This window comes from Enterobacter sp. WPR_3_1, from assembly GCF_003635055.1.
Classification (GTDB): Bacteria; Pseudomonadota; Gammaproteobacteria; order Enterobacterales; family Enterobacteriaceae; genus Enterobacter; species Enterobacter ludwigii.
This window is the reverse complement of record NZ_RBXU01000009.1, coordinates 631,368-681,529: the sequence shown is the minus strand read 5'-3', so window position 1 is coordinate 681,529 and position 50,162 is coordinate 631,368. Positions and strand designations below refer to the sequence as shown.

Below are 50,162 nucleotides of genomic sequence, written 5' to 3'. Positions count from 1 at the left end.
GCCTGGCGGCTTTAGCGCGGTGGTCCCACCTGACCCCATGCCGAACTCAGAAGTGAAACGCCGTAGCGCCGATGGTAGTGTGGGGTCTCCCCATGTGAGAGTAGGGAACTGCCAGGCATCAAATTTAGCGTGCTGATATGGCTCAGTTGGTAGAGCGCACCCTTGGTAAGGGTGAGGTCCCCAGTTCGACTCTGGGTATCAGCACCACTTTATACTTAGGTTAAAGTTCGGCAAGAAGTAAAAGAATTTGTCTGGCGGCTTTAGCGCGGTGGTCCCACCTGACCCCATGCCGAACTCAGAAGTGAAACGCCGTAGCGCCGATGGTAGTGTGGGGTCTCCCCATGTGAGAGTAGGGAACTGCCAGACATCAAACAAGTGAAGAGGCCATCCGAAAGGATGGCCTTTTTGCGTTATGTTTCCCGGAAAAAGTCAGACCCGGTAAGCGAAACGCCACCGGGCTAAGACACGTTTAATGGATCACTTGTGACAGGAAAGCCCGCGTACGTTCAGATTTAGGATGTGCGAAGAACTCATCCGGCGGTGCCTGCTCAACGATTTCCCCACGATCCATAAAGATCACCCGATCGGCCACGGTTCTGGCAAACCCCATTTCGTGCGTCACACACAGCATGGTCATCCCGGACTGCGCCAGTCCAATCATGGTATCCAGTACCTCTTTCACCATTTCCGGATCCAGGGCGGATGTCGGTTCATCAAACAGCATAATTTTCGGTTTCATACAGAGCGAACGGGCGATAGCCACGCGCTGCTGCTGACCGCCTGATATCTGGCCGGGAAATTTATTGGCGTGCTCTGCGATACGTACCCGTTCCAGGTAGTGCATCGCCAGTGCTTCAGCTTCCTTTTTAGGCATCTTTCGTACCCAAATTGGCGCAAGCGTACAGTTCTGCAGAACGGTGAGATGGGGAAACAGGTTAAAGTGCTGAAACACCATTCCCACTTCCTGGCGCACCCGTTCGATGTTACGAATATCTTCATTCAGCTCGATGCCATCAACAACAATGCGCCCCTGCTGATGTTCTTCAAGGTGGTTAATACAGCGAATGGTCGTGGATTTCCCGGACCCGGAAGGGCCACAAAGAACGATCCGTTCTCCCTGCTTAACCTTGAGGTTAATGTCTTTCAAAACATGAAACTGCCCGTACCATTTATTCACGTTTTCCAGCGTTATCATCGCGTCGGCAGGTGTCATAGTAATCTGGCTCATAATTTCCTCAGTGCGGTGTACGCCCGGTGTTAAAGCGCTTTTCCAGATGCTGGCTATAGCGCGACATGCTAAAACAAAAGATCCAGTAGATCAGAGCAGCAAAGACATATCCCTCGGTGGACATACCCAGCCAGGCAGGGTCAACGGTCGCCTGTTGCACGCTGCTAAAGAGATCGAACAGCCCGATGATGATCACCAGGCTGGTATCTTTGAAGAGGGCAATGATGGTATTGACCAGGCCCGGGATAACCAGCTTGAGTGCTTGTGGCAATATCACCAGTCCCTGCGTTTTCCAGTAGCCAAGCGCCAGTGATTCCGCCGCTTCGTACTGACCTTTAGGCAGAGCCTGCAGGCCCCCACGCACCACTTCCGCAACGTAAGCGGACTGGAAAAGGATGACCCCGACCAGGGCACGGATCAGTTTGTCTATCGTTGTCCCTTCTGCCATAAACAGCGGCAACATGACCGAAGACATAAACAGAACGGTGATAAGCGGTACGCCACGCCAGAATTCAATGAAAATAACGGAAAGCACACGTACGACAGGCATTTTTGAGCGCCGCCCAAGCGCGAGCAAAATACCCCATGGCAGTGCGCCGGCTATCCCAACGGACGCGATAATCAGCGTCAGCGTTAACCCACCCCACTGACGTGTTTCAACACGTTCCAGCCCCAGGAAGCCGCCATACAACAGCACCCAAACAATAATGGGATACACCACTGCCCAACAGGCAATATAACGGCCCCGATGAGGCAGTTTTTTCCAGAACATTACGGCGATGGAGAGCAGCCCGATGGCCAGTGCCAGATTAATCCGCCAGCGCTGTTCATGCGGATACAATCCATACATGAACTGGCCAAAACGCTCATGGATAAACACCCAGCAGGCCCCTGCTTTTGTGCAGTCTGCGCGAGTGGATCCCGACCAGTTAGCCTGTAAAAAAGCCCAGTTCAGCAGCGGTGGAATTAATTCCCACATAAGCCACAAACATACAATTGTCAGCAGGCTGTTACTCCAGCTGGAGAACAGATTCTTACGCGCCCAGAGAATAAAACGTCCGCCTGTCGAACCGGCAGGGCGCGAGGAGTGCGACAGTATCGCTTTTGTCATCATAGATCCTTAGCGCTCGACCAGTGCTATACGACGGTTATAGAGGTTCATCAGCAACGAAATCACCAGGCTGATGATCAGATAGACAGACATTGTGATGGCGATAGTTTCAATGGCTTGTCCGGTCTGGTTAAGCACGGTTCCGGCAAACAGCGACACCATATCGGGGTAACCAATGGCGGCCGCCAGCGATGAGTTTTTGACAATATTGAGGTATTGACTGGTCAGCGGCGGAATGATGACCCGTAACGCTTGCGGAATAATGACCTGACGAAGCGTCACCGTATGGGGTAATCCCAGCGAGCGCGCCGCCTCGTGTTGCCCGTAAGGAACGGCCTGGATCCCCGCACGAATAATCTCGGCGATAAATGCAGAGGTATAAATCGAAAGCGCCAGCGTCAGGGCTGCCAGCTCAGGAATTAAAACCATTCCGCCCTGGAAGTTAAAGCCACGCAGCTGCGGAATATCCCAGTGAAGGGCGGCCCCAAACAGCCAGTGTGTCAGAAGTGGCAGACCAATGATAAGGATGGCGGCGGTTGGCCAGGTTTTACGAAGCTGCCCGGTTTTGAACTGATGCTTGCGGTTATAGCGGAACATGGCGGCTGAGAGAGCAAGCGCTATTACAAGGGCGGCAATGAAGGCATACAACCCTTCACCCGGCTGCGGAGAAGGAATATACAACCCGCGATTACTCAGGAAAAACAGATCAAGAGCGTCAATAGCCTGACGTGGCCCCGGCAGGTTGCGCAGCACGGCAAAATACCAGAAAAAGATCTGCAGCAGCGGCGGGATATTACGGAACGTCTCAATATAAAAAGTAGACAGTTTGCGCAGCAGCCAGTTTTCGGACAGACGTGCCAGACCAATAAAGAAGCCCAGTATGGAGGCAAAGACAATACAAAGTGCAGAGACCAGCAGCGTATTCAGTAAACCGACCACGAACACGCGTCCATACGTGTCGCCTTCCTGATAATCAATAAGGTGTTGAACAATGCCAAACCCCGCGCTGCGATCCAGAAAAGCAAAGCCGGAGGTAATACCGCGATTATTCAGGTTGGTTATAGTGTTATGGATGAGATACACGGCGATAAGAACAACCGCAATAATCGCAATAACCTGGAATAGCCAGGCGCGGACCGCGGGATGAGAAAAGGATAGCGATCCTTTTACGGCTGAGCGGCGATGGGACATAAAGAAACCTCGGTGACCATGACTCTGGGGCGGGCACTGCCTTAACAGTGCCCGTTACAGCAATGACTTAACGTACTGGTGGCGCGTACTGAATACCGCCGTTGTTCCAGAGATTGTTCTGGCCGCGTTTGATCTTCAGAGGGCTTTCCGATCCCACGTTGCGCTCAAAGATCTCAGCGTAGTTACCCACCTGTTTGATGATGTTGTAAGCCCACTTGTTATCCAGCTTCAGATCCTTCCCGAAATCGCCCTCTGTTCCCAGCAGATGAGCCATATCCGGCGTGGACGGTTTAGCGGCTTTCTCGTCGACGTTTTTCGAGTTGATGCCCATCTCTTCGGCATTCAGCATGGCAAACAGCGTCCAGCGAACAATGGAGAACCAGTCTTCATCGCCACGACGCACAACCGGTCCAAGAGGCTCCTTGGAGATCACTTCAGGCAGGACAATCCACTCCGCCGGGTTGCTCAGCTTAATACGCAAGGCGTACAGCTGTGACTGGTCAGAAGCCAGCGTGTCGCAACGACCGGATTCCAGCGCTTTGGCCGATTCATCGGAGCGATCGAATGTCACAGGGGTATATTTCATGTTATTTGCTTTGAAATAATCCGCGACGTTCAGCTCGGTATCGGTACCGGCCTGGATACAAACGGTCGCGCCATCCAGCTCTTTGGCGCTTTTCAGGCCCGCTTTATTGTGGGTCAGGAAACCGATACCGTCATAATAGGTCACGCCAGTAAATGCCATTCCCATGCCTGCATCACGGGAGGAGGTCCAGGTGGTATTACGGGAAAGCATGTCAACTTCGCCAGACTGTAATGCAGTAAAACGTTCTTTCGCCGTCAGCGGGGTATATTTTACTTTACTGTTGTCACCGAAAACGGCGGCGGCGACACCGCGGCAGACATCAACATCAATACCGGTAAATTTGCCGTTTGCATCGGCATAAGAGAAGCCAGGTAAACCGTCACTGATCCCACATTGAACAAACCCTTTCTTTTTAACGGCATCCAGTGTCGTACCCGCATGGGCCTGACCGGCTACAGCAAACAACATGCCCGCGGCGGCCAGGCTGGCTATCATCGTCTTTTTCATAATGCATCCTGTGTGGCGAAATTTATCGTTATAGAGGCGTTTTAAACGCTTTACCTGTCTGTGGCTTTGGCCAACGTTTATAAAGCAAACGTAATGCCAGGTTTTGCGCTCAACAAAATAGGTGACCAATGAACGCATAATGCTGAGTGTAGACAGGGTTAAATAAAGAGAGCGCCCCGAAACGGTGCGAAATTACAACCTGTGCCACAAATCGGAGCAAAACTTTCAGCGGCTATACCTTAAAAAGAAGAGATAGTTTCTGGGGTGAATATTGGCAGGGTATTAAATGTAATTAATATGTGAAAATCATCACGATAGAATATGTAATTTAACGCTGTGCATTAAAAATATGTGACTGTCCGCAGAATGAAATAAACAGTCTGGGTAAAGACGGGGCTATTTTTTTACTTATCTGAAAACGCTGCACTCTTTAAAAGCAAAAGCGCGGACAGAGCCGCGCTTTCTACACAAATGATACGTTCTGATGTTACTTCGTCAGAGCAACGATACCCAGCGTCAAACCTGCCACTGCGGCAGCACCACCGGCGATAGCACCTGCTGTTTCCCAGTTGTCCTGAGTGGTGCCTTTCATACAGGTATTGGTATGAACCAGTCGGCCTTGATCGTCGTATACCGGTACACATGGAGAGTCGTGCGCGCATCCAGCAAGCAGCGCAGCGAGTAGTGCAACGGAAATGAATCTTTTCATGATGTTACCTCAGTATTATTTCTCATTCGCTATACAGCCAGGAGAGCTATTAACGAACTGGAGACTATTTTACCACCGGGATAAGGCAACGTTGCACGGGGAATAATCTCAAATTATGTTGTTTGTAAAAATCGTGGAGAAAAGTCGCTGTCAGGATGAATTAATGGAGAAAATATGAAGACGTAACGCGGCGTTTTTACTTAATGCAAATGGTTAACTATTAATGCTGTGAGTATGACATATCTAATTCATTGTTTATGCTAAAAATAAAAAAGGCACCTGAGGTGCCTTTTTTGAGAAACATTACTCTTTGTGTTTCGTAAACCGGCGCCGGACAACCACAAAGAAGACGGGCACGAAGAAAATGGCCAGAAGCGTTGCGGAAAGCATCCCTCCCATAACACCTGTCCCGACAGCATTTTGCGCGCCGCTCCCGGCTCCTCTGCTGATGACCAGTGGCATCACGCCAAGGATAAAGGCCAGCGACGTCATCAGGATCGGTCGAAGGCGCATTCTGGATGCTTCCAGTGTGGCTTCAATGATCCCTTTACCTTCTTTATCCATCAGATCCTTAGCAAACTCGACGATCAGAATGGCGTTTTTCGCCGACAGACCAATCGTTGTCAGCAGGCCGACTTGGAAATAGACATCATTATTTAACCCGCGAATCGATGCGGCGAGAAGCGCGCCCGTGACACCCAGCGGCACAACCAGCATGACCGAGAAGGGAATAGACCAGCTTTCATAAAGCGCAGCCAGGCACAGGAACACCACAATCAGTGAAATGGCGTACAGGGCAGGTGCCTGGTTACCAGACAGTCGTTCCTGATAAGACATTCCCGTCCAGTCATGGCCGATACCGGAAGGCAGTTTTGCGGCGAGGTTCTCCATCAAGGCCATCGCCTCACCGGTACTTTTACCCGGCGCGGACTCACCGAGGATCTCCATCGAAGGCATTCCGTTGTAGCGCTCCAGGCGAGGCGAGCCATACACCCAGTGCGAGCTGCTAAAGGAGGAGAACGGCACCATTTCACCATTCGCGCTGCGCACGTAGAGGTTGTTGATGTCCCCTGGCAACATACGGAAGTGAGCGTCGGCCTGGACGTACACTTTTTTCACGCGTCCATGATCGATAAAATCGTTCACATAGGTTCCCCCCAATGCCGTCGAGATCGTCTGGTTGACGTCAGAGAGGCTGACGCCCAGCGCCTGTGCCTTCTCCTGGTCGACATCCAGTTTGAACTGTGGGGTATCTTCCAGACCGTTAGGACGAACGCGAACCAGCAGATCGGGGTGCGCTCTCACCATGCCGAGCAGTTGATTACGCGCCTGGGTCAGTTGGGTATGCCCCAGGTTAGCTTGATCAATCAACTCAAAGTCAAAGCCCGTTGCGGTACCCAGCTCGATAATCGCTGGCAGGTTGAACGGGAACACGAGGCCATCTTTAATCTGACTGAAGGCCTTTGTCGCACGCCTTACAATCGCCTCAACGCTATTTTCTGCTCCGGGACGCGCTTCCCAGGGCTTCAGGCTAACGAATGCAATACCGGAGTTCTGACCCTGACCACTAAAGCTAAAGCCGTTCACGGTAAACACCGATTCAACGTTAGCCTTCTCGTTGTTGAGATAATAGTTTTGAACCTGGTCAAGCACCCGCTGGGTTCGCATCTGGGTGGCACCGGCGGGGAGCTGGACCATGGTCATAAATACCCCCTGATCCTCTTCGGGCAGGAAGGAGGTGGGTAAGCGCAGGAACAGTACGGCCATGCCACCGACGATGATGACGTATACCACCAGATAGCGCCCGGTCTTACGCAAAATGCCGCTTACGCTGTTGCTGTAATGCTCCACGCTCCGGTCAAAGAGCGCATTAAACCAGCCGAAGAAGCCACCTTTCTTTTCGTGGCGATCGCTGGAAACGGGCTTAAGCAAGGTGGCGCACAGTGCCGGTGTCAGAATCAGAGCGACCAGCACCGACAGCGCCATAGCCGAGACAATGGTCAGCGAGAACTGACGATAGATGGCTCCCGTTGAGCCGCCAAAAAAGGCCATGGGGATAAAGACCGCCGAGAGCACCATGGCGATACCCACCAGTGCGCCCTGTATCTGCCCCATCGACTTCTGCGTCGCCTCTTTTGGCGGCAGCTTGTCCTCAACCATGACGCGTTCGACGTTCTCAACCACCACGATGGCGTCATCAACCAGCAGGCCAATCGCCAGCACCATACCGAACATGGTCAGGGTGTTGATGGAGAAACCGAACGCCGCCAGGATCGCAAACGTACCCAACAGCACGACCGGCACCGCAATTGTCGGGATAAGCGTCGCCCGCAGGTTTTGCAGGAAAAGATACATCACCAGGAAGACGAGAATGATCGCTTCGAACAGCGTTTTCACCACTTCGTGGATAGAGATCTTCACAAAAGGCGTGGTGTCATAGGGGTAGACTACCTTCAGCCCCTGCGGGAAGAACTGCTGGAGCTGGGCCAGTTTGTTCTTGATGGCGGCGGCCGTGTCCAGTGCGTTTGCACCGGTAGCCAGCTTAATCCCCAGGCCGGTTGCCGCTTGCCCGTTGATTTTGGTGACCATATTGTAGTTTTCGCCACCCAGCTCAATGCGGGCCACATCTTTCAGATGAACCATGGAGCCGTCCTGGTTCACCTTTAGCGTCACGCGGCCAAACTCTTCCGGAGATTTCAGACGCGTTTGTGCAATGATCGAGGCGTTCAACTGCTGCCCCGGTACTGACGGCGTTCCGCCTAACTGGCCGGCCGCTATCTGGTCGTTCTGCGTTTTCAGCTGATTAATCACATCCAGTGGCGTCAGCTGGTATTTGTTCATCGCGTTGCTGTCGAGCCAGATGCGCATCGCATACTGGGCACCAAACAGCTGCACATCACCCACTCCCGTGGTGCGGCTAATGGCATCTTTCACGTTAGATGCGACATAGTCAGAGATGTCATCCTGCGTGAGGTCTTTGTTATCGGAAACAAAGCCTGCGACCAGCAGGAAGCTGCTGCTGGACTTCTCAACACCGATCCCTTGCTGCTGGACCTCTTGGGGGAGCAGCGGCATGGCGAGCTGCAGTTTGTTCTGCACCTGTACCTGCGCAATGTCCGGGTCTGTTCCGGACTGGAAGGTCAGCGTGATGGTGACATTACCTGCGGAATCGCTGGTGGATGACATATACATCAGGTTATCGATACCGTTCATGTTCTGTTCGATAACCTGCGTTACGGTATCCTGCACCGTTTGCGCATCAGCACCCGGATACGTTGCGGTGATAGCCACGGCGGGAGGGGCAATGGTCGGATACTGCGCGATGGGCAGTTTGAGAATAGCCAGCCCGCCTGCAATCATCAAAATGATGGCAAGTACCCAGGCGAAAACCGGCCGTTGGATAAAGAAATTAGCCATGTCGTCGTCCCTTAACCGGCTGGAGTCGTGGTGGTATCAGGCGTCGCGACGACGGTAGCGCCCGGTCTGACTTTTTGTAAGCCGCTGACAATGACGCGGTCGCCATTTTTCAGCCCTTCCGTCACCAGCCAGCGATCGCCAATCGCCTGAGGGGCAACGACGGTACGTGACTCAACCTGGTTTTTATCGTTAACCACCAGAACGGATGCATCACCGCGCGGCGTGCGGGTCACGCCTTGTTGTGGGACCAGAATCGCATCAGGCTGTGTGCCTTCATCAATGCGGGCCCGGACAAACATGCCAGGCAACAGCAGGTGCTGTGGGTTTGGGAAAATCGCGCGCAAGGTGATAGAGCCGGTACTTTCGTCGACCGTGACATCCGAGAACTGCAGCGTACCTTTCAACGGGTAGGGCTGACCATTCTCCATCACCAGCTCAACGGTGCTGGTGGCCTCTCCTTTTTGCAGGCTCGTCTGCTTCAGACGCATAAAATCACTGCTGGACTGGGTGACGTCGACATACATCGGATCAAGCTGCTGAACCGTTGCCAGGGCTGCGGCTTGCCCGTTGGTCACCAGTGCGCCTTCGGTGACGCTGGATTTACCGATGCGACCCTCGACGGGAGACGTCACTTTGGTATAGGCAAGATTAATGCGCGCGCTTTCAACGCCTGCCTGTGCGGCAACGACGCTGGCATCTGCTTGCTGCGCTGTCGCCACGGCCTGGTCGTATTCCTGCTTGCTGACATACTGCGTGCCAACCAGCGTGAGATAGCGTTTTACCGTCAGGTGCGCAATGTTAGCCGCCGCCTGGGCCTTCGCGAGTTCACCTTTCGCGTTGTCATACGCGGCCTGATAGGTGGCAGGATCGATTTGATAAAGTGACTCGCCGGCTTTTACATCACTTCCCTCTGTGAAGTTACGACGCAATATGATGCCGCTCACCTGAGGACGAACCTCCGCAACGCGAAAGGCATCTGTTCTGCCCGGGAGTTCGGTGGTGACAGCCAGAGGGGCGCTTTTCACAATATGCACGCTGACCTGAGGCGCCTGCGGATGCGGTGGTTGGTTTTCCTGACCATCGCATCCAGTGAGCAGTACCGCGCAGACAATAAAACCGGATAAGGGCAAACGTCTGAAATAATTCGTCATTACTGTTCCTTTAAATACCCATGAACCGATATTTGCCGTGAATCGGTAGCAGGGCAGAGGGATAAAAATAAAATGTAGGGCGTATAATAATGAGGGTAATTAATGTTTTTTAATTTATAAGTGCGAATGAACAGACCTTAAGACAAAAATCAGAATCAAACCTGGTGTTAGCGAGGATATACCTCTGGCTGGTTAATCAGATAAATGGCATTTAACGTGGTTCAATTATTCGTCTCATGAATTTAATTATATCTATGCATTTGTCTAAATTATTAATTAAGCGATTTGACTTTTTTTGTGCAAAATTAAAACGCAAAGTAGTGAATACTTTCGTGTACCTGATCCGTGTAAATATAAACCTTGTGAGTAACGAGTAGTCGTCTATGGCGCGTAAAAAGAAAGAAGAGGCTCAACAGACCCGTCAGCAGCTGATTGAAGCGGCTATCGGGCAGTTTGCGACGCGGGGCGTGGCGAACACGACGCTGACGGATATCGCGGATGCAGCAAATGTTACACGGGGTGCCATCTATTGGCATTTTACCAGTAAATCAGAAATATTTAATGCCATCTGGGAACAGCAATTACCGTTTCGTGACATCATTCGTGACAGACTTTCTCTTTCTGCAGGCAGCGATCCCTTGTTAATGCTTCGTGAGCAATTTATTGCTGCGTTGCAATATATTGCACATGAGCCTCGGCAATGTGCTCTTTTGCAAATTTTGTATCATAAGTGTGAATTTAATAGCGATATGATTTCAGAGTGTGAAATCAGAAAACGTATTGGTTTTAATTATGAGTCTTTACGTGCCACGTTGCAGGACTGTATTTCGCGGAACCTCATTTCGTCACAGGTAAATGTTGATCTGACCCTGATTGTTTTCCACGGTTTTTTCAGCGGGATCATTAAAAACTGGTTAATGAATAACAGCAGTTTTAATCTTTACCAGCAGGCTCCTGCGCTGGTCGATAGTATTCTGGCGACACTCCCTGTCGTGCGGGTGTCGCCTCATGAGGATGATTTTAGCTCAGCGCCAGGTAACATTTCCCCTTGCGCGCAGAGCGTTTCGATGGTCTGTGCACTGACCGGTTTGCCCAACAGATAGCCCTGAAGCGTGTTGCAGCCCAGCGCCGTCAAAAAGGTTTGCTGTGCTTCGGTTTCCACCCCTTCCGCCACGACTTTCAGATTTAGCGTTTTTGCCAGGGCCACAATCGCTGAGACAATGGTGGCGTCTTCGCTTTCACCGCTTAACTCTTTCACGAACGCTCTGTCGATTTTCAATTCACAGGCCGGCAGGCGCTTGAGATAAAGCAGGCTGGAATAACCGGTACCAAAATCATCAATGGACGCTTTCACGCCCGCGTCCGTCAGCTCTGTCAGTACGCGCACACTCTCATCCGGGTTGCTCATCGCCGTGGTTTCCGTCACTTCAAGGATCAGCATCTCCGGCGGTACGTTGTGACGCGTCAGGCAGTCGAGCACCGTTTTAACCAGTGAAGGTTGCTCAAACTGCAGTGTCGACAGGTTCACCGCCATCGACCAGTTTTGATGCCCCTGAAGGTGCCACTCCCGCAACTGACGGCAGGCCTCATTAAGCACCCAGTTACCAATCGGGATGATCAGCCCCGTTTTTTCCGCAAGCGGCAGGAACAGGTCTGGCGTCAGCAATCCCTGTTTCGGATGTTGCCAGCGCAATAGCGCCTCGAACCCAAGGACAGGACCCGCCGGTGCGTGGAATTTTGGCTGATAAAGCAGGCGCAGTTCATTACGATCGATAGCCAGCCACAGATCGTTCATCAACTGGAGATGGGTCTGCGCCAGGGTGTTCATGGAGGGCTGGAAAAAGTGATAACCGTTTCGGCCCATGTGCTTCGTGTGGTACATCGCCGCATCGGCGTTAAACATCAGCTCGCGCTCGGTTTTACCGTCGTGGGGATAGAGCGCGATACCAATGCTAAGGGTTACCACCAGTTCATAGGGATCCAGATTGAATGGGCTATCGATAGCGCGAACCAGCGAGTTGGCCAGCGAGGCCGCATCATCCGGACCTTCTCCTTCCGCCAGCAGAACAAACTCATCACCACCGATACGGGCAAGGGTGAACTGACCCTTCAGGGGCGTGAGCAGGCGCTGCGTCACGGCGACAAGCAGTCTGTCACCGACATCATGGCCGTACGCATCGTTGATGGTTTTAAACCCGTCGAGATCCATGAACATCAGTGCAAAATGGGTGCCTTCTCGGTCAGCTTTGCTGATGGCCTGATCGAGTCGGTCCTCCAGCAAAACACGGTTCGGCAGACGCGTCAGCGTATCCTGCAAAGCCAGTTGAGCGAGTTCGCGGTTCGCTTCTGCAAGGGATGAGGCCAGAAGGGAGGTTCGTGCCTGAAGGCGGGCATCCAGCATCGAAACCAGCAGCGTGATCCCCAGTATGGCGAGTGCGACGACGCTGACCAGTACTGCCAGCCAGCTGCCGTTAATACCTTCATGGTGTGTCATGGTCGACATTGGAAACTGAGCGGCTTTCATCCCGGCATAGTGCATACCGGCAATGGCGATCCCCATCGTAACGGCGGCGGCAAAACGCATCAGCGACACCTGAGACGCTTCATGCCGCAAGCGGAACGTCAGCCATAATGCGGCGAGCGAAGCCGCAAGCGCAATGACAACCGAAATGGCCACCCATGTTTTGTCCCAGATAATACCGGGAGAGACTTCCAGCGCCGCCATGCCGGTGTAATGCATCGCCACAATGCCGCAGCCCATCACTAACGCACCGGGCAGCAGACGGCGCAAACGTAACTGCTCACAGCTAACGAGCCACAGTGCAAACAGTGACGAGCCCACGGCGATAACCATGGATAGCACCGTCAGGGTCGCGTTGTAGCGCATGCTCATGGAGAGGTCCATCGCCAGCATGCCGATAAAATGCATGGCCCACACGCCAATCCCCATGGCAATACCGCCGCCGGCCAGCCAGACGCGCGCAGCCACGCCCTGACTCCCGGCAACACGTGCAGCCATATTCAGCGCGGTATAGGCAGCAAGGATAGCAACAACAAAGGAGAGGACGACGAGGATATGGTTGTATTGGCTAACCAGCATGATCGGTTCTACTCGAGTGTGAAGTTACGCAGGCGCGGTTGAGAAGGGCGAGACATTATCATCGTAAGGTAACGGCTCAAAGGGATTTAAATCCCCGTTTTTAGTGGGTCTTAACAGTGAGTTTAGCGACGTCAGGCGGTTAGTCGAGTTCTGAGCAGTTCACTAATTTTAGCGGATTTACGGAATTCATATTGCGACACTTATCGGCTTCAGTGCTCATCAGTTCAATCCACTGCATCAGGAGCGCGTCGAAGAGGAAAACCGAGACAGCAAATACAACCAGCCACCAGTATTTACGAATCATGCGTGTCATTCCGGGTAAAGAGGTTCAGTGAGGTGGTGGAAATATACACGAAAAGTCGCGGTTTAAAAGGGGGATAAACGAAGGTTTACACAGCCTTGACGGTGACAGGCGCGGACAATAAAAAAGGCGCATCCCCATGCCAGGTAGCGCCTTTTTAAACAAGCATTTCGCTAACCGAAATTAGTTCATGCCGTATTTTTTCAGTTTCTTACGCAGTGTACCACGGTTGATACCCATCATCAGGGCAGCGCGGGTTTGGTTACCGCGGGTGTATTGCATCACCATGTCCAACAGTGGCTGTTCAACTTCAGCCAGTACCAGCTCATACAGGTCATTAACATCCTGACCGTTCAGTTGAGCAAAATAGTTCTTCAGTGCCTGTTTAACCGAGTCACGCAGGGGCTTTTGAGTTACCTGATCCTGAGAGTTAACGGTAGAAACGGTCAGTACGTCAGAATTTACGCGTTGTTCGAACATAGTTCTGTCAGCTCTTTATTTCATTACGCAAGATTTTCGAAGTATGCCTCCAACGCCTCCAGCTGTACGCTGGCATCCTCTATGGCGTTGAATGTGCGCCGAAACTGGTCATTTGGAGCGTGCTCCTGGAGATACCAGGATACGTGTTTACGCGCAATTCGGTACCCTTTTGCCTGACCATAAAAGTCATGCAATTCCCGAACATGCGAACAAAGCAAGCGCTTTACCTCTGCCAGTGGCAGTGGGGCAAGCAACTCCCCAGTGTCCAGATAATGCTGGATTTCCCGAAAGATCCAGGGTCTTCCCTGAGCGGCACGTCCTATCATCAGAGCATCAGCTCCCGTATAGTCGAGCACAGCTCTGGCTTTAAGCGGGTCAGTAATGTCACCATTCGCGATAACCGGAATGGAAACTTTCTGCTTAACTGCCCGAATGCTATCGTATTCAGCTTCACCATTGAACAAACAGGCGCGAGTGCGTCCATGGATGGTCAGGGCCTGAATGCCACAGTCTTCGGCCAGTTGGGCAATCTCTACACAGTTACGGTGTTCCGGCGACCAACCCGTGCGAATCTTCAACGTAACAGGAACGTCCACTGCGCTGACAACCGCGGTCAGGATAGACTTCACCTGGTCGGGGTATTGCAGAAGGGCTGAACCTGCAAGCTTGCGATTCACTTTCTTGGCCGGGCAACCCATATTGATATCAATAATCTGGGCGCCACTTTCCACGTTAATCCGCGCGGCATCTGCCATCTCTTCAGGCACGCTTCCGGCAATTTGCACGGTGCGAATACCTGGTTCATCAACGTGCACCATCCGAAGGCGGGACTTATCGCTTTCCCACACTTGTGGGTTAGACGACATCATCTCGGAAACGGTTAAACCTGCCCCCATCTCATAGCACAGCGTCCTGAACGGCCGGTCGGTAATACCTGCCATTGGGGCTGCGATCAGGCGATTTCTGAGCTGGTAGTGTCCGATGCGCATGAGTTAAGAAATGACCATACTGTGACTGCAAGGCGGCGTATATTACGCATTTTTTGCACGAGATGAAAGGCCAAACTTTGAACAATCCACTGTTGTAGATCAAGGAATCGCCGCTCTGTCCTGCAGGTGAAAATTATAAACCTGTTAAATCATAAAGTTATGATGGAATGATTATTTTATAGCCGCTTACAATTTCCCGTAACTTCTCATCATTTCTGAATAAATGCATCACTTGAGCGAGATAATCTGCTGTTTTTAGCAGCAGATTATCCCGCTTGTTTGCGATCTGAGTCGCATTTTAGAACATGATCTGCATGCGAAAAATGCGCATTATTCGACGACTACGCGACCATGAAGGGGTTGTACCGGGCGGTTATTTTCGTGGTGCATCGTGTGGGAGAATTTCTCAAGCTGCTCTGCAGAGACGGTCAGCGGGTGCTTCAGTACAATCCAGGTTACCCCCTCTGAGCACGGCGGCGTGGTCAGCGAGCCGCTAAAGCGCCAGTATGTTTTATCTTTTGGAATCAGCTTGTTCAGATTGAGATCCTGCTTAATGGAGACGTTCTGTTCGGCCTGCTCAGGCATGACGCTCCACAGCTTATTCAGTTCCGGGTTCGCGGCCCCTTTATCGAACATGACCGCCACCACCGCCAGCTCACCGGCCGCGTTTTTGTGCACCAGATGCATTTCCATCGCAAATTTCTTGCCATGCACGGTGTTTTCGCTCGGCGCGTGGAAATGGAACTGTTGCAGGGTCCAGGTTTGCTTATCGAGGGTAAGGGTATCGCGGGTTTCCGGCTTTTCACTTGCCTGAATGGTATGGCCGTTGTTCGTCAGCGTCACAGGGCCATCAATGTAATGTGTTTGCAGCGGGGAGAGGTGCGCGTTCGCGGTGGATTCAATGTTGATGGGGGACTGATTCATCCCGCTTTGACAGGTTTTGTAAGCCTCGTCCAGTTCGCCCCAGTGTTCCGGTGCGCCTTCGCCTTCGTAGCTCCAGTGTGATGCGCAGGCTGAAGCCGAGATAATGCTCAGCGCAAAGAGCGCTGCCTTGCCAGTAAAGTGGGTCATAGTATTCTTCCGGTGAATTATTGTGGTTCAAACCATTTTTATCAATATGATTTGTGTGGGTATTTTACCGGAGAAGGGCATAGGAGGAGAGGATTATCGGAGGAAGAGAGGCGTGGTCAGATGACCACGCCAATGGCTTACTTTTTACGGCCAGTAATACGACACCACTCTTCTTTTTCGACCACCGGGTCGAGGGCGAAAAGATCGGCGTAGGCTTCGCAAACGCTGTCAGCCTGGCTTGCCAGGATCCCGGAAAGTCCCAGCAGACCGCCGTCAACGGGCAGTACGCTGATTAACGGGGCCAGTTCGCGTAATGGGCCGGCCAGAATGTTCGCCACCACCACATCGGCTTTCATGGCTTCTGGCTGCGCATCCGGCAGATACAGTTCAAGGCGGTCAGAAACGCCGTTGCGTTCAGCGTTATCACGGCTGGCCTGAATAGCCTGTGGATCGATATCGATCCCAATGGCTTTGGCCGCGCCCAGTTTCAGCGCCGCGATAGCGAGGATCCCGGAGCCGCATCCGAAGTCGATCACCGTCTTGCCGTCCAGATCCAGACTGTCCAGCCACTGCAGGCACAGAGAAGTCGTCGGGTGAGTACCGGTCCCAAATGCCAGGCCCGGATCCAGCATCACGTTTACCGCGTTTTCATCCGGAACGTCACGCCAGCTCGGGCAGATCCACAGACGTTTACCGAACTGCATCGGGTGGAAGTTATCCATCCACTCGCGTTCCCAGTCTTTGTCTTCCAGCTGTTCGATTTTGTGTGCAAAACCCGCACCCAGCAGCGGATGATTTTCCAGGGTCGCGACAACCTCTTTCATGTCAGTTTCTGCATCAAACAGGCCAATAACGTCGGTATCACCCCACAGGCGGGTTTCGCCCGGCAGTGGCTCAAACACCGGCGTGTCATGCGTGTCCTGGAAGGTGATGGAGACCGAACCGGCTTCCATCAGCGCATCGCTTAGCTCTTCGGCGTTAGCGCCGGTTGTATTCAGTTTTAGTTGGATCCACGGCATGGCAAAACTCTTTATTTATCAGTAGAAATCGTAGCGGGCTGTGGGACAGGCTGACCGAAACGGTTCCCGACCACAAACGCCAGTAAACTTAACAGTAACGAAGGCACAATAGGATGGAAGCCCAGGTACTGAATTTTAAATGTAGCTAGCACGGCATACAGCACACCGCCGACAATCATGCCGCTCAGGGCGCCGGCAGCGTTGGCGCGCTCCCAGTAGAGGCCCAATACCAGCGGCCACAGGAAGACGGCTTCAAGGCCGCCAAACGCCAGCAGGTTCAGCCAGATGATCATCTCCGGCGGACGCCATGCGGCTAACAGCAGCAGCGCGCCTAAAACGAGCGTAATCACCGCCGACATACGCTTCAGGCGTCGTTCATTTTGCACCTGCTCAGGACGCAGGTTCAGATAGAGATCTTTAATGATCGTAGCGGAACTCTGCAGTAGCTGGGCGTTAATGGTCGACATTATGGCGGCCATTGGCGCGGCGAGGAATATCCCCGCGGCAAAAGGCGGAAGCACTTTGACCATCAGGGTCGGGATCACCAAATCGGGAACCGTAAGGTCGGGGATCACCGCACGTCCTAACGCACCCGCCAGATGCATGCCGAACATCAGGATTGCAACAACGATCGTCCCGATAATAATACCCCGGTGAACGGCTTTGCTGTCTTTATACGAGATACAACGCACGGCGGTATGCGGCAGGCCAATAACACCAAAGCACACCAGCACCCAGAACGACGTCATAAATGTTGGCGAAAGGATATCATCCGCACCCTGTGGGGAAATCAGTTTCGGGTCAATCGCTTCCAGAGTTTCAACGGCATGGCTCAGACCACCTGCGGCGTGGACAATTCCCACCAGCAGAACGATTGTGCCGACGAGCATCACCATCCCCTGCAGCGTATCGTTCAGCACGCTGGCGCGAAATCCGCCAAAGGCGGTATACAGCGCAATGCTCACCCCAAAGATGATAAGGCCCGTCTCATAGGGGATCCCTGCAGCGGTTTCCAGCAGGCGTGCCCCGCCGATGAACTGCACCGTCATTGCACCAATAAACGCGACCAGCAGGCTCAAGCTTGCCAGCCACACCAGCAGACGGCTCTGGTAGCGCGCAAACAGCATATCGTTGAGCGTCACGGCGTTATAACGGCGTGCCAGAATGGCAAACTTTTTACCCAGTATACCCAGCGAGAGCCAGACGGCAGGCAGCTGAATCATTGCCAGCAGCACCCAGCCTAACCCGTATTTATAGGCTGCACCGGGGCCACCGATAAACGAGCTGGCGCTGATATAGGTGGCGGTAAGCGTCATGGCCAGCACGACACCGCCCATCGAACGACTGCCGAGGAAATACTCATTCAGGAAAGTGCCGGTTGTCCTCTTACGCATTGCATAAACGGACAAACCAAACACGACCACCAGGTACGCGACCAGCGGCAGAATGACTTCAAGCTGCATCATCATCCTCCAGCGGGATATCCCGGTAGATAAATTTCACCATTGCCCAGCACAGCAGGATAAAGACCAGCGGCACCAGCAGGCAGGCCATTTCGAACCAGTGAGGCAGGCCGGTAATGCCAATAGCCGAGTCAGGTAAGTAAGCGGTCACCAACCATGCAGCAAGATAGAGAAGGGTCAGCCACAGCGCCCATCGCGCTTCTTTATGGGCCTGAACAAAACGCTTGTCCATTTTTTGTCCCTTGTGGATGAATAAAGCGGGGATTGTACATGATGGGGCTTTCCGATCCCCAGAAATAAAAAAAGGCCGGATTATCCGGCCTTTTTGGCGTGACTGCGCGATTACTTCTCTTGCAGACCGAGTTTTTTCTCCAGATAGTGGATGTTAGTCCCACCATTCTGGAAGTGCTCGTCGCTCATGATACGCATCTGCAGTTCAACGTTGGTTTTGATACCGTCGATGATCAGCTCCTGCAGGGCGTTCTTCATGCGGGCAATTGCCACGTCACGGTTTTCGCCGTAGCAGATAAGCTTACCGATCATGGAGTCATAGTACGGCGGTACGGTGTAACCCGCGTAGATATGAGACTCCCAACGCACACCAAAGCCACCCGGCGCGTGGAAACGCGTGATTTTACCCGGGCTTGGCAGGAAGGTATTCGGGTCTTCGGCGTTGATACGGCATTCCACCGCATGGCCTTTGACCACAACTTCTTCCTGTTTGATGGACAGAGGCTGACCCGCAGCGATACGCAGCTGTTCTTTGATCAGGTCAACGCCGGTAATCATTTCGGTAACCGGGTGTTCTACCTGAATACGGGTGTTCATCTCAATGAAGTAGAACTCGCCGTTTTCGAACAGGAACTCGAAAGTACCCGCACCGCGATAGCCGATATCGACACAGGCTTTAGCACAACGCTCGCCGATGTAGCGACGCAGTTCCGGCGTAATGCCCGGTGCTGGCGCTTCTTCAACCACTTTCTGGTGACGACGCTGCATGGAGCAGTCACGTTCTGCCAGATAGATAGCGTTACCCTGACCGTCAGCCAGCACCTGAATTTCGATGTGGCGTGGGTTTTCCAGGTATTTTTCCATGTACACCATGTCATTGCTGAAAGCTGCTTTCGCTTCCGCTTTGGTCATGGAGATGGACTGAGCCAGTTCAGCATCGCTACGCACAACGCGCATACCGCGACCGCCGCCGCCGCCGGACGCCTTGATGATAACCGGATAGCCAATGCGTTTCGCATGAGCACGGTTAGCATCCATGTCGTCGGTCAGAGGACCGTCAGAGCCCGGTACGGTTGGAACACCGGCTTTTTTCATCGCGGTGATTGCGGACACTTTGTCGCCCATCAGGCGGATAGTGTCAGCTTTCGGGCCGATGAAGATAAAGCCAGAGCGCTCAACCTGCTCAGCAAAGTTGGCGTTCTCAGAGAGGAAGCCATAACCCGGATGAATTGCCACCGCGCCGGTGATTTCAGCGGCGCTGATGATAGCCGGGATGTTCAGATAGCTTTTTACGGACGGAGCCGGGCCAATACAGACCGTCTCATCCGCCAGCAATACGTGTTTTAAATCGCGATCCGCGCTTGAGTGCACAGCGACGGTCTTGATGCCCAGTTCTTTACAGGCACGAAGAATACGCAGTGCAATCTCGCCGCGGTTGGCGATAACAATTTTATCCAGCATGTTCGCCTCGTTACTCGATGACGACCAGCGGCTCGTCAAATTCAACCGGCTGACCACTTTCGACCAGAATCGCTTTCACAGTGCCTGATTTGTCTGCTTCGATCTGGTTCATCATTTTCATCGCTTCAACGATGCACAGGGTATCGCCTGCGTTGACTTTCTGACCCACTTCGATGAACGCTTTCGCGTCCGGGCTCGGGGTGCGGTAGAAAGTACCAACCATTGGGGAACGTACGATGTGACCACTGATTTCTGCTGCAGCGGCAGGTGCGGCTTCAGCTGCTGGTGCAACGGCTGCGGAAAGCGCAGGCTGCTGCACTGGCGCAGCATAAGCCTGCTGCATTACCGGGAAGCTAGCGGCTGGGGCTGCACGGCTGATGCGTACAGACTCTTCGCCTTCAGAAATTTCCAGTTCGGAGATGCCTGATTCTTCAACCAGTTCGATCAGTTTTTTAATCTTACGAATATCCATGAGTGGGTTCCGTACTCTTGTTTAGTGTGATTGTGACAAGCGTTTTACCGCTGTCTGTAAAGCGTATGAATAGCCGTCAGCGCCCAGTCCGCAAATAACGCCAGCGGCGATATCTGATAGATAGGAATGGTGGCGGAACGGCTCTCGGGCGTGCACGTTGCTCAGGTGGATCTCGATAAACGGGATACTCACTGCGAGCAGTGCGTCGCGAATAGCAACACTGGTGTGCGTAAACGCGGCCGGATTGATCAGGATATAGTCCACAGTGTCTTTAGCCTGATGAATACGGTCGATGATTGCGTACTCCGCGTTCGACTGAAAATGATCCAAATCCACATTCAGCGACGTTGCTTCCGTGCTCAGACGGTTAACAATTTCACTCAATGTTAGCGAGCCGTACTTCTCGGGCTCGCGGGTGCCGAGCATGTTCAGGTTCGGTCCGTTTAAAACTAAGATATGGAACTTATCAGCCATTGTGCCGCTATCTCCTGCGATTCTCCGGTAAAAAACAAAATATACCTTCGAAGCACGATTGTCACCTTTTCAGAGGCCTAAAACCGCTGTCGGGTAAACCAAAGTCGCACATTATAACGATTTCGTAGCATTTGGCAGCTAAATACTGGTCTTATCAGGGAAGATTATCAACCGCTATCCGAAAAAGATTCGCGGTTGACAGGGATTCTGCGGGAAAACGCACAGTTTCGCGAATTATCGCAACCACTGACGGAACTTCTTGTAACGCCATGCTAAAAGCGCCACAGCCAGCAGCGCGTAGAGTATGGGCTGCGGGGAGAGGATCTTCACCGACCACAGATAATGGATGGGTGCGAGGATCGCGACAAGATAGACGAAGTTGTGCAGCAGTTGCCAGCGCCTGCCCAATGTACGTTGTGCATATTGCGTTGATGTCAGTGCTAATGCCAGTAACACCAGCCAGCTCACGATACCTAACGTCAGGTACGGACGGGTAACCAGTTCGCGGCCCAGCAGTGCCAGGTTGTTAACGCCCAGTTCCAGCAAGGCGTAGCTGGTCAAATGGAGCGTCGCCCAGGCAAAACACCATAGCCCCAAAAGCCGGCGGGTGCGTATCAATAATGGCTGTTTAGCGTAGCGCGCTAACGGTGACACCAGCAAGGTCGCCAGTAAAAATTTCAGAGCCATCCGACCGGTAAAGTGCTGGATATCCTTTGCCGGATCAGCGCTAAAAAGCCCCTGGCTGGCGGCCCAGAATAACCAGATAAAAGGAAGCAACCCGGCTAAGTGCAACAGCACTTTCAGCCAGGTTATCTGTTTTGCCGTTAAACGCACTCAGAAGTTCTCCCGTAAATTAAGGCCACGGTAAAGCGACGCCACTTCATCAGCGTAGCCGTTAAACAGCAGTGTCGGCTGACGCTTCACATCCAGCGCGCCGCCGGAACCGATAAATCGCTCGGTGGCCTGCGACCAGCGGGGATGATCGACGTGCGGGTTCACATTGGCAAAAAAGCCATATTCGTCGGGCGCCGCCAGGTTCCAGGTCGTGGGTGGACGTTCGCGGGTGAGCTTAATGCTGACGATAGATTTAATCCCTTTAAAACCGTACTTCCACGGCACCGTTAAGCGAACAGGCGCGCCGTTCTGCGGCGGGAGTGCTTTGCCGTAAACACCGACGGTCAGCAGCGTAAGAGGATGCATCGCTTCGTCGAGCCGTAACCCTTCGACATACGGATACGCAAGCCCACCGCCGATAAACCGATCTTTCTGGCCCGGCATCTCGTCCGGGGCGTAGCGCGTCTGGAAAGAGACATATTTTGCGTTGCTGGTGGGTTCAACCATCGCCAGCAGTTTATGCAGCGGGAAGCCTACCCAGGGCACAACCATCGACCAGGCTTCCACGCAGCGCATGCGGTAGATACGCTCTTCCAGTGGAAAACGGGTGGTGAGATCGTGATGGTCCAGCGTCAGCGGTTTTGCCACTTCACCGTCGATTTTCAGCGTCCACGGATCGGTTTTCATACTCCCCGCGTTGGCCGCAGGATCGGCCTTATCGAGACCAAATTCGTAGAAATTGTTATAGCCGGTCACTTTGTCTTCCGGCGTGAGCGTCAGTGTGTTTTGCCACTGAGCGGGCTTCGTAAAGGTGAGCGGGGCGCCGGAAGGGGCTTTGGGGCGATCGTTACCTTTAAACCAGTCGAGCAGGTCGGCATGAGCCGCAGGGGAAAGCGTCAGTGCGGTGGCGCTGATGCCAAGCATTTTCAGGATCTGGCGGCGCTGTAACATAAAGACAGATTCAGACGTTACGTCGGCTTCCGTCAGTTTTCGGGTTTTCATGGCATCCTCCGTCATGCGTTTTTCTAAGCATGACGGAGGAGAGGGATTAGCGCGAATATGTCACGAAAATTTGAAGATTAGGCAATTTTCACCAGTGCGCGGCCATGGAACTGGTTGTCCATGATCTTGCTGGCATATTTAGGCGCCTGGCTAAGCGTGATTTCGGTTGCGCTCTGAGTAAAGAACGTGTCCGGCAAATCGCGCTGCAGACGTTCCCAGGCCGCAATGCGGCGCGCCGCCGGGGTCATTACGGAATCAACACCCTGCAGGCGAACGTTACGCAGAATAAAGGGCATCACGGTGGTGGGCAGGGCAAAACCGCCCGCCAGACCACAGGCTGCCACGCAGCCGCCGTAGTTCATCTGCGCCAGCACTTTTGCCAGCACTTTGTCACCGACGGTATCTACCGCACCTGCCCAGAGCTGTTTTTCAAGTGGACGGGTTTCGGCAAACTCGTCGCGGCTCAGGATGCGATTAGCGCCGAGCTGACGCAGGTACGCGTGGGTGCTCTCGCGCCCGGAAACTGCCGCAACCTGGTAACCCAGTTTGTGCAGCAATGTCACCGCCGTGCTGCCCACACCACCGCTGGCACCGGTCACGACGATCTCACCCGATTCAGGGCGAATACCGGCATCTTCCAGCGCCATCACGCACAGCATGGCGGTAAAGCCTGCGGTACCGATGATCATCGCTTTACGACCATCCAGGCCTTGTGGCATCGGCACCAGCCAGTCGCCTTTCACGCGCGCCTGTGTCGCCAGCCCACCCCAGTGATTTTCACCCACGCCCCAGCCCGTGAGCAGCACCTGCTGGCCGGCATGGAAGCGCGGATCTTCGCTCGCATGAACCCGGCCCGCAAAATCGATACCTGGCACCATAGGGAAATTTCGGATGATTTTACCCTTCCCGGTAATAGCCAGCGCATCTTTATAATTTAAACTGGACCAGTCGATGTCGACGGTCACTTCGCCTGCCGGCAGTCGGCTCTCTTCAACGGCCTGCACCGAGGCAAGCGTTTTGCCGTCCTGCTGTTCTAAGATCAAAGCCTGCATACAGGGTCCTCACGACTCAGATGATTGGAAAATAGCTCCTGAAGACTATACTCCCTCAGGGAAAAGCAATGCCGATTTAACGCAATAAATTGCCAGATACGCCAGGTTTGATAGTATGCCGCATTTGAAATGCAAGTTAGCGCTTACTCGCTACCCCCTCAACCCACGGAGTTATCTCAAGGATGCGATTAACGACGAAGTTCTCGGCTTTTATCACCTTACTGACGGGGCTAACCATTTTTGTCACGCTCCTTGGCTGTTCTCTGAGCTTTTATAACGCCATTCAGGACAAGCTGGTTAATCGGGTGCAGTCTGTCGCGTCGGTGATTGATAATCGTCTCCTCACCACCCCGCTGCCGGCGCTGTCCCGCGAGCTGGATGAGTTGATGGTGCCTGTCGATATTGTCCAAATCGACATTCTGCAGGGAAAGCATAATGTTTTAAGCCATGCCCGGCAGGACAGCTATCGGCCTGCGGGCGTGGTAAGCCAGTACCGGGAAGTGACGGTGCATTCCCTTAAAAACCCGGGCATGACCATAAACATGGTCTACCTCGATCCGATGGCCAGCTACTTCCGCTCGATGATGACCACCGCGCCGCTCACCGTCGCCGTCGCGTTTATTGTCCTGCTGATTTTTCTCGCGGTTCGCTGGCTGCGCCGTCAGCTCTCTGGTCAGGAACTGCTGGAGATGCGTTCCGTGCGTATACTGAATGGTGAACGCGGCCCGCAGGTGCGTGGCTCGATCCATGAATGGCCTGCGCGTGCCAGCAGTGCGCTGGATACGCTGCTCTCAGAAATTCAGTTCGCCAGCGACCAGCGCAGCCGTATGGACACGCTGATCCGCTCTTACGCTGCGCAGGATAATAAAACCGGGCTGAATAACCGTCTTTTCTTTGATAATCAACTGGCCACGTTGCTGGACGATCCGGAAAAAGTCGGGACGCACGGTGTTGTCATGATGATTCGCCTGCCCGATTTCGATCTGCTGCGCGACACCTGGGGACAGCGCGTGGCGGAAGAGAATCTCTTTACGCTGATCAACCTGCTCTCCACCTTTATTATGCGTTATCCGGGTGCGCTGCTGGCCCGTTATCACCGCAGCGACTTTGCCGTGCTGCTGCCTCACCGTACGCTGAAAGAGTCAGAAAGCATCGCCAGCCAGCTGCTGAAAGCGGTGGATGCGCTGCCGCAGAGCAAAATGCTCGACAGGGACGATATGGTTCATATGGGCATCTGTGCCTGGCGCGGCGGCCAGTCGACGGAACAGGTGATGGAACATGCTGAAGCGGCAACCCGCAACGCCGTGTTGCAGGGCGCTAACGGCTGGGCAGTGTACGACGATTCGTTACCAGAAAAAGGGCGCGGCAATGTGCGCTGGCGAACGTTAATAGAGCAAATGCTCAGCCGCGGCGGGCCGCGCATTTATCAAAAACCGGCGGTGATGAAAAACGGGAACGTTCATCACCGTGAGCTGATGTGCCGTATTTTTGACGGTACGGAAGAGGTCATCTCCGCGGAATATTTACCGATGGTGCTGCAGTTTGGGCTTTCTGAAGAGTATGACCGCCAGCAGATCACCCGACTCATGCCGTTTTTATCCTTCTGGCCCGAAGAAAACCTGGCGCTACAGGTTACCGTGGAGTCGTTAATTCGCCCGCGTTTTCAGCGGTGGTTGCGTGATACATTAATGCAATGCGAAAAATCGCAACGCAAACACATTATTTTTGAACTTGCTGAGGCGGATGTGGGTCAACACATCAGCCGGTTACGTCCGGTAGTACGGTTGATTAATGCGCTAGGTGCCCGTGTCGCGGTCACGCAGGCGGGTTTAACGCTGGTCAGTACTAACTGGATTAAGGAACTGGATGTGGAGTTATTAAAGCTGCATCCGGGGCTGGTAAGGAACATTGAAAAGCGCACGGAAAACCAGCTGCTGGTACAGAGTCTGGTGGAAGCGTGCAAGGGAACGCGAACACAAGTCTTTGCCACGGGCGTGCGCTCCAGAAGCGAATGGCAGATGTTGACAGAGCGCGGTGTGACGGGCGGTCAGGGGGATTTTTTTGCCTCCTCTCAGCCGCTTGACACCAATGTGAAAAAATATTTGCAAAGATACTCTGTTTGACCTGCCGTTTAATCCGTTTTCACGTAGAATATCGCGCCTGTAGCTTTGAGTATGACGAGCAAAAAGCCAGTGAACGACCTTTAGCGGGTTACAAATGTCAGTGAGGGACGCTACTGTGTACTCAGCCCTGAGGGAATCAGGGAAAGATTTGTAACATCAGGATACGTACTGCACAAATTTTCACCGCTGCAGATGATTTTTGCGCCTTGTCGCTGCTGCGTGTGGTTGGTAAAGTAAGCGGATTTTGTTTTCCGCCCCAGCTTTCAGGATTATCCCTTAGTATGTTGAAAAAATTTCGTGGCATGTTTTCCAATGACCTGTCCATTGACCTGGGTACCGCGAATACCCTTATTTACGTTAAAGGACAAGGCATCGTATTGAATGAGCCTTCCGTTGTGGCCATTCGTCAGGATCGTGCCGGCTCGCCGAAAAGCGTAGCCGCGGTGGGTCATGACGCGAAGCAGATGCTGGGACGTACCCCTGGCAACATCGCCGCAATCCGCCCAATGAAAGACGGCGTTATCGCTGACTTCTTCGTGACTGAAAAAATGCTTCAGCACTTCATCAAGCAGGTTCACAGCAACAGCTTCATGCGCCCAAGCCCGCGTGTTCTGGTGTGTGTGCCGGTTGGCGCCACCCAGGTTGAACGTCGCGCAATCCGTGAATCAGCCCAGGGTGCAGGCGCGCGTGAAGTGTTCCTGATTGAAGAGCCAATGGCGGCGGCAATCGGTGCGGGTCTGCCTGTTTCTGAAGCGACCGGTTCTATGGTGGTGGATATCGGTGGTGGTACCACTGAAGTGGCCGTTATCTCCCTGAACGGCGTGGTGTACTCCTCTTCCGTGCGTATCGGTGGCGATCGTTTCGACGAAGCCATCATTAATTATGTGCGTCGTAACTACGGTTCCCTGATCGGCGAAGCGACCGCTGAGCGTATCAAGCATGAAATCGGTTCCGCTTACCCGGGCGATGAAGTGCGTGAAATCGAAGTTCGCGGCCGTAACCTGGCTGAAGGTGTTCCACGCGGCTTTACCCTGAACTCCAACGAAATTCTGGAAGCGCTGCAGGAACCTCTGACCGGTATCGTGAGCGCAGTGATGGTTGCCCTGGAACAGTGCCCACCAGAACTGGCGTCTGACATCTCCGAGCGCGGTATGGTTCTGACCGGTGGTGGTGCGCTGCTGCGTAACCTCGACCGCCTGTTAATGGAAGAGACAGGTATTCCTGTCGTAGTTGCAGAAGATCCACTGACTTGCGTCGCCCGTGGTGGTGGCAAGGCGCTGGAAATGATCGACATGCACGGCGGCGACTTGTTCAGCGAAGAGTAGTCATTGTGAAAGGGTAGCGTATCGCTACCCTTTCTCTCTGACACGAGAATACGCATAGCCTATGAAGCCAATTTTTAGCCGTGGCCCATCGCTACAGTTTCGCCTCATTCTGGCGGTCCTGGTTGCGCTTGGGGTCATTATTGCCGATAGCCGCCTCGGTACGTTCAGTCAGATCAGAACGTACATGGATACCGCCGTCAGTCCTTTCTACTTTATTTCAAATGGTCCCCGTGAGTTGCTCGACTCCGTTTCTCAAACGTTGTCTTCACGTGACCAACTCGAACTCGAAAACCGGGCATTACGTCAGGAACTGCTGTTGAAAAACAGCGAGCTGCTGATGCTGGGACAATATAAGCAGGAAAACGCGCGTCTGCGCGAGCTGCTTGGCTCGCCGCTGCGTCAGGATGAGCAGAAGATGGTGACGCAGGTGATCTCCACCGTCAACGATCCTTACAGCGATCAGGTGGTGATCGACAAAGGAAGCGTGAACGGTGTGTATGAAGGTCAGCCTGTTATCAGTGATAAAGGCGTTGTAGGCCAGGTTGTTGCTGTGGCCAAACTGACCAGCCGCGTTCTGCTGATCTGCGATGCCACGCATGCGCTGCCGATTCAGGTACTGCGTAATGACATTCGCGTCATCGCGGCCGGTAACGGGTGTACCGACGATCTCCAGCTGGAACATCTGCCGGCTAACACGGACATTCGTGTGGGCGACGTTCTGGTGACGTCGGGTCTGGGTGGACGTTTCCCTGAAGGGTATCCGGTTGCGGTTGTCTCTTCGGTGAAGCTTGATACGCAGCGTGCCTATACCGTGATTCAGGCGCGTCCAACCGCGGGTTTACAGCGTCTTCGCTACCTGCTGCTGCTGTGGGGCGCCGACCGCAATGGTGCTAACCCCATGACGCCTGAAGATGTTCATCGCGTCGCGAATGAACGCCTGATGCAAATGATGCCGCAGGTTCTGCCGGCACCGGATGCCATGGGACCCCCTGCGCCAGTACCGGCCCCTGCTACGGGGCTAACGCAGCCGCTGCCGGATGCACCGCCACCGCCTAAACTCTCCTCGGGAGGGCAGTAGTGGCAAGTTACCGTAGCCAGGGACGCTGGGTTATCTGGCTCTCATTTCTCATTGCGCTGTTACTGCAAATCATGCCCTGGCCGGACGACATTCTCGTTTTCCGGCCAAACTGGGTATTGCTCATTTTGCTCTACTGGATCCTTGCCCTGCCGCACCGCGTAAATGTCGGCACAGGTTTTGTGATGGGTGCCATACTGGATCTCATTAGTGGCTCTACGCTTGGCGTGCGCGCCTTGTCCATGAGTATTATTGCGTACCTCGTCGCACTTAAATTCCAGCTCTTTCGTAACCTCGCGCTCTGGCAACAGGCGCTGGTGGTGATGTTGTTGTCGCTTGCTGCGGATATCGTTGTTTTCTGGGCAGAGTTTTTAGTGATCAACGTCTCTTTCCGACCGGAAGTGTTCTGGAGTAGTGTAGTAAACGGTGTGCTCTGGCCGTGGCTGTTCCTGCTGATGCGTAAGGTTCGCCAGCAGTTTGCTGTGCAATAAAAGGTTTCTATGACGTCTCTATATCTTGCTTCTGGTTCTCCGCGTCGTCAGGAGTTGCTCACTCAGCTGGGTGTCTCCTTTGAACGCATTGTTACGGGCATCGAAGAGAAACGCGCTGAAGGCGAAAGTGCCCAGCAGTACGTTTCTCGACTGGCGCGTGAGAAAGCGCAGGCAGGCGTGGCGCAAACGCCGCGTGACTTGCCGGTGCTGGGGGCAGATACCATCGTTATTCTTAACGGTGAAGTGCTCGAGAAACCGCACGACGCTGAACATGCGGCGCGTATGCTGCGCAAAATGTCCGGACAAACACATCAGGTAATGACCGCCGTCGCGCTGGCGGACAGCCAGCACGTGCTGGATTGCCTGGTGGTGACGGACGTGACATTCAGAGTGCTTACCGACGACGAGATCGCCGCTTATATCACCAGCGGTGAACCGATGGATAAGGCAGGTGCATACGGTATTCAGGGGCTGGGTGGCTGTTTTGTCAGGAAGATTAATGGCAGCTATCACGCCGTAGTCGGCTTACCGCTGGTGGAAACGTATGAGTTGCTGAGCAATTTTAACTCACTGCGTGAGGGAAGGGATAATTATGACGGCTGAATTGTTGGTAAACGTAACGCCATCGGAAACCCGTGTGGCCTATATTGATGGTGGCATTCTTCAGGAAATTCATATTGAGCGTGAAGCGCGGCGCGGAATAGTAGGCAATATCTACAAAGGTCGTGTCAGTCGTGTACTACCGGGTATGCAGGCGGCTTTTGTAGATATTGGACTGGATAAGGCGGCATTTTTACATGCCTCCGACATTATGCCGCATACCGAATGCGTCGCGGGCGAAGAGCAAAAGCAGTTTGCCGTGCGCGATATCTCCGAACTGGTGCGTCAGGGCCAGGATCTGATGGTGCAGGTCGTCAAAGATCCGCTGGGCACGAAAGGCGCCCGTCTGACTACCGACATTACATTGCCTTCCCGTTATCTGGTCTTTATGCCTGGCGCGTCGCACGTGGGCGTTTCGCAGCGCATTGAGAGCGAAAGCGAGCGCGAGCGTCTTAAAAAAGTGGTCAGCGCTTACTGCGATGAACAGGGCGGGTTTATCATCCGTACCGCCGCAGAAGGGATCAGTGAAGACGATCTGGCGTCTGATGCGGCTTATCTCAAGCGCGTCTGGACCAAAGTCATGGAGCGTAAAAAACGCAACCAGACCCGCTACCAGCTTTACGGCGAACTGGCGCTGGCTCAGCGCGTCCTGCGTGATTTTGCTGATGCACAGCTCGACAGAATTCGCGTGGATTCCCGCCTGACCTATGAAGCACTGCTGGAATTTACCGCCGAATACATTCCCGAAATGCCTGGCCTGCTGGAGCATTACACGGGGCGTCAGCCTATCTTCGATCTCTATGACGTAGAAAATGAGATCCAGCGAGCGCTGGAACGCAAGGTTGAACTGAAGTCCGGCGGCTATCTGATCATCGATCAGACCGAAGCGATGACGACGGTGGATATCAACACCGGCGCGTTTGTCGGCCATCGCAACCTGGATGACACCATCTTTAATACCAACATCGAAGCCACGCAGGCCATCGCCCGCCAGCTTCGCCTGCGCAATCTGGGTGGCATTATCATCATCGACTTTATCGATATGAGTAATGAAGACCATCGCCGTCGTGTGCTGCACTCGCTGGAGCAGGCGCTGAGTAAAGATCGCGTGAAAACCAGCATCAACGGCTTCTCACAGCTGGGGCTGGTGGAAATGACGCGTAAGCGTACCCGCGAAAGCGTGGAGCACGTGCTGTGCAATGAATGCCCAACCTGCCACGGACGTGGCACAGTAAAGACGGTTGAGACCGTCTGCTACGAGATCATGCGTGAAATCGTTCGCGTTCATCATGCCTACGACTCCGATCGTTTTCTGGTCTATGCTTCCCCTGCGGTGGCTGAAGCGCTGAAAGGCGAAGAGTCGCACGCGCTGGCGGAAGTGGAAATCTTTGTCGGCAAACAGGTAAAAGTTCAAATCGAACCGCTCTATAACCAGGAGCAGTTTGACGTCGTGATGATGTAAGACGCGGTACGCCGCGTGACCAAAGCTGACAAGGAGAGATGAGTGAGGCGATTGCCGGGGATTTTATTGCTTACAGGGGCAACGCTGGTCGTGATTGTCGCGTTGCTCGTGAGCGGGCTGCGCCTCGTTTTACCACATCTGGACAGCTGGCGTCCGCAGCTGCTGGCAAAAATCGAATCCACCACCGGTGTCCCGGTGGACGTGAGCCAGATAAGCGCCAGCTGGCAGAATTTTGGCCCGACGCTTGATGTCCGGGATATCAATGCCAGCCTGAAAGATGGCGGCTATCTGAAAATCAAACGCGTCACCCTGGCGCTGGATGTCTGGCAAAGCCTGCTCCATTTTCGCTGGCAGTTCCGCGATCTTACCTTTTATCAGCTTCAGTTTCTGACCAATACCCCGCTGTCCGGCGGCGATAGCAATCAGAGCCTTGAAACCAACCGCTTCAGCGATCTCTTCCTGCGTCAGTTCGATCATTTCGATCTGCGCGACAGCGAAGTGAGCTTTATTACCCTCTCCGGGCAGCGCGCTGAACTGGCGATCCCACAGCTGACCTGGCTTAACGGCAAAGAACGCCATCGCGCGGAAGGACAGGTGAATCTCTCCAGCCTGAACGGCCAGCATGGCGTGATGCAGGTTCGTATGGATCTGCGCGACGACGACGGTTTGTTAAATAACGGCAAGGTATGGCTGCAGGCCGACGACGTGGATGTTAAGCCGTGGCTCGGTGACTGGTTACAGCAAAATATGCAGCTGGAAACCGCCCGTTTTAGCCTTGAAGGCTGGATGACCCTGACGAAAGGGGAATTTGCCAGCGGCGATATCTGGCTTAAGCAGGGGGGCGCAAGCTGGAAGGGCGAAAAACAGCAGCATCAACTTTCGGTCGACAACCTCACCGCGCACGTGACGAAAGAGAAAGAGGGGTGGCAGTTTGCCATTCCGGACACACGCATCACCATGGATAACAAACCCTGGCCGCGCGGTGCTCTGACGCTGGCCTGGATGCCGGAGCAGGATGTCGGTGGGGCGACCAGCAAACGCAGTGACGAGCTGCGTATTCGCGCCAGCAACCTTGATCTGGCCGCAATAGAAGGTCTGCGCTCGATGGCCGCCAAGCTCTCTCCGGACCTGGGTGAGATCTGGCTGGCAACGCAGCCAAGCGGAAAGATAGATTCGCTGGCGCTGGATATCCCGCTTCAGGCCACGGAAAAGACCCGTTTTCAGGCCGCATGGAAAGGTCTGGCCTGGAAGCAGTGGAAGATGTTACCGGGGGCGGAAAACTTCAGCGGTAAGCTGGAAGGGAGCGTTGAGAACGGCAGGCTAACGGTCGATATGCATGACGCCAAAATGCCTTACGAAACGGTCTTCCGTGCGCCGCTGGAAATTGAACGAGGCAATGCGGTGCTCAACTGGCTGCGTAACGATAAAGGTTTCCAGCTGGATGGGCGCCATATCGATGTGAAAGCCAAAGCGGTGCATGCGCGTGGCGATTTCCGCTATCTGCAGCCTGAAGGTGAAGAGCCGTGGCTGGGTATTCTGGCCGGGATCAGCACTAACGACGGTTCTCAGGCCTGGCGCTACTTCCCCGAGAACCTGATGGGCAAAGCGCTGGTGGACTATCTGAGCGGCGCGATCCAGGGCGGTCAGGCGGATAATGCCACCCTGGTCTACGGCGGTAATCCGCATCTTTTCCCGTACAAGCACAATGAAGGTCAATTCCAGGTGCTGGTGCCGCTGCATAACGCCACCTTCGCCTTCCAGCCGGGCTGGCCTGCGCTGAAAAATCTCGACATTGAACTTAATTTTATCAATGACGGATTATGGATGAAGGCAGACAACGTGGCGCTGGGCGGCGTAACGGCCAGTAACCTGACGGCAAACATTCCGGATTACTCAAAAGAGAAGCTTTTGATTGATGCCGACATTAACGGCCCCGGGAAAGCAGTCGGCCCCTATTTTGAAGACACGCCGCTGAAAGAGTCACTGGCAGCCACCCTTCAGCAGCTGCAGCTGGATGGCGATGTGAGTGCTCGCTTACATCTTGATATCCCGCTCGACGGTGAAATGACCACCGCCAAAGGCGACGTCCGTCTCAATAACAACAGCCTGTATATTAAGCCGCTTGAAAGCACCCTGAAGAACCTCAGCGGGCAGTTTAGCTTTGAGAACGGTAACCTGAAGAGCGAGCCGCTCACGGCCAGCTGGTTTAATCAGCCTGTGAATATTGATTTCTCGACCACCGAGGGCGAGAAAGCTTATCAGGTAGCCGTCAACCTGGACGGCAACTGGCAGCCATCGCGCATGGATGTTCTGCCAAAGCCGATTGAGGAGTCCGTTAACGGTGCAGTCTCCTGGAATGGCAAGGTGGCAATTGAACTGCCTTATCACGCCGGTGCGCGCTATAAAGTTGATATCACCGGCGATCTGAAAAACATTCAGAGCCAGTTGCCTGCACCGCTGGATAAATCGTCCGGTCAACCGCTGCCAATAAAGGTTAACGTCGATGGCAATCTTAACAGCTTCGCGCTGACCGGCAGTGCGGGTGAGAAAAACCATTTCAACAGCCGCTGGCTGCTTAACCGTAAGCTCACGCTCGACAGAGCCATCTGGACGACGGACAGCCGCACCACGCCGCCGCTGCCCGATCACACCGGCATTGAGCTTAATCTGCCGCCAATGGACGGGGCCGAGTGGCTGGCCCTGTTCCAGAAGGGCGTGGGCCAAAACGTTGATGAGGCTGCCCAGTTCCCGCAGAGCATTACTGTTCGTACGCCGTCGCTGATGCTGGGTGGACAGCAGTGGAATAACCTGAGCATTGTTTCGCAGCCAACGGCGAACGGGTCAAAAGTCGAAGCCCAGGGCCGCGAGATCAATGGCACGCTGACCATGCGCGACAATGCGCCGTGGCAGGCGGCGATTCGCTATCTCTACTACAACCCGGCCACCGCGAGCGGAAAAGATCATCCGTCAAATACGGCGCCGTTGAATAACCCAACCCGTATCGACTTCAGCGGCTGGCCCGATCTCCAGCTACGCTGTGCTGAGTGCTGGCTTTGGGGTCAAAAGTATGGCCGTATTGACGGCGATTTCGCCATTAAGGGGAATACGCTGAGCCTTGCGGGCGGACTTATCGACACCGGCTTTGGCCGTCTGAGGGCCGCCGGGGAGTGGGTTAATAACCCGGGCGAGCAGCGAACCTCTTTGAAGGGCGACATCAAGGGCAATAAACTGGATTCCGTGGCTAACTTCTTTGGCATCAGCACGCCGCTGCGGGGGTCATCATTTGACGTGAATTACGATCTCCACTGGCGTGCGGCACCGTGGACGCCGGATGAAGCCTCGCTGAACGGCATTCTGAAAACCCGCTTTGGCAAGGGTGAGATTGCCGATGTGAGTACCGGGCATGCGGGCCAGATACTGCGTCTGTTGAGCTTTGATGCCCTGCTGCGTAAGCTGCGTTTCGACTTTAGCGATACCTTCAGCGAAGGTTTCTATTACGACTCCATCCGCAGTACGGCATGGATCAAAGACGGGGTGCTGCATACCGACGATACGCTGGTGGACGGCCTGGAAGCGGATATTGCGATGAAAGGCTCGGTCAACCTCGTGCGCCGCGAACTGGATATGGAAGCGGTGGTGGCACCTGAAATTTCTGCCACCGTCGGCGTGGCGGCGGCTTTTGTGGTGAACCCGATTGTCGGTGCGGCGGTGTTTGCCGCCAGTAAAGTGCTGGGGCCGCTGTGGAGCAAAGTCTCTATTCTGCGCTATCGCATCACCGGGCCGGTGGATAAACCGCAGATTAATGAAGTGCTGCGCCAGCCGCGCAAAGATGCACAGCAATGATTTGACGTGGGCAGGTAATTGCCTCACTCTCAATAAATACGATTTATATACCGCCACGGGCGGCAACGAACGAGTAGCAATACGATGAGTCTGAACCTGGTAAGTGAACATTTGCTCGCAGCGAACGGCCTGAGCCATCAGGACCTGTTCTCCATTCTTGGTCAACTGACCGAACGCCGTCTCGACTACGGCGATCTCTATTTCCAGTCGAGCTATCACGAATCCTGGGTTTTAGAAGACAGCATCATTAAAGATGGCTCTTATAACATTGACCAGGGTGTCGGTGTACGTGCCGTCAGCGGCGAGAAAACCGGTTTTGCTTATGCCGACCAGATTAGCCTGGCCGCACTAGAGCAGAGCGCGCTGGCTGCGCGGACTATCGTGCGCGAAACCGGTGACGGTCGCGTGAAGACGCTGGGTGAAGTGCAGCACTCTGCACTCTATACCAGTATCGATCCCCTGCAGAGCATGAGCCGTGAAGAGAAACTGGATATCCTGCGCCGCGTGGATAAAGTCGCACGCGCTGCGGATAAACGCGTGCAGGAAGTCTCTGCCAGCCTGAGCGGTGTCTATGAACTGATCCTGGTCGCGGCGACAGACGGCACGCTGGCAGCGGATGTGCGTCCGCTGGTACGTCTTTCTGTCAGCGTGCAGGTTGAAGACGACGGTAAGCGTGAGCGCGGTTCAAGCGGTGGCGGCGGTCGTTTTGGTTATGACTGGTTCCTGGGCGATGTTGACGGTGAAGCACGCGCTGACGCGTGGGCAAAAGAGGCCGTGCGCATGGCGCTGGTGAACCTGTCTGCCGTGGCGGCACCCGCCGGTACATTGCCGGTGGTACTCGGCGCAGGCTGGCCTGGCGTGCTGCTGCACGAAGCGGTGGGCCACGGTCTGGAAGGCGATTTTAACCGTCGCGGCACCTCCGTATTCAGCGGCCAGATGGGACAACGCGTCTCTTCTGAACTCTGTACCGTGGTTGATGACGGCACGATGCAGGATCGCCGTGGCTCGATTTCAATCGACGATGAAGGTACGCCCGGGCAGTACAACGTGCTGATCGAAAATGGCGTACTGAAAGGCTACATGCAGGACAAACTCAACGCGCGTCTGATGGGCGTTGCGCCAACGGGCAACGGCCGTCGTGAATCCTACGCGCATCTGCCGATGCCGCGTATGACGAACACTTACATGTTGCCGGGTAAATCCACACCGCAGGAGATCATCGAGTCCGTTGATTACGGCATCTTCGCGCCAAACTTTGGTGGCGGTCAGGTAGATATCACCTCCGGTAAGTTCGTCTTCTCCACTTCAGAAGCGTATCTGATTGAGAAAGGCAAAGTGACCAAAGCGGTGAAGGGGGCGACCCTGATTGGCTCCGGTATTGAAGCCATGCAGCAAATCTCCATGGTCGGTAACGATCTGAAGCTGGATAACGGCGTTGGTGTTTGCGGTAAAGAGGGCCAGAGCCTGCCGGTTGGCGTCGGTCAGCCAACGCTGAAAGTGGATAACCTGACGGTGGGCGGCACCGCCTGACCTGAATCAATCTGAAAAAATGGCGCGACTGTAAAAGTCGCGCCATTTTTTTTAACGTGCGTTACCCAGCGGGATCTCCGGGTCGGGCTCGTGCGTGATGCGGTTGCGTAGGTCACGACGAATGATTTCAATCGACCAGAACCAGATCAAATGCCCCACGATCTCTGAGACGTGTTCGTACCAGGGCAGTTCGAACAGCGGGGGTGTCAGCCCCATCAGCGGGAAGGAGATCATGTGAACAAAAAGCTGTGCTAACGCACCCGCCAGTAAACCTTGCCAGAGTTTAATTTTTGGGAAGACTTCAGCAACTACACAATACCCTACAGCAAAGACGATAGAGAAAATAATATGTGTTACACCGACCGCGTTAAATATATGTCCGGCAAAGGAATAAACCGCGGCGTTAGGGTCAGCAATGCCCAGCCAGTCGCGTAAAAATACATAAGGAGGATTTAAAAAATTGCGGGAACAATCAATCTGACCTGCGGCTCTTATTAATTGCTCCGGTCCGCATGCGCTGGTGAATAAATCGGTAGGGCTTCGCGGCGGAAGCGGCACCTCTGCTCCCCATTTTACGAAGGCGGAGACAATCCCTGCAATCAAACCAATGAACGCGGCGAGTCCATAGCGCCTGCGTGAAGGCGGTGTTTGTTCAAATATATTCATTTCTTTTCCTTGTTTAACGTCATCCTGAGAAATACATTTTATTATTCATATCGGTAACAAATTAATAACAGCCTGACTGTCAGACTGTTTATAAGGTAAGGCGCAGATGGCGGCAGTGTCAATTCGCTATTCCTGGCAGGGGTGAAGGAATATTCCTGAATGACGGTCTGTATCATCCTGGAATATTCATCACAAATATACATTTCGGAAATTAAAGGTTATTCCTTTCATCTTTCGCGCATTCCCTGAAACAACTCCGCCACGTCCACAAAATACTCGGTCAGATAGTTTATGCACACCTGAACCTTGAGCGGCAGTTTGTCTTTCTCGGTGTACAACGCGTACACCGGACGCGGATCGGACTGATAGCGCGGGAAGAGGATCTCCAGTACACCGCTGTTGATCTCGTTGATCACCCACATTAACGGCACATACGCGATCCCGGCGCCGGCCACCAGCCAGCGCGAGATGGTCATCGGATCGTTGGTGACGAACCGTCCTTCCGGCAGCAGTCTGGTGGAAATCCCTTCCGGGGCAATCAGCTCAAATTCATTGTCGGGGCGAACGCTGTACTCCAGCCAGGAGTGGTTGGTGAGATCGGCGGGTTTCTCCGGCACCCCGTACTGAGCCAGATAGCTTTTCGAGGCGCAGACCACCATTGGCATACTGCCCAGCCGCCGGGAGAAGAGGCTGGAGTCCTGCAATGCCCCCACGCGGATCACCACGTCCAGCCCGTCGGCAATCAAGTCCGGGGCGGGAATGCCCGTGACCAGATTGACGGTTAATCCCGGGTACTCTTTCAGCATGTCAGCGGTCATGGCGGCGAGAACATTTTGTGCCATAGTTGAAGAACAACCGATGCGCAGCGTACCGATAGGCGTGTTGTTGAAGGCGTAAAGTTGTTCGTGCACATCCTGCACTTCGAGCAGCATGCGGCGACAACCCTGATAGTAAATCTTACCCGCTTCCGTCAGCCCAATGCTGCGGGTGCTACGGTTGAGTAGCTTGACCTGCAGCTCATCTTCCAGTTTGGACACGGTCTGGCTGATGGAAGAGACGCTCATCTGAAGCTGACGTGCAGCGGCGGTAAAAGAGCCAAGTTCAACCACTTTGGCAAAGACCGACATCCGTTTTAGACGTTCCATTGTTAACTCTGACTTAAAAGTGATTTAGATCACATATTATAGATAACAGCATAACAGTTACGTTAATATATTATTAATTACATAACGGCTGCGCCATTCTCGCCCGGCGTTTCTTGCTCTCCTGCGGTGGCGTGCGCTAAAAAAGTCTGAAGCCTGCACTCTCTCTAATCAAGGTCAACATGAGTCTGTTTCCCGTTATCGTGGTGTTCGGTTTGTCGTTCCCACCGATATTTTTCGAGCTTCTTTTATCACTGGCGATTTTCTGGCTGGTGCGCAAGGTGCTGGTCCCCACCGGGATCTACGATTTTGTCTGGCATCCTGCATTGTTCAATACCGCGCTGTATTGCTGCCTGTTTTACCTGATATCGCGCATGTTTGTCTGAGGTTGATGTGAAAACGCTAACAAGAAAAATCTCCCGCACTGCCATCACCATGGCGCTCGTTATCCTCGCGTTCATCGCTATTTTCCGCGCCTGGGTCTATTACACTGAATCACCGTGGACGCGTGATGCACGCTTTAGCGCTGATGTCGTGGCAATCGCCCCCGACGTGGCGGGTCTCATCACTGCGGTCAATGTCCACGATAACCAGCTGGTGAAAAAAGATCAGGTACTGTTCACCATCGACCAGCCGCGTTATCAGAAAGCGTTAGAAGAAGCCGAAGCGGATGTGGCCTATTATCAGGCGCTGGCTTCCGAGAAACGCCGTGAGGCAGGTCGCCGTAACCAACTGGGTGTTCAGGCGATGTCCCGCGAAGAGATTGACCAGTCCAATAACGTCCTGCAAACCGTGCTGCATCAGCTGGCCAAAGCGCAAGCGACGCGCGATCTTGCCCGGCTCGATCTTGAGCGCACCGTGATCCGCGCACCAGCCGATGGCTGGATCACCAACCTGAATGTTTATGCCGGGGAGTTTATCACCCGCGGCTCAACCGCCGTGGCGCTGGTTAAACAGAACTCCTTCTACGTGCTCGCCTATATGGAAGAGACCAAACTGGAAGGCGTGCGTCCGGGGTTCCGGGCTGAAATTACGCCGCTTGGCAGCAACCGAGTGCTGAAAGGTACCGTCGACAGCGTAGCCGCGGGGGTCACTAACTCCAGCAGCTCTAACGATACTAAAGGGATGGCGACGGTGGATTCCAACCTGGAATGGGTACGTCTGGCTCAGCGTGTGCCGGTGCGTATCCACCTGGATGAACAGCAGGGCAATCTGTGGCCTGCCGGGACCACGGCGACGGTGGTGATCACCGGTGAAAAAGACCGTGACGCCAGCCAGGACTCCATCTTCCGTAAAATTGCCCATCGCCTGCGCGAGTTTGGTTAATCGTTATGGGTATCTTTTCCATCGCCAGCCAGCACATTCGCTTCGCCGTTAAGCTGGCGTGTGCCATTGTGCTGGCGCTGTTTGTCGGCTTCCACTTTCAGCTGGAAACCCCCCGCTGGGCCGTACTGACGGCGGCGATTGTGGCGGCAGGGCCTGCCTTTGCTGCGGGCGGGGAACCTTACTCCGGGGCGATCCGCTACCGTGGGATGCTGCGCATCATTGGGACATTTATTGGCTGTTTCGCCGCACTGACCATCATCATATTGATGATCCGCACGCCGCTGCTGATGCTGATGGTGTGCTGTATCTGGGCGGGCTTTTGTACCTGGCTCTCGTCGCTGGTGAAAGTGGAGAACTCCTACGCCTGGGGTCTGGCCGGTTATACCGCGCTGATTATTATCATCACCATTCAAAGCGAACCGCTGCTTGCCCCGCAGTTTGCCGTAGAGCGCTGCAGTGAGATTGTCATCGGTATTGTCAGTGCCATTGTCGCTGACCTGCTTTTCTCTCCTCGCTCCATTAAGCAGGAAGTGGATCGTGAACTGGATGCGCTGATTGTTGCCCAGTATCAGTTGATGCAGCTCTGTATTAAGCATGGTGACAGCGAAGAGGTGGATAAAGCCTGGAGCGCTCTGGTGCGCCGCACCACGGCGCTGGAAGGAATGCGCAGCAATCTGAACATGGAGTCTTCGCGCTGGGCCCGTGCCAACCGCCGCCTTAAAGCCATCAACACCGTCTCCTTAACGCTGATTACCCAGGCGTGTGAAACCTATCTGATCCAAAACACCCGCCCGGACGCGGTAACCGATACCTTCCGCGAGCTGTTTGCTGAGCCGGTGGAAACCGTGCAGGACGTACACAAACAGCTTAAACGCATGCGCCGGGTCATTGCCTGGACCGGGGATCGTGATACGCCAGTGACGATCTATACCTGGGTCGGGGCCGCGACGCGCTACCTGTTGCTGAAACGCGGTGTGATCAGTAACACCAAAATCAGCGCGGTGGAGGAAGAGGTGCTGCAGGGTGAAGTGGTGATCAAGGCAGAATCCGCCGAACGCCATCACGCGATGGTTAACTTCTGGCGAACAACGCTTGCCTGTATGCTCGGCACGCTGTTCTGGCTGTGGACCGGCTGGACCTCCGGCAGCGGCGCGATGGTGATGATCGCCGTCGTTACCGCGTTGGCGATGCGTCTTCCGAATCCGCGCATGGTGGCCATTGATTTCCTGTTCGGCACAATTGCTGCACTGCCGATTGGCGCGTTCTATTTTCTGGTGATCATTCCCTCGACCCAGCAGAGCATGTTACTGCTCTGTATTAGCCTCGCGGTGATGGCGTTCTTTATCGGAATCGAAGTGCAAAAACGTCGGCTGGGTTCATTGGGTGCCCTGGCCAGTACGATTAACATCATTGTGCTGGATAACCCGATGACCTTCCATTTCAGCCAGTTCTTAGACAGCGCTTTAGGTCAGCTGGTGGGTTGTTTCCTGGCGATGATGGTCATTCTGCTGGTGCGGGATAACTCTCAGGCACGGACGGGCCGCGTGCTGTTGAATCAGTTTGTCTCGGCTGCCGTGTCGTCCATGACCACCAATACCGCGCGTCGCAAAGAGAACCACCTGCCGGCGCTCTATCAGCAGCTGTTTTTACTGCTGAACAAGTTCCCGGGTGACATCGCCAAATTCCGTCTGGCGTTGACCATGATTATCGCGCACCAGCGTTTGCGTAATGCCCCCGTGCCCATCAATGACGATCTGTCGGCTTTCCACCGCCAGCTGCGTCGGACGGCCGATCACGTGCTTTCCGCCTCCAGCGATGACAAACGACGTCGTTACTTTAAGCAATTGCTTGAAGAGCTGGATATCTACCAGGAGAAGCTGAAAGTCTGGGAAGCACCGCCTCAGGTGACAGAGCCGGTAGGACGGCTGGTGTTTATGCTGCATCGCTATCAGAACGCCCTTACGGATAACTGACTGAAGTAAAAAAGCCGACGCCAAAAGCGTCGGTTTTTTTGTGGCTATACTTATTCCAGCATGCTCTTACATTCAGGAAGGGAGGACACATGACAACCCAGGCGCTTCAGGATAATCACCTTTTTCAGACCGGTTATCTGGTCAACGGCATATGGAAAACGCTGGACACGACGTTTGATGTGCTGAACCCGGCTACCGGTGAGGTCATCGCCAGAGTAGCCAAAGCCGGCAAAGCAGAAACCGAAGACGCCATTGCCGCGGCGGCCAAAGCTTTCCCGGCATGGCGCGCCAAAACCGCGAAAGCGCGTTCGGCAATTCTCTACCGCTGGTACGAACTGATCATTGAGAACAAAAGCTGGCTCGGGCGTTTAATGACCACCGAACAGGGCAAGCCCCTGAAAGAAGCGGAAGGCGAGGTGGAATACGCCGCGAGTTTTATCCAGTGGTTCGCCGAAGAGGCCAAGCGCGCGAACGGTGAAATTATTCCACCGATCAAACCGGGCTCCCGCATCCTGGCGACCCGCGAGCCCATCGGCGTGGTCGCGGCGATTACGCCGTGGAACTTCCCGATGGCCATGCTCACCCGTAAATTAGGTCCGGCGCTGGCGGCAGGGTGTACCGGGGTAATCAAACCGGCAAATAACACACCTCTCAGCGCCTTCGCGCTGCTTACGCTGGCAAAACAGGCCGGTGTACCGGATGGGGTACTCAACGCCGTAGCCGGGAATACGCATGAAATCAGTGACGCGATTATGGCGAGCCATGAGGTGCGGAAAATCTCCTTTACCGGCTCGACTTCCGTCGGCAAAACGCTGGTGCGTAACGCCGCAGAAACCATGAAGAAAGTGTCGATGGAGCTGGGGGGCAATGCGCCGTATATCGTCTTTGAAGATGCGGATATCGAGGCTGCCGTTAAAGGGGCTATCGCCAATAAATTCCGCAATGCCGGCCAGGTCTGCGTCAGCGTTAACCGTTTCTATATTCAGGAAACCGTCTACGACAAATTTGTGAATAAGCTTGCCGATGCGGTGAAGGCCCTGAAGGTCGGGAATGGTCTGGAAGAGGGCGTCATCGTGGGGCCGCTGATCGAATCCTCCGCCGTCGATAAGGTGCGTGAACACGTTGAAGATGCCGTGGCCCGGGGTGCGACCGTTCTGGCGGGCGGTAAACCCCATTCGCTTGGCGGCAATTTCTGGATGCCAACTGTCCTGGGCGATTGCCATGAAGGCATGAAACTGGCTGAAGAAGAGACGTTTGGCCCGGTTGCGGCCTGCTTCCGTTTTACCTCGGAAGATGAGGTTATCCAGCGTGCCAACAACACGCCATATGGCCTGGCGGCTTACTTCTATACCCAAAATCTGGCACGTGTCTTCCGCGTGTCGCAGGCCATCGAAAGCGGGATGATAGGAATTAACGAATGTGCCGTCTCCACAGAGCTGGGGCCGTTTGGTGGGGTAAAAGAGTCTGGCCTTGGGCGTGAAGGGTCCGTGCTCGGGCTGGAAGAGTATCTGGAAGTCAAAACCCTGCATATTGGGGGATTATAATAATCAGGGCGGCGCAGGCCGCTCGCCTGGACTGGGTGACTGGCAATGAAAACCTATACCTTTGATTTTGACGAGATCGACAGTCAGGATGACTTCTATCGTGAATTTATCCGGGTGTTTGATCTTGAACGGGAAAGCGTCACCAATCTGGACACGCTGTGGGACGTGGTGACCGGCAGCCTGCTGCCGTTACCGCTGGAAATTGAGTTTATCCATCTGCCTGAAAAGTTGCGCAGACGGTTTGGCGCACTCATTTTGCTGTTTGATGAAGCGGAAGAAGAGCTGGAAGGGCAGCTACGTTTCAACGCGCGTCATTGATCAAGCCATAAAAAAGCCCCTGACCAGAAGGCCAGGGGCAAGTCGTATGATGAGATACGACGAGGGTTTATTTATACAGTTGAGCCGTTGCATGCCAGTGGTCACCCTGATTCAGCTCGGTGACGCGATAGCTGCTGGCGCCTGCTTTTTCAGCTTTAGCGGCCAGTGCCTGACGGATATCCATTGGAGAGCCGGTAACGGACGTCACAGACACACTCCCCATAGACTGCAGATTCTGCGCCTGGTCAGCATTCACTTGCTGTACGGCGGCACTTGCGCCGAAAGAGAGAACGGATGCCAGACCGAGGGTTGCGATGATGAATTTGGTTTTCATAGTTTTTGCTCCTGAATAGGGTTTTTGCTCAACGGCGAGAAGGGTTGAACTGCTATTTTTATGCCTGGTGCCGTTGAGTAGAGATTTTGGTCTTCAGTTATTACTAAAACTTATTTGTACAGCTCAGCGGTTGCGTGCCAGTGGTCACCTGAACGCGCTTCAATGATGCGATAAGATGACGCACCTTGTTCTTCCGCTTTTTTGTTCAGCATCTCATGCATGTCCATTGGAGACGTGCCGATTGCGCCGACAGAAACCGTACCGATTGCCTGGCGGGATTGTGCCTGCTCGGCATTGATAGCGTCAGCGGCGAAAGCACCGAATGACAGGACAGACAGGACGCTGAGCGCCGCTACAGTAGTTTTGATTTTCATGATTCTTTACCTCGTCGAATTTTTAGTGGGGTCTTTGTTTCGTGACCCTCATCACAAAATCAAGTATACACTAATAACGGTAAAAATTAATACCAGACTAATTGTTTCTGTTGTTATTACGTATTAACTAGCCTGTTTTTTATAACCTAATGGCATAAAATTGTACATTTACTGTTCAATGTGTGGCTGTATATCTAAGAAAATCATATGGATATCAGCTTTTGATTTTTTGTGCGATTTTTTGATTTATCATTCACCAAGTGAATGTTAATGAGCGGTAAAAAGCACTATTTGTTAAAGTAAAGGGCGGGATAAAACAGGGGGAAATGCGGCAGAAGCAGAATGATCCCCGTAGCAGGACGCCACGGGGAGGGTAATCAGAGTTCCTGCTCGAACAGATCCAGAATTGCTTCGTAGAGATCTTTCACTGAGAAGCCATTGGCGGGGGTAGTGAAGATGGTATCGTCACCCGCAATCGTCCCAAGGATGCCTTTAGGCTTACCCAGCGAGTCCAGCATACGTGCAATCAACTGTGCAGCACCCGGGCTGGTATGGATCACAACAACGGCATCGTTGTAATCGATATCGAGAACCAGATTCTTCAACGGGCTGGAGGTGGTTGGCACGCCAAGTTCTGCAGGCAGGCAGTAGACCATCTCCATTTTGGCGTTACGCGTACGTACCGCACCAAATTTGGTTAACATGCGGGAGACTTTCGACTGGTTGATGTTATCGAAGCCTTGTTCCTGTAAAGCCTGAACAATTTCTCCCTGAGAACTGAATATCTCTTCTTTGAGTAGCGCTTTAAACGCCTTCACTAAATCTTCTTGCTTAGACGAGCTTCGCATAAGTCACCCGGAATATGACGAAAGAAACAACATTATTATGCATGTGGATGAATTTTTATGCAAATTATCTGCCAGCGGTTAGGCTGAAATAATGTTATGAAAGGGAGTGATTTTATCAGATTTCGTTATCAGAAAACATGCCTGGGTCACGGCAAGCAAATAAGCTTAAAAGTAAATTAAATGTTATCAAAATGATGTTGTTTTGGTGGCGTGGCAGGGTGTATTGTAACCCCCTCTTAATTCGTTGTCGTCTGTCGTCAGATAGTCTTCTGGTGAGAGATAAAGTCGCGCGACCTCAAATTATTTAGTGACGAAAATTGTAATTAATTACCTGCTGAATTATGGTCGCCGCAACGGAGTTACAGATACTTAAGTTAACCATAATAAGGAGTTTAGGATGAAAGTCGCAGTCCTCGGCGCTGCTGGTGGTATCGGCCAGGCGCTTGCCCTACTACTGAAAACCCAACTGCCTTCAGGCTCAGAACTCTCCCTGTACGATATTGCTCCGGTAACCCCAGGTGTGGCGGTTGACCTGAGCCACATCCCGACAGCTGTGAAAATCAAAGGCTTCTCCGGTGAAGATGCTCGTCCTGCCCTGCAGGGCGCGGACGTGGTGCTGATCTCCGCTGGCGTGGCGCGTAAGCCAGGCATGGATCGTTCAGACCTGTTCAACGTCAACGCGGGTATTGTGAAAAACCTGGTGCAGCAGATTGCTGAAACCTGCCCGAAAGCGTGCATTGGTATCATCACCAACCCGGTGAACACCACGGTTGCTATCGCGGCAGAAGTGCTGAAAAAAGCCGGTGTTTACGACAAGAACAAACTTTTCGGCGTGACCACGCTGGACATCATCCGTTCCAACACCTTTGTGGCTGAACTGAAAGGCAAACAGCCTTCAGAAGTTGAAGTGCCGGTTATCGGCGGTCACTCTGGTGTCACCATTCTGCCTCTGCTGTCGCAGATCCCTGGTGTAAGCTTCACCGAGCAGGAAGTGGCTGATCTGACCAAACGTATCCAGAACGCGGGCACCGAAGTGGTGGAAGCGAAGGCGGGTGGCGGTTCTGCAACCCTGTCTATGGGTCAGGCGGCGGCACGTTTTGGTCTGTCACTGGTTCGTGCACTGCAGGGCGAGAAAGGCGTTGTTGAATGCGCGTATGTTGAAGGCGACGGCGAACACGCTCGTTTCTTCTCTCAGCCGCTGCTGCTGGGTAAAAACGGTATCGAAGAACATCAGCCGATTGGCAAGCTGAGCGCGTTTGAACAGAACGCGATGGAAGGCATGCTGGATACGCTGAAGAAAGATATCACTCTGGGCGAAGAGTTCGTTAACAAGTAAAACGGATGTCCCCACAGGCCGGGTAAGCCGTCATGCCGCCCGGCAAAAAAAACGGAGCAATGCGCTCCGTTTTTTTATGCCTGTCAGTTGGTGGCCGGGTATTCCTGAATCGTCACCTGCAGCGTCAGCTTCTTATCGTTACGCATGACTTCAACCGGGATGATAGAGCCAGGACGGATCTCCGCAACCTGATCCATGGTCTCCAGCGCCGATACCGCTGGTATGCCGTTGACCGACACGATGACATCATTAACCTGAATTCCCGCGTTAGCCGCCGGGCCGCCAGGCGACACTTCGTTGACCACGATGCCCTGAATCTGATCGATTCCACCGCCCTGCGAATGCATAGGCGCAATTTCACGACCGCCAATACCAATATAACCGCGGATCACACGGCCATCGCGGATCAGCTTATCCATGATCTTGGTCGCCAGCTGGAATGGAATGGCGAACCCAATCCCTTCCGGCGTCTCACCGTCATTGCTCTTATCGAACGAGAGTGTATTGATACCCATCAGTTCGCCCAGCGAGTTGACCAGCGCACCGCCGGAGTTACCGTGGTTGATGGACGCATCGGTTTGCAGGAAGTTCTGCCGTCCCGACGGGTTGAGGCCAATGCGACCGGTGGCGCTGATAATCCCCTGCGTGATCGTCTGACCCAGGTTATAAGGGTTACCGATAGCCAGCACGACGTCGCCAATATGAGGGGTTCGTTTACGGTTGATAGGAATAACCGGTAAACCGCCCGTGGCGTTGATCTTCAAAACAGCCAGGTCAGTCAGGCTATCCGAGCCCACCAGCAGGGCCTCAAACACGCGGCCATCCTGCAGGGCAACGATGATCTGGTCGGCATCGTTAATCACGTGTTTGTTGGTAATGATGTAGCCGCGCTCGTCCATAATTACCCCGGAGCCGAGAGTGCGGATCTCCAGCTGGTTATGGGCTGAGCTATTGAGGCCACGGTTATAAACGTTAACCACGGCAGGCGCGGCACGGCGAACGGCCTGGTTGTAGGTCGCAGGCGTTTCATCCGCACTGTCGAACTGAGGCGCCGACAGCTTATTGAACTGGCGTAAAGACGGCATGACGACCAGCAGCAGGCCGGCAACAATCAAACCGATGACAATTGAACGAAAGAGCTTTAAAAGCATGATGCGCGTGTCGTTAATAAAGGAACGATTTGCAGCATAACATGAGTTATCCGGACATCACACGCAGCGGTGATGTCCGGAATCGCAAATGCTTAGCGCAACAGAATATAGATAGACTCGTTGCCGCGCATAACCTGCAGGGCAATGACCGCCGGTTTGCTTTCCAGCACCTTGCGCAGTTCTGCGATGGATTGCACGCGATTGCGGTTCACGCCGATGATCACATCATCCTGATGCAATCCGGCCTGCGCGGCAGGGCTGCTCTTCTCGACGGTATCGACGCTAATCCCTTTCGTCCCGTCTTTCAGCTGCCCATCGCTCAGCGTTGCCCCTTGCAGCGCCGGGGCGATAAGCTCCGCGCTGGCAGAGGATGAGGTGCTCTTATCAAGCGTCACTTCGACATCCAGCGGCTTACCATCACGAATCAGGCCTAACTTCACTTTGGCACCCGGTTCGGTGGTGGCAATACGCGAGCGCAGTTCCGCAAAGCTGCTCAGCGGTTTATCGTTCAGGCTGACAATCACATCGCCCGACTTCACGCCAGCTTTTGCCGAGCCGGAGTTTGGCAGCACTTCACTGACAAACGCACCGCGCTGCACATTGATGTTGAACGCTTTCGCGATGTCAGCGCTCATCTCCATCCCTTTGATGCCCAACAGCCCGCGTTTGACCTCACCGAACTGAATGAGCTGCTGCGCCAGCGTTTTGGCCATATTGCTGGGGATAGCAAAACCGATGCCGATACTGCCGCCGCCCGGCGCCAGGATAGCGGTGTTAATCCCAATCAGCTCGCCGTTGAGATTGAGCAATGCCCCGCCGGAGTTCCCGCGGTTAATTGAGGCGTCGGTCTGGATAAAGTTTTCCAGGCCTTCCAGATTCAGACCGCTGCGACCCAGCGCCGAGATTATCCCGGAGGTAGCGGTTTGCCCTAAACCAAACGGATTCCCCACGGCGACAGCAAAATCACCAACACGCAGTTTATCGGAGTCCGCAATGGCAATCTGAGTCAAATTGCTCGGGTTTTGCACCTGCAGCAGCGCGATGTCGCTCTGGTCATCGCCGCCAATCAGTTTGGCCTCAAACTCACGCCCATCGTTCAGCTGTACGCTGATTTTATCGGCCTGACTGATAACATGATTGTTGGTCAGAATATAACCTTTGGCCGCATCAATAATGACGCCAGAACCCAGACCTTCAAAAGGCTGCGCCTGCTGGTCGGGCGACTCATCGCCAAAATATTTTTTCAGTTCTTCAGGTACGCGTTGATTTTGTAATGCCGTGCCTTCTACCTGCACGCTCACTACCGCAGGCAGAACTTTTTCCAGCATTGGCGCAAGACTTGGAATTGCCGCCTGGCCGGGTACCTGGGAAGGCAGGGCGGCAGATGCAGGGAAGGACGCCGAGAGAGATAACCCGACACTTAACGCTATAGCGCTCAACAGCTGGTTTTTTTTCTTCATCGATGCTGACTCTCGTAACCTGGAATAAAGGAAAAACGGCCCTAAAACACGTTGATGTTATTGAATTTTAAACCGCTGAACAATGAAGTGCTTACTCAATAATAGCTGGGGTCATGAAGAAAGGACGGGCGCAATAGCAGCGCCCGTAAAATAAATTCAGGTTGTGCGATTAATCGCGTTTTGCACCGCCGCGCAGCAGGCCAGACGCGCCATCTGAATAGTCGCGTGGCATCTGAACAGGGGCCTGATCGTTACCGGCTTCAGAGTCGGCCAGACGGTTACGGAATGGATTGGATTCCGCGGTCATTTCTGGCAGCAGGCTGCTGGAGCTTTTTGCCATATGTTGATAGAGCTGACGATAGTCGGTCGCCATGTTGTCCAGCAGCTCGGCGCTACGGGCAAAGTGGCTGACCAGCTCTTCACGATACTCTTCCAGTTCGGCTTTGTTCTTTTCCAGTTCGTACTGCAGTGACTGCTGCTGACGCAATTTGCGATTACCGAAACGCATGGCCACAGCACCAATGACGATGCCGACGACTAAACCGATTAGCGCATATTCCCAGGTCATGAACTTCTCCCGTTGTCTTGTTGTTCCGTAGGGTGTTGGCTCGGCTCCTGCCTGTGCCTGATATTGCCACTATAACCGCTATTTCCGCAGAAGTGGAATCCTGACGTATCATCGCGTAGTGTAGAACGGCCTTTTTTTCATCAGTCACGTCTGCTGGTGAGTATTATTTGAAGGAATAACAATACGTTTATGCAAAACCTGTCCCCTGCATCGCGATACCAACTTGCCCTTAATGAGGGTACACATCAGCCGGATGACGTTCAGCGTGAAGCGGTGAATCGTCTGGATACGATTTATCAGGAGCTCACGGCAAAACCTGCAGAGGGTGAACAGAGCAGTGGGTTAAAGGCGGCTCTGGGGCGGTTGCTCGGAAAAAAAGAGCCACAGACTCATGCGCCGGTGCGCGGTTTGTATATGTGGGGCGGCGTCGGGCGCGGGAAAACCTGGCTGATGGACCTCTTTTATCTGAGCCTGCCGGGTACCCGTAAGCAGCGTCTGCATTTCCACCGCTTTATGCTGCGGGTTCATGAAGAGCTGACGGCACTGCAGGGCAAAAGCGATCCGCTGGAGATTGTGGCCGACAGGTTCAAGGCGGAAACGGACATACTCTGTTTTGACGAGTTTTTTGTCTCCGATATTACCGACGCCATGCTGCTGGGTGGCCTGATGAAAGCGCTGTTCGCGCGCGGGATAACGCTGGTGGCGACCTCGAATATCCCGCCGGATGAGCTTTACCGCAATGGCCTGCAGCGCGCGCGTTTCCTGCCCGCTATTGATGCCATCAAACAGCACTGCGACATCATGAATGTTGATGCCGGGGTGGA

Annotated in this window: 45 protein-coding genes, 1 tRNA gene and 2 rRNA genes (1 of these 48 only partly in view); 19 read left to right on the top strand and 29 right to left on the bottom strand. The window is 53.8% G+C overall.

What is annotated here, in order from left to right; genetic code table 11:
- Position 1 precedes the first annotated feature (1 nt).
- From rrf (BJ887_RS11645) to rrf (BJ887_RS11635), 3 genes are all read left to right on the top strand, one after another.
- Positions 2 to 117: ribosomal RNA gene (gene rrf, locus BJ887_RS11645) — 5S ribosomal RNA — on the top strand.
- 14 nt (positions 118 to 131) lie between these two features.
- A tRNA-Thr gene (locus BJ887_RS11640) sits at positions 132 to 207 on the top strand.
- A 43-nt stretch (positions 208 to 250) separates the two neighbouring features.
- Positions 251 to 366, top strand: a 5S ribosomal RNA gene (rrf, locus tag BJ887_RS11635).
- Positions 367 to 469: 103 nt separating this feature from the next.
- Here rrf (BJ887_RS11635) and BJ887_RS11630 read toward each other — a convergent pair.
- The 7 genes from BJ887_RS11630 to BJ887_RS11600 form a co-directional block, all read right to left on the bottom strand.
- Positions 470 to 1,228, bottom strand: a complete 759-nt coding sequence (locus BJ887_RS11630) for an amino acid ABC transporter ATP-binding protein (RefSeq protein WP_014171880.1) — start codon at positions 1,226 to 1,228, stop codon at positions 470 to 472.
- Between the two features lie 7 nt (positions 1,229 to 1,235).
- Entirely contained in the window at positions 1,236 to 2,339 is a 1,104-nt protein-coding gene (locus tag BJ887_RS11625; protein WP_025202894.1) for an amino acid ABC transporter permease, read from the bottom strand.
- A 9-nt stretch (positions 2,340 to 2,348) separates the two neighbouring features.
- Positions 2,349 to 3,530, bottom strand: coding sequence for an amino acid ABC transporter permease (locus BJ887_RS11620; RefSeq protein WP_014171878.1), 1,182 nt, complete (start codon positions 3,528 to 3,530; stop codon positions 2,349 to 2,351).
- 67 nt (positions 3,531 to 3,597) lie between these two features.
- Entirely contained in the window at positions 3,598 to 4,623 is a 1,026-nt protein-coding gene (locus BJ887_RS11615) for an amino acid ABC transporter substrate-binding protein (RefSeq protein WP_020883493.1), read from the bottom strand.
- A 487-nt stretch (positions 4,624 to 5,110) separates the two neighbouring features.
- Complete coding sequence (locus tag BJ887_RS11610; protein WP_008502867.1) at positions 5,111 to 5,332, bottom strand: lipoprotein; 222 nt, start codon at positions 5,330 to 5,332, stop codon at positions 5,111 to 5,113.
- Positions 5,333 to 5,635: 303 nt separating this feature from the next.
- Positions 5,636 to 8,749 (bottom strand): efflux RND transporter permease subunit, encoded by a 3,114-nt coding sequence (locus BJ887_RS11605; protein ID WP_121339892.1) that lies wholly within the window; start codon positions 8,747 to 8,749, stop codon positions 5,636 to 5,638.
- A gap of 11 nt (positions 8,750 to 8,760) precedes the next feature.
- A complete protein-coding gene (locus tag BJ887_RS11600) occupies positions 8,761 to 9,900 on the bottom strand; it encodes an efflux RND transporter periplasmic adaptor subunit (protein WP_025202897.1) in 1,140 nt (379 codons plus the stop codon).
- 383 nt (positions 9,901 to 10,283) lie between these two features.
- Here BJ887_RS11600 and envR point away from each other — a divergent pair, with 383 nt between their 5' ends.
- On the top strand, positions 10,284 to 11,003 hold the full coding sequence (gene envR, locus BJ887_RS11595) for an acrEF/envCD operon transcriptional regulator (protein ID WP_020883496.1): 720 nt from the start codon (positions 10,284 to 10,286) through the stop codon (positions 11,001 to 11,003).
- Here envR and BJ887_RS11590 read toward each other — a convergent pair.
- From BJ887_RS11590 to BJ887_RS11525, 14 genes are all read right to left on the bottom strand, one after another.
- The gene (locus BJ887_RS11590; protein WP_049023334.1) at positions 10,907 to 13,000 is read right to left on the bottom strand and encodes a bifunctional diguanylate cyclase/phosphodiesterase; all 2,094 of its coding nucleotides are present in this window, start codon (positions 12,998 to 13,000) and stop codon (positions 10,907 to 10,909) included. The two genes, envR and BJ887_RS11590, sit on opposite strands and share 97 nt — an antisense overlap.
- A 139-nt stretch (positions 13,001 to 13,139) precedes the next feature.
- Positions 13,140 to 13,304 carry a DUF2556 family protein gene (locus tag BJ887_RS11585; protein WP_020883498.1) on the bottom strand — a complete coding sequence of 55 codons (165 nt, stop codon included), beginning with the start codon at positions 13,302 to 13,304 and terminating at the stop codon, positions 13,140 to 13,142.
- Positions 13,305 to 13,484: 180 nt separating this feature from the next.
- Positions 13,485 to 13,781, bottom strand: a complete 297-nt coding sequence (fis, locus tag BJ887_RS11580) for a DNA-binding transcriptional regulator Fis (RefSeq protein ID WP_000462905.1) — start codon at positions 13,779 to 13,781, stop codon at positions 13,485 to 13,487.
- Positions 13,782 to 13,804: 23 nt separating this feature from the next.
- Positions 13,805 to 14,770, bottom strand: a complete 966-nt coding sequence (dusB, locus tag BJ887_RS11575; protein WP_014171871.1) for a tRNA dihydrouridine synthase DusB — start codon at positions 14,768 to 14,770, stop codon at positions 13,805 to 13,807.
- Positions 14,771 to 15,100: 330 nt separating this feature from the next.
- Positions 15,101 to 15,841, bottom strand: a complete 741-nt coding sequence (locus BJ887_RS11570; protein WP_020883499.1) for a carbonic anhydrase — start codon at positions 15,839 to 15,841, stop codon at positions 15,101 to 15,103.
- A gap of 137 nt (positions 15,842 to 15,978) precedes the next feature.
- A complete protein-coding gene (gene prmA / locus BJ887_RS11565; protein WP_121339891.1) occupies positions 15,979 to 16,860 on the bottom strand; it encodes a 50S ribosomal protein L11 methyltransferase in 882 nt (293 codons plus the stop codon).
- Between the two features lie 11 nt (positions 16,861 to 16,871).
- The gene (gene panF, locus BJ887_RS11560; RefSeq protein WP_040018722.1) at positions 16,872 to 18,323 is read right to left on the bottom strand and encodes a sodium/pantothenate symporter; all 1,452 of its coding nucleotides are present in this window, start codon (positions 18,321 to 18,323) and stop codon (positions 16,872 to 16,874) included.
- Positions 18,313 to 18,555, bottom strand: coding sequence for a YhdT family protein (locus BJ887_RS11555; protein WP_006178860.1), 243 nt, complete (start codon positions 18,553 to 18,555; stop codon positions 18,313 to 18,315). The genes panF and BJ887_RS11555 overlap by 11 nt, the downstream gene beginning before the upstream one ends.
- Before the next feature lie 110 nt (positions 18,556 to 18,665).
- Positions 18,666 to 20,015, bottom strand: coding sequence for an acetyl-CoA carboxylase biotin carboxylase subunit (gene accC / locus BJ887_RS11550; RefSeq protein WP_020883502.1), 1,350 nt, complete (start codon positions 20,013 to 20,015; stop codon positions 18,666 to 18,668).
- Positions 20,016 to 20,025: 10 nt separating this feature from the next.
- Entirely contained in the window at positions 20,026 to 20,487 is a 462-nt protein-coding gene (gene accB, locus BJ887_RS11545; RefSeq protein ID WP_014171866.1) for an acetyl-CoA carboxylase biotin carboxyl carrier protein, read from the bottom strand.
- A gap of 21 nt (positions 20,488 to 20,508) precedes the next feature.
- Complete coding sequence (aroQ, locus tag BJ887_RS11540; protein ID WP_014171865.1) at positions 20,509 to 20,961, bottom strand: type II 3-dehydroquinate dehydratase; 453 nt, start codon at positions 20,959 to 20,961, stop codon at positions 20,509 to 20,511.
- A gap of 234 nt (positions 20,962 to 21,195) precedes the next feature.
- Positions 21,196 to 21,795, bottom strand: a complete 600-nt coding sequence (msrQ, locus tag BJ887_RS11535; RefSeq protein ID WP_020883503.1) for a protein-methionine-sulfoxide reductase heme-binding subunit MsrQ — start codon at positions 21,793 to 21,795, stop codon at positions 21,196 to 21,198.
- Entirely contained in the window at positions 21,796 to 22,797 is a 1,002-nt protein-coding gene (gene msrP / locus BJ887_RS11530; RefSeq protein WP_020883504.1) for a protein-methionine-sulfoxide reductase catalytic subunit MsrP, read from the bottom strand.
- Positions 22,798 to 22,874: 77 nt separating this feature from the next.
- A complete protein-coding gene (locus tag BJ887_RS11525) occupies positions 22,875 to 23,849 on the bottom strand; it encodes an MDR family oxidoreductase (protein ID WP_121339890.1) in 975 nt (324 codons plus the stop codon).
- A 182-nt stretch (positions 23,850 to 24,031) separates the two neighbouring features.
- Between BJ887_RS11525 and csrD the strand changes: the two genes are divergently transcribed.
- The 8 genes from csrD (at position 24,032) to tldD (ending at position 36,298) form a co-directional block, all read left to right on the top strand.
- Positions 24,032 to 25,972, top strand: a complete 1,941-nt coding sequence (gene csrD, locus BJ887_RS11520; RefSeq protein ID WP_014171861.1) for an RNase E specificity factor CsrD — start codon at positions 24,032 to 24,034, stop codon at positions 25,970 to 25,972.
- A gap of 281 nt (positions 25,973 to 26,253) precedes the next feature.
- Complete coding sequence (mreB, locus tag BJ887_RS11515; RefSeq protein ID WP_000913396.1) at positions 26,254 to 27,297, top strand: rod shape-determining protein MreB; 1,044 nt, start codon at positions 26,254 to 26,256, stop codon at positions 27,295 to 27,297.
- 61 nt (positions 27,298 to 27,358) lie between these two features.
- A complete protein-coding gene (gene mreC, locus BJ887_RS11510) occupies positions 27,359 to 28,375 on the top strand; it encodes a rod shape-determining protein MreC (RefSeq protein ID WP_014171860.1) in 1,017 nt (338 codons plus the stop codon).
- Entirely contained in the window at positions 28,375 to 28,863 is a 489-nt protein-coding gene (mreD, locus tag BJ887_RS11505; protein WP_014071997.1) for a rod shape-determining protein MreD, read from the top strand. The genes mreC and mreD overlap by 1 nt, the downstream gene beginning before the upstream one ends.
- Before the next feature lie 9 nt (positions 28,864 to 28,872).
- Positions 28,873 to 29,466, top strand: a complete 594-nt coding sequence (locus BJ887_RS11500) for a nucleoside triphosphate pyrophosphatase (protein ID WP_014171859.1) — start codon at positions 28,873 to 28,875, stop codon at positions 29,464 to 29,466.
- Positions 29,456 to 30,925, top strand: a complete 1,470-nt coding sequence (gene rng / locus BJ887_RS11495; RefSeq protein ID WP_014885432.1) for a ribonuclease G — start codon at positions 29,456 to 29,458, stop codon at positions 30,923 to 30,925. The genes BJ887_RS11500 and rng overlap by 11 nt, the downstream gene beginning before the upstream one ends.
- A 42-nt stretch (positions 30,926 to 30,967) precedes the next feature.
- Positions 30,968 to 34,768 carry an AsmA2 domain-containing protein YhdP gene (yhdP, locus tag BJ887_RS11490; RefSeq protein WP_121339889.1) on the top strand — a complete coding sequence of 1,267 codons (3,801 nt, stop codon included), beginning with the start codon at positions 30,968 to 30,970 and terminating at the stop codon, positions 34,766 to 34,768.
- An 84-nt stretch (positions 34,769 to 34,852) separates the two neighbouring features.
- Positions 34,853 to 36,298 carry a metalloprotease TldD gene (gene tldD, locus BJ887_RS11485; protein WP_014171856.1) on the top strand — a complete coding sequence of 482 codons (1,446 nt, stop codon included), beginning with the start codon at positions 34,853 to 34,855 and terminating at the stop codon, positions 36,296 to 36,298.
- 51 nt (positions 36,299 to 36,349) lie between these two features.
- On the opposite strand, the gene BJ887_RS11480 is transcribed toward tldD, so the two are convergent.
- Together BJ887_RS11480 and aaeR are read right to left on the bottom strand one after the other, a co-directional pair.
- Positions 36,350 to 36,964 (bottom strand): YagU family protein, encoded by a 615-nt coding sequence (locus BJ887_RS11480; RefSeq protein WP_049021930.1) that lies wholly within the window; start codon positions 36,962 to 36,964, stop codon positions 36,350 to 36,352.
- Positions 36,965 to 37,191: 227 nt separating this feature from the next.
- Complete coding sequence (gene aaeR / locus BJ887_RS11475) at positions 37,192 to 38,109, bottom strand: HTH-type transcriptional activator AaeR (RefSeq protein ID WP_121339888.1); 918 nt, start codon at positions 38,107 to 38,109, stop codon at positions 37,192 to 37,194.
- A 179-nt stretch (positions 38,110 to 38,288) separates the two neighbouring features.
- Here aaeR and aaeX point away from each other — a divergent pair, with 179 nt between their 5' ends.
- From aaeX to BJ887_RS11450, 5 genes are all read left to right on the top strand, one after another.
- The gene (gene aaeX / locus BJ887_RS11470) at positions 38,289 to 38,492 is read left to right on the top strand and encodes a p-hydroxybenzoic acid efflux pump operon protein AaeX (RefSeq protein WP_003860416.1); all 204 of its coding nucleotides are present in this window, start codon (positions 38,289 to 38,291) and stop codon (positions 38,490 to 38,492) included.
- Between the two features lie 7 nt (positions 38,493 to 38,499).
- Positions 38,500 to 39,432, top strand: coding sequence for a p-hydroxybenzoic acid efflux pump subunit AaeA (gene aaeA / locus BJ887_RS11465; protein ID WP_020883509.1), 933 nt, complete (start codon positions 38,500 to 38,502; stop codon positions 39,430 to 39,432).
- 5 nt (positions 39,433 to 39,437) lie between these two features.
- Positions 39,438 to 41,405 (top strand): p-hydroxybenzoic acid efflux pump subunit AaeB, encoded by a 1,968-nt coding sequence (aaeB, locus tag BJ887_RS11460; RefSeq protein ID WP_014171852.1) that lies wholly within the window; start codon positions 39,438 to 39,440, stop codon positions 41,403 to 41,405.
- 89 nt (positions 41,406 to 41,494) lie between these two features.
- Positions 41,495 to 42,949, top strand: coding sequence for an NAD-dependent succinate-semialdehyde dehydrogenase (locus tag BJ887_RS11455; RefSeq protein WP_025202906.1), 1,455 nt, complete (start codon positions 41,495 to 41,497; stop codon positions 42,947 to 42,949).
- A 45-nt stretch (positions 42,950 to 42,994) separates the two neighbouring features.
- Entirely contained in the window at positions 42,995 to 43,267 is a 273-nt protein-coding gene (locus BJ887_RS11450; protein WP_014171850.1) for a barstar family protein, read from the top strand.
- Positions 43,268 to 43,334: 67 nt separating this feature from the next.
- Here the strand turns inward: BJ887_RS11450 and yhcN (BJ887_RS11445) are convergent, their stop codons facing one another.
- The 3 genes from yhcN (BJ887_RS11445) to argR all read right to left on the bottom strand — a co-directional run bounded on the left by yhcN (BJ887_RS11445) (position 43,335) and on the right by argR (position 44,823).
- Positions 43,335 to 43,601 carry a peroxide/acid stress response protein YhcN gene (gene yhcN / locus BJ887_RS11445; RefSeq protein ID WP_014171849.1) on the bottom strand — a complete coding sequence of 89 codons (267 nt, stop codon included), beginning with the start codon at positions 43,599 to 43,601 and terminating at the stop codon, positions 43,335 to 43,337.
- Between the two features lie 110 nt (positions 43,602 to 43,711).
- Positions 43,712 to 43,975, bottom strand: a complete 264-nt coding sequence (gene yhcN / locus BJ887_RS11440; RefSeq protein WP_014171848.1) for a peroxide/acid stress response protein YhcN — start codon at positions 43,973 to 43,975, stop codon at positions 43,712 to 43,714.
- Positions 43,976 to 44,352: 377 nt separating this feature from the next.
- The gene (gene argR, locus BJ887_RS11435; protein ID WP_014171847.1) at positions 44,353 to 44,823 is read right to left on the bottom strand and encodes a transcriptional regulator ArgR; all 471 of its coding nucleotides are present in this window, start codon (positions 44,821 to 44,823) and stop codon (positions 44,353 to 44,355) included.
- Positions 44,824 to 45,220: 397 nt separating this feature from the next.
- On the opposite strand from argR, the gene mdh reads away from it, so the two are divergent.
- Positions 45,221 to 46,159, top strand: a complete 939-nt coding sequence (gene mdh / locus BJ887_RS11430; RefSeq protein ID WP_014171846.1) for a malate dehydrogenase — start codon at positions 45,221 to 45,223, stop codon at positions 46,157 to 46,159.
- A gap of 83 nt (positions 46,160 to 46,242) precedes the next feature.
- Here mdh and degS read toward each other — a convergent pair whose 3' ends face one another.
- From degS to zapG, 3 genes are all read right to left on the bottom strand, one after another.
- Positions 46,243 to 47,310, bottom strand: coding sequence for an outer membrane-stress sensor serine endopeptidase DegS (gene degS, locus BJ887_RS11425; protein ID WP_014171845.1), 1,068 nt, complete (start codon positions 47,308 to 47,310; stop codon positions 46,243 to 46,245).
- A gap of 92 nt (positions 47,311 to 47,402) precedes the next feature.
- Complete coding sequence (degQ, locus tag BJ887_RS11420; RefSeq protein WP_014171844.1) at positions 47,403 to 48,770, bottom strand: serine endoprotease DegQ; 1,368 nt, start codon at positions 48,768 to 48,770, stop codon at positions 47,403 to 47,405.
- A gap of 169 nt (positions 48,771 to 48,939) precedes the next feature.
- Positions 48,940 to 49,338 (bottom strand): Z-ring associated protein ZapG, encoded by a 399-nt coding sequence (zapG, locus tag BJ887_RS11415; RefSeq protein ID WP_014171843.1) that lies wholly within the window; start codon positions 49,336 to 49,338, stop codon positions 48,940 to 48,942.
- 189 nt (positions 49,339 to 49,527) lie between these two features.
- Here zapG and zapE point away from each other — a divergent pair, with 189 nt between their 5' ends.
- Positions 49,528 to 50,162 carry the 5' portion of a cell division protein ZapE gene (gene zapE, locus BJ887_RS11410; RefSeq protein ID WP_032679064.1) on the top strand. 490 nt of this gene lie beyond the right edge of the window, so only the first 635 of its 1,125 coding nucleotides appear in the window; it begins with the start codon at positions 49,528 to 49,530; its stop codon lies beyond the right edge, outside the window.

Excerpts from the sequence above, each read along its gene's own strand:
- BJ887_RS11630 (WP_014171880.1), bottom strand. The coding sequence starts at position 1,228 with ATGAGCCAGATTACTATGACACCTGCCGACGCGATGATAACGCTGGAA.
- BJ887_RS11625 (WP_025202894.1), bottom strand. The coding sequence starts at position 2,339 with ATGACAAAAGCGATACTGTCGCACTCCTCGCGCCCTGCCGGTTCGACA.
- BJ887_RS11620 (WP_014171878.1), bottom strand. The coding sequence starts at position 3,530 with ATGTCCCATCGCCGCTCAGCCGTAAAAGGATCGCTATCCTTTTCTCAT.
- BJ887_RS11615 (WP_020883493.1), bottom strand. The coding sequence starts at position 4,623 with ATGAAAAAGACGATGATAGCCAGCCTGGCCGCCGCGGGCATGTTGTTT.
- BJ887_RS11610 (WP_008502867.1), bottom strand. The coding sequence starts at position 5,332 with ATGAAAAGATTCATTTCCGTTGCACTACTCGCTGCGCTGCTTGCTGGA.
- BJ887_RS11605 (WP_121339892.1), bottom strand. The coding sequence starts at position 8,749 with ATGGCTAATTTCTTTATCCAACGGCCGGTTTTCGCCTGGGTACTTGCC.
- BJ887_RS11600 (WP_025202897.1), bottom strand. The coding sequence starts at position 9,900 with ATGACGAATTATTTCAGACGTTTGCCCTTATCCGGTTTTATTGTCTGC.
- envR (WP_020883496.1), top strand. The coding sequence starts at position 10,284 with ATGGCGCGTAAAAAGAAAGAAGAGGCTCAACAGACCCGTCAGCAGCTG.
- BJ887_RS11590 (WP_049023334.1), bottom strand. The coding sequence starts at position 13,000 with ATGCTGGTTAGCCAATACAACCATATCCTCGTCGTCCTCTCCTTTGTT.
- BJ887_RS11585 (WP_020883498.1), bottom strand. The coding sequence starts at position 13,304 with ATGATTCGTAAATACTGGTGGCTGGTTGTATTTGCTGTCTCGGTTTTC.
- fis (WP_000462905.1), bottom strand. The coding sequence starts at position 13,781 with ATGTTCGAACAACGCGTAAATTCTGACGTACTGACCGTTTCTACCGTT.
- dusB (WP_014171871.1), bottom strand. The coding sequence starts at position 14,770 with ATGCGCATCGGACACTACCAGCTCAGAAATCGCCTGATCGCAGCCCCA.
- BJ887_RS11570 (WP_020883499.1), bottom strand. The coding sequence starts at position 15,841 with ATGACCCACTTTACTGGCAAGGCAGCGCTCTTTGCGCTGAGCATTATC.
- prmA (WP_121339891.1), bottom strand. The coding sequence starts at position 16,860 with ATGCCGTGGATCCAACTAAAACTGAATACAACCGGCGCTAACGCCGAA.
- panF (WP_040018722.1), bottom strand. The coding sequence starts at position 18,323 with ATGCAGCTTGAAGTCATTCTGCCGCTGGTCGCGTACCTGGTGGTCGTG.
- BJ887_RS11555 (WP_006178860.1), bottom strand. The coding sequence starts at position 18,555 with ATGGACAAGCGTTTTGTTCAGGCCCATAAAGAAGCGCGATGGGCGCTG.
- accC (WP_020883502.1), bottom strand. The coding sequence starts at position 20,015 with ATGCTGGATAAAATTGTTATCGCCAACCGCGGCGAGATTGCACTGCGT.
- accB (WP_014171866.1), bottom strand. The coding sequence starts at position 20,487 with ATGGATATTCGTAAGATTAAAAAACTGATCGAACTGGTTGAAGAATCA.
- aroQ (WP_014171865.1), bottom strand. The coding sequence starts at position 20,961 with ATGGCTGATAAGTTCCATATCTTAGTTTTAAACGGACCGAACCTGAAC.
- msrP (WP_020883504.1), bottom strand. The coding sequence starts at position 22,797 with ATGAAAACCCGAAAACTGACGGAAGCCGACGTAACGTCTGAATCTGTC.
- BJ887_RS11525 (WP_121339890.1), bottom strand. The coding sequence starts at position 23,849 with ATGCAGGCTTTGATCTTAGAACAGCAGGACGGCAAAACGCTTGCCTCG.
- csrD (WP_014171861.1), top strand. The coding sequence starts at position 24,032 with ATGCGATTAACGACGAAGTTCTCGGCTTTTATCACCTTACTGACGGGG.
- mreB (WP_000913396.1), top strand. The coding sequence starts at position 26,254 with ATGTTGAAAAAATTTCGTGGCATGTTTTCCAATGACCTGTCCATTGAC.
- mreC (WP_014171860.1), top strand. The coding sequence starts at position 27,359 with ATGAAGCCAATTTTTAGCCGTGGCCCATCGCTACAGTTTCGCCTCATT.
- BJ887_RS11500 (WP_014171859.1), top strand. The coding sequence starts at position 28,873 with ATGACGTCTCTATATCTTGCTTCTGGTTCTCCGCGTCGTCAGGAGTTG.
- rng (WP_014885432.1), top strand. The coding sequence starts at position 29,456 with ATGACGGCTGAATTGTTGGTAAACGTAACGCCATCGGAAACCCGTGTG.
- tldD (WP_014171856.1), top strand. The coding sequence starts at position 34,853 with ATGAGTCTGAACCTGGTAAGTGAACATTTGCTCGCAGCGAACGGCCTG.
- BJ887_RS11480 (WP_049021930.1), bottom strand. The coding sequence starts at position 36,964 with ATGAATATATTTGAACAAACACCGCCTTCACGCAGGCGCTATGGACTC.
- aaeR (WP_121339888.1), bottom strand. The coding sequence starts at position 38,109 with ATGGAACGTCTAAAACGGATGTCGGTCTTTGCCAAAGTGGTTGAACTT.
- aaeX (WP_003860416.1), top strand. The coding sequence starts at position 38,289 with ATGAGTCTGTTTCCCGTTATCGTGGTGTTCGGTTTGTCGTTCCCACCG.
- aaeB (WP_014171852.1), top strand. The coding sequence starts at position 39,438 with ATGGGTATCTTTTCCATCGCCAGCCAGCACATTCGCTTCGCCGTTAAG.
- BJ887_RS11455 (WP_025202906.1), top strand. The coding sequence starts at position 41,495 with ATGACAACCCAGGCGCTTCAGGATAATCACCTTTTTCAGACCGGTTAT.
- BJ887_RS11450 (WP_014171850.1), top strand. The coding sequence starts at position 42,995 with ATGAAAACCTATACCTTTGATTTTGACGAGATCGACAGTCAGGATGAC.
- yhcN (WP_014171849.1), bottom strand. The coding sequence starts at position 43,601 with ATGAAAACCAAATTCATCATCGCAACCCTCGGTCTGGCATCCGTTCTC.
- yhcN (WP_014171848.1), bottom strand. The coding sequence starts at position 43,975 with ATGAAAATCAAAACTACTGTAGCGGCGCTCAGCGTCCTGTCTGTCCTG.
- argR (WP_014171847.1), bottom strand. The coding sequence starts at position 44,823 with ATGCGAAGCTCGTCTAAGCAAGAAGATTTAGTGAAGGCGTTTAAAGCG.
- mdh (WP_014171846.1), top strand. The coding sequence starts at position 45,221 with ATGAAAGTCGCAGTCCTCGGCGCTGCTGGTGGTATCGGCCAGGCGCTT.
- degS (WP_014171845.1), bottom strand. The coding sequence starts at position 47,310 with ATGCTTTTAAAGCTCTTTCGTTCAATTGTCATCGGTTTGATTGTTGCC.
- degQ (WP_014171844.1), bottom strand. The coding sequence starts at position 48,770 with ATGAAGAAAAAAAACCAGCTGTTGAGCGCTATAGCGTTAAGTGTCGGG.
- zapG (WP_014171843.1), bottom strand. The coding sequence starts at position 49,338 with ATGACCTGGGAATATGCGCTAATCGGTTTAGTCGTCGGCATCGTCATT.